The sequence below is a fragment of the Sphingomonas faeni genome (assembly GCF_003053745.1).
GTDB lineage: Bacteria > Pseudomonadota > Alphaproteobacteria > Sphingomonadales > Sphingomonadaceae > Sphingomonas > Sphingomonas faeni.
On sequence record NZ_QAYE01000008.1, the window covers coordinates 225,007 to 280,633 of the forward strand.

The 55,627-nt window shown below is 65.5% G+C and carries 55 protein-coding genes and 3 tRNA genes (2 of these 58 running past the window's edge); 30 read left to right on the top strand and 28 right to left on the bottom strand.

What is annotated here, in order from left to right; genetic code table 11:
• A protein-coding gene (locus tag C8J25_RS15550) for an aspartyl/asparaginyl beta-hydroxylase domain-containing protein (protein ID WP_244187144.1) crosses the window boundary here: on the top strand, positions 1-239 show its final stretch. 895 nt of this gene lie to the left of the window's left edge; the window shows 239 of its 1,134 coding nt (coding positions 896-1,134); its start codon lies off the left edge, out of view; its stop codon occupies positions 237-239.
• Between the two features lie 33 nt (positions 240-272).
• Here the strand turns inward: C8J25_RS15550 and C8J25_RS15555 are convergent, their stop codons facing one another.
• Both C8J25_RS15555 and C8J25_RS15560 read right to left on the bottom strand, forming a co-directional pair.
• The gene (locus C8J25_RS15555) at positions 273-1,562 is read right to left on the bottom strand and encodes an aspartyl/asparaginyl beta-hydroxylase domain-containing protein (RefSeq protein ID WP_107955301.1); all 1,290 of its coding nucleotides are present in this window, start codon (positions 1,560-1,562) and stop codon (positions 273-275) included.
• A gap of 19 nt (positions 1,563-1,581) precedes the next feature.
• Positions 1,582-1,845, bottom strand: coding sequence for a hypothetical protein (locus tag C8J25_RS15560; protein ID WP_107955302.1), 264 nt, complete (start codon positions 1,843-1,845; stop codon positions 1,582-1,584).
• 132 nt (positions 1,846-1,977) lie between these two features.
• Here C8J25_RS15560 and C8J25_RS15565 point away from each other — a divergent pair, with 132 nt between their 5' ends.
• Complete coding sequence (locus C8J25_RS15565; protein ID WP_244187145.1) at positions 1,978-3,039, top strand: hypothetical protein; 1,062 nt, start codon at positions 1,978-1,980, stop codon at positions 3,037-3,039.
• A gap of 142 nt (positions 3,040-3,181) precedes the next feature.
• On the opposite strand, the gene C8J25_RS15570 is transcribed toward C8J25_RS15565, so the two are convergent.
• Positions 3,182-6,280 (bottom strand): TonB-dependent receptor domain-containing protein, encoded by a 3,099-nt coding sequence (locus C8J25_RS15570; protein WP_107955303.1) that lies wholly within the window; start codon positions 6,278-6,280, stop codon positions 3,182-3,184.
• 221 nt (positions 6,281-6,501) lie between these two features.
• On the opposite strand from C8J25_RS15570, the gene C8J25_RS15575 reads away from it, so the two are divergent.
• From C8J25_RS15575 to C8J25_RS15590, 4 genes are all read left to right on the top strand, one after another.
• Positions 6,502-7,041 carry a hypothetical protein gene (locus C8J25_RS15575; protein WP_146173355.1) on the top strand — a complete coding sequence of 180 codons (540 nt, stop codon included), beginning with the start codon at positions 6,502-6,504 and terminating at the stop codon, positions 7,039-7,041.
• A gap of 208 nt (positions 7,042-7,249) precedes the next feature.
• The gene (locus C8J25_RS15580; protein WP_107955305.1) at positions 7,250-9,172 is read left to right on the top strand and encodes a S9 family peptidase; all 1,923 of its coding nucleotides are present in this window, start codon (positions 7,250-7,252) and stop codon (positions 9,170-9,172) included.
• 38 nt (positions 9,173-9,210) lie between these two features.
• On the top strand, positions 9,211-10,191 hold the full coding sequence (locus C8J25_RS15585) for an MBL fold metallo-hydrolase (protein WP_107955306.1): 981 nt from the start codon (positions 9,211-9,213) through the stop codon (positions 10,189-10,191).
• 121 nt (positions 10,192-10,312) lie between these two features.
• The gene (locus C8J25_RS15590; RefSeq protein WP_107955307.1) at positions 10,313-11,845 is read left to right on the top strand and encodes a L,D-transpeptidase family protein; all 1,533 of its coding nucleotides are present in this window, start codon (positions 10,313-10,315) and stop codon (positions 11,843-11,845) included.
• Here the strand turns inward: C8J25_RS15590 and C8J25_RS15595 are convergent.
• Positions 11,842-13,176, bottom strand: coding sequence for a chloride channel protein (locus C8J25_RS15595; protein WP_107955308.1), 1,335 nt, complete (start codon positions 13,174-13,176; stop codon positions 11,842-11,844). The genes C8J25_RS15590 and C8J25_RS15595 overlap by 4 nt on opposite strands.
• A gap of 181 nt (positions 13,177-13,357) precedes the next feature.
• On the opposite strand from C8J25_RS15595, the gene C8J25_RS15600 reads away from it, so the two are divergent.
• Complete coding sequence (locus C8J25_RS15600) at positions 13,358-14,521, top strand: endo-1,4-beta-xylanase (RefSeq protein ID WP_244187146.1); 1,164 nt, start codon at positions 13,358-13,360, stop codon at positions 14,519-14,521.
• A gap of 27 nt (positions 14,522-14,548) precedes the next feature.
• On the opposite strand, the gene C8J25_RS15605 is transcribed toward C8J25_RS15600, so the two are convergent.
• The 5 genes from C8J25_RS15605 to C8J25_RS15625 form a co-directional block, all read right to left on the bottom strand.
• Positions 14,549-15,352 carry a pyrroline-5-carboxylate reductase family protein gene (locus C8J25_RS15605; RefSeq protein WP_107955310.1) on the bottom strand — a complete coding sequence of 268 codons (804 nt, stop codon included), beginning with the start codon at positions 15,350-15,352 and terminating at the stop codon, positions 14,549-14,551.
• 17 nt (positions 15,353-15,369) lie between these two features.
• Positions 15,370-15,876 carry a type III secretion system chaperone family protein gene (locus C8J25_RS15610; protein ID WP_167397736.1) on the bottom strand — a complete coding sequence of 169 codons (507 nt, stop codon included), beginning with the start codon at positions 15,874-15,876 and terminating at the stop codon, positions 15,370-15,372.
• Between the two features lie 97 nt (positions 15,877-15,973).
• A complete protein-coding gene (locus C8J25_RS15615) occupies positions 15,974-16,261 on the bottom strand; it encodes an accessory factor UbiK family protein (protein WP_107955311.1) in 288 nt (95 codons plus the stop codon).
• Between the two features lie 51 nt (positions 16,262-16,312).
• The gene (locus C8J25_RS15620) at positions 16,313-16,870 is read right to left on the bottom strand and encodes a TspO/MBR family protein (RefSeq protein WP_244187147.1); all 558 of its coding nucleotides are present in this window, start codon (positions 16,868-16,870) and stop codon (positions 16,313-16,315) included.
• Positions 16,871-17,065: 195 nt separating this feature from the next.
• Positions 17,066-17,866 carry a TlyA family RNA methyltransferase gene (locus tag C8J25_RS15625; RefSeq protein ID WP_107955313.1) on the bottom strand — a complete coding sequence of 267 codons (801 nt, stop codon included), beginning with the start codon at positions 17,864-17,866 and terminating at the stop codon, positions 17,066-17,068.
• Positions 17,867-18,051: 185 nt separating this feature from the next.
• On the opposite strand from C8J25_RS15625, the gene C8J25_RS15630 reads away from it, so the two are divergent.
• Entirely contained in the window at positions 18,052-18,723 is a 672-nt protein-coding gene (locus C8J25_RS15630) for an RBBP9/YdeN family alpha/beta hydrolase (RefSeq protein WP_056047792.1), read from the top strand.
• A gap of 143 nt (positions 18,724-18,866) precedes the next feature.
• On the opposite strand, the gene C8J25_RS20805 is transcribed toward C8J25_RS15630, so the two are convergent.
• The gene (locus C8J25_RS20805) at positions 18,867-19,034 is read right to left on the bottom strand and encodes a hypothetical protein (RefSeq protein ID WP_167397737.1); all 168 of its coding nucleotides are present in this window, start codon (positions 19,032-19,034) and stop codon (positions 18,867-18,869) included.
• Positions 19,031-20,953 (bottom strand): 1-deoxy-D-xylulose-5-phosphate synthase, encoded by a 1,923-nt coding sequence (gene dxs, locus C8J25_RS15635; protein ID WP_107955314.1) that lies wholly within the window; start codon positions 20,951-20,953, stop codon positions 19,031-19,033. The genes C8J25_RS20805 and dxs overlap by 4 nt, the downstream gene beginning before the upstream one ends.
• Before the next feature lie 92 nt (positions 20,954-21,045).
• On the opposite strand from dxs, the gene C8J25_RS15640 reads away from it, so the two are divergent.
• Positions 21,046-21,579: a GNAT family N-acetyltransferase gene (locus tag C8J25_RS15640; RefSeq protein WP_107955315.1), complete on the top strand. Its 534-nt coding sequence runs from the start codon at positions 21,046-21,048 to the stop codon at positions 21,577-21,579.
• Positions 21,580-21,743: 164 nt separating this feature from the next.
• On the opposite strand, the gene C8J25_RS15645 is transcribed toward C8J25_RS15640, so the two are convergent.
• Positions 21,744-22,211: a Fur family transcriptional regulator gene (locus tag C8J25_RS15645; RefSeq protein ID WP_107955316.1), complete on the bottom strand. Its 468-nt coding sequence runs from the start codon at positions 22,209-22,211 to the stop codon at positions 21,744-21,746.
• Between the two features lie 41 nt (positions 22,212-22,252).
• Positions 22,253-22,636, bottom strand: coding sequence for a MerC domain-containing protein (locus C8J25_RS15650; protein WP_056047781.1), 384 nt, complete (start codon positions 22,634-22,636; stop codon positions 22,253-22,255).
• 274 nt (positions 22,637-22,910) lie between these two features.
• Here C8J25_RS15650 and C8J25_RS15655 point away from each other — a divergent pair, with 274 nt between their 5' ends.
• The 3 genes from C8J25_RS15655 to rpsI all read left to right on the top strand — a co-directional run bounded on the left by C8J25_RS15655 (position 22,911) and on the right by rpsI (position 25,124).
• Positions 22,911-23,963: a COX15/CtaA family protein gene (locus C8J25_RS15655; protein WP_107955317.1), complete on the top strand. Its 1,053-nt coding sequence runs from the start codon at positions 22,911-22,913 to the stop codon at positions 23,961-23,963.
• A gap of 124 nt (positions 23,964-24,087) precedes the next feature.
• A complete protein-coding gene (rplM, locus tag C8J25_RS15660) occupies positions 24,088-24,567 on the top strand; it encodes a 50S ribosomal protein L13 (RefSeq protein ID WP_082441436.1) in 480 nt (159 codons plus the stop codon).
• A complete protein-coding gene (gene rpsI / locus C8J25_RS15665) occupies positions 24,567-25,124 on the top strand; it encodes a 30S ribosomal protein S9 (RefSeq protein WP_082441435.1) in 558 nt (185 codons plus the stop codon). Before rplM ends, rpsI begins: the two co-directional genes overlap by 1 nt.
• A 327-nt stretch (positions 25,125-25,451) precedes the next feature.
• Here rpsI and C8J25_RS15670 read toward each other — a convergent pair whose 3' ends face one another.
• Positions 25,452-26,435 carry a polysaccharide deacetylase family protein gene (locus C8J25_RS15670; RefSeq protein WP_244187148.1) on the bottom strand — a complete coding sequence of 328 codons (984 nt, stop codon included), beginning with the start codon at positions 26,433-26,435 and terminating at the stop codon, positions 25,452-25,454.
• Positions 26,432-28,321: a sensor histidine kinase gene (locus C8J25_RS15675; RefSeq protein ID WP_244187149.1), complete on the bottom strand. Its 1,890-nt coding sequence runs from the start codon at positions 28,319-28,321 to the stop codon at positions 26,432-26,434. Before C8J25_RS15675 ends, C8J25_RS15670 begins: the two co-directional genes overlap by 4 nt.
• A gap of 167 nt (positions 28,322-28,488) precedes the next feature.
• Between C8J25_RS15675 and C8J25_RS15680 the strand changes: the two genes are divergently transcribed.
• A complete protein-coding gene (locus C8J25_RS15680; RefSeq protein WP_055880606.1) occupies positions 28,489-28,956 on the top strand; it encodes an Lrp/AsnC family transcriptional regulator in 468 nt (155 codons plus the stop codon).
• Positions 28,957-29,178: 222 nt separating this feature from the next.
• Here C8J25_RS15680 and C8J25_RS15685 read toward each other — a convergent pair whose 3' ends face one another.
• Positions 29,179-30,471 carry a hypothetical protein gene (locus tag C8J25_RS15685; protein WP_107955319.1) on the bottom strand — a complete coding sequence of 431 codons (1,293 nt, stop codon included), beginning with the start codon at positions 30,469-30,471 and terminating at the stop codon, positions 29,179-29,181.
• Positions 30,472-30,634: 163 nt separating this feature from the next.
• Between C8J25_RS15685 and yaaA the strand changes: the two genes are divergently transcribed.
• The 5 genes from yaaA to C8J25_RS15710 all read left to right on the top strand — a co-directional run bounded on the left by yaaA (position 30,635) and on the right by C8J25_RS15710 (position 35,834).
• A complete protein-coding gene (gene yaaA, locus C8J25_RS15690) occupies positions 30,635-31,384 on the top strand; it encodes a peroxide stress protein YaaA (protein WP_107955320.1) in 750 nt (249 codons plus the stop codon).
• Positions 31,381-32,067, top strand: a complete 687-nt coding sequence (locus tag C8J25_RS15695) for an SDR family NAD(P)-dependent oxidoreductase (RefSeq protein WP_107955321.1) — start codon at positions 31,381-31,383, stop codon at positions 32,065-32,067. The genes yaaA and C8J25_RS15695 overlap by 4 nt, the downstream gene beginning before the upstream one ends.
• A 252-nt stretch (positions 32,068-32,319) precedes the next feature.
• Positions 32,320-32,601: a hypothetical protein gene (locus tag C8J25_RS15700; RefSeq protein ID WP_107955322.1), complete on the top strand. Its 282-nt coding sequence runs from the start codon at positions 32,320-32,322 to the stop codon at positions 32,599-32,601.
• A gap of 120 nt (positions 32,602-32,721) precedes the next feature.
• The gene (gene gyrA, locus C8J25_RS15705; protein ID WP_107955323.1) at positions 32,722-35,487 is read left to right on the top strand and encodes a DNA gyrase subunit A; all 2,766 of its coding nucleotides are present in this window, start codon (positions 32,722-32,724) and stop codon (positions 35,485-35,487) included.
• On the top strand, positions 35,484-35,834 hold the full coding sequence (locus tag C8J25_RS15710) for a DUF952 domain-containing protein (RefSeq protein WP_107955324.1): 351 nt from the start codon (positions 35,484-35,486) through the stop codon (positions 35,832-35,834). Before gyrA ends, C8J25_RS15710 begins: the two co-directional genes overlap by 4 nt.
• A gap of 326 nt (positions 35,835-36,160) precedes the next feature.
• Here C8J25_RS15710 and C8J25_RS15715 read toward each other — a convergent pair whose 3' ends face one another.
• Complete coding sequence (locus C8J25_RS15715) at positions 36,161-37,108, bottom strand: alpha/beta fold hydrolase (RefSeq protein WP_208622615.1); 948 nt, start codon at positions 37,106-37,108, stop codon at positions 36,161-36,163.
• 118 nt (positions 37,109-37,226) lie between these two features.
• On the opposite strand from C8J25_RS15715, the gene C8J25_RS15720 reads away from it, so the two are divergent.
• Positions 37,227-38,156 (top strand): alpha/beta hydrolase, encoded by a 930-nt coding sequence (locus C8J25_RS15720; RefSeq protein WP_146173356.1) that lies wholly within the window; start codon positions 37,227-37,229, stop codon positions 38,154-38,156.
• A gap of 9 nt (positions 38,157-38,165) precedes the next feature.
• On the opposite strand, the gene C8J25_RS15725 is transcribed toward C8J25_RS15720, so the two are convergent.
• Both C8J25_RS15725 and C8J25_RS15730 read right to left on the bottom strand, forming a co-directional pair.
• Positions 38,166-38,242, bottom strand: a tRNA-Arg gene (locus C8J25_RS15725).
• 50 nt (positions 38,243-38,292) lie between these two features.
• Positions 38,293-38,369, bottom strand: a tRNA-Arg gene (locus C8J25_RS15730).
• A 94-nt stretch (positions 38,370-38,463) separates the two neighbouring features.
• Between C8J25_RS15730 and C8J25_RS15735 the strand changes: the two genes are divergently transcribed.
• Complete coding sequence (locus tag C8J25_RS15735; RefSeq protein ID WP_107955326.1) at positions 38,464-38,973, top strand: hypothetical protein; 510 nt, start codon at positions 38,464-38,466, stop codon at positions 38,971-38,973.
• A 41-nt stretch (positions 38,974-39,014) separates the two neighbouring features.
• On the opposite strand, the gene C8J25_RS15740 is transcribed toward C8J25_RS15735, so the two are convergent.
• From C8J25_RS15740 to hemB, 3 genes are read right to left on the bottom strand one after another with little or no spacing between them, the layout of a single operon-like run.
• Positions 39,015-41,255 carry a fused MFS/spermidine synthase gene (locus C8J25_RS15740; RefSeq protein WP_244187150.1) on the bottom strand — a complete coding sequence of 747 codons (2,241 nt, stop codon included), beginning with the start codon at positions 41,253-41,255 and terminating at the stop codon, positions 39,015-39,017.
• Positions 41,248-41,787, bottom strand: coding sequence for a GNAT family N-acetyltransferase (locus C8J25_RS15745; protein ID WP_107955327.1), 540 nt, complete (start codon positions 41,785-41,787; stop codon positions 41,248-41,250). Before C8J25_RS15745 ends, C8J25_RS15740 begins: the two co-directional genes overlap by 8 nt.
• Positions 41,784-42,776, bottom strand: a complete 993-nt coding sequence (gene hemB / locus C8J25_RS15750) for a porphobilinogen synthase (RefSeq protein WP_107955328.1) — start codon at positions 42,774-42,776, stop codon at positions 41,784-41,786. The genes C8J25_RS15745 and hemB overlap by 4 nt, the downstream gene beginning before the upstream one ends.
• Positions 42,777-42,867: 91 nt before the next feature.
• Here hemB and C8J25_RS15755 point away from each other — a divergent pair, with 91 nt between their 5' ends.
• Positions 42,868-43,752: a diacylglycerol/lipid kinase family protein gene (locus C8J25_RS15755; protein WP_107955329.1), complete on the top strand. Its 885-nt coding sequence runs from the start codon at positions 42,868-42,870 to the stop codon at positions 43,750-43,752.
• A 225-nt stretch (positions 43,753-43,977) separates the two neighbouring features.
• On the opposite strand, the gene C8J25_RS15760 is transcribed toward C8J25_RS15755, so the two are convergent.
• Entirely contained in the window at positions 43,978-44,598 is a 621-nt protein-coding gene (locus tag C8J25_RS15760) for a peptidylprolyl isomerase (protein ID WP_107955377.1), read from the bottom strand.
• Positions 44,599-44,712: 114 nt separating this feature from the next.
• Here C8J25_RS15760 and C8J25_RS15765 point away from each other — a divergent pair, with 114 nt between their 5' ends.
• The 6 genes from C8J25_RS15765 to C8J25_RS15790 are packed head-to-tail and all read left to right on the top strand — an operon-like array spanning position 44,713 to position 49,848.
• The gene (locus C8J25_RS15765; protein WP_107955378.1) at positions 44,713-45,618 is read left to right on the top strand and encodes an ATP-grasp domain-containing protein; all 906 of its coding nucleotides are present in this window, start codon (positions 44,713-44,715) and stop codon (positions 45,616-45,618) included.
• Entirely contained in the window at positions 45,618-46,634 is a 1,017-nt protein-coding gene (locus C8J25_RS15770; RefSeq protein ID WP_107955330.1) for an LLM class flavin-dependent oxidoreductase, read from the top strand. The genes C8J25_RS15765 and C8J25_RS15770 overlap by 1 nt, the downstream gene beginning before the upstream one ends.
• Entirely contained in the window at positions 46,631-47,365 is a 735-nt protein-coding gene (locus C8J25_RS15775) for a methionine ABC transporter ATP-binding protein (RefSeq protein WP_107955331.1), read from the top strand. Before C8J25_RS15770 ends, C8J25_RS15775 begins: the two co-directional genes overlap by 4 nt.
• Entirely contained in the window at positions 47,362-48,024 is a 663-nt protein-coding gene (locus C8J25_RS15780; protein WP_056062682.1) for a methionine ABC transporter permease, read from the top strand. Before C8J25_RS15775 ends, C8J25_RS15780 begins: the two co-directional genes overlap by 4 nt.
• 22 nt (positions 48,025-48,046) lie before the next feature.
• Entirely contained in the window at positions 48,047-48,841 is a 795-nt protein-coding gene (locus C8J25_RS15785) for a MetQ/NlpA family ABC transporter substrate-binding protein (protein WP_107955332.1), read from the top strand.
• A gap of 38 nt (positions 48,842-48,879) precedes the next feature.
• A complete protein-coding gene (locus tag C8J25_RS15790; protein ID WP_107955333.1) occupies positions 48,880-49,848 on the top strand; it encodes a magnesium and cobalt transport protein CorA in 969 nt (322 codons plus the stop codon).
• Positions 49,849-49,966: 118 nt separating this feature from the next.
• On the opposite strand, the gene C8J25_RS15795 is transcribed toward C8J25_RS15790, so the two are convergent.
• Positions 49,967-50,956, bottom strand: a complete 990-nt coding sequence (locus C8J25_RS15795; protein WP_107955334.1) for an NADP-dependent oxidoreductase — start codon at positions 50,954-50,956, stop codon at positions 49,967-49,969.
• Positions 50,957-51,097: 141 nt separating this feature from the next.
• Positions 51,098-52,423, bottom strand: a complete 1,326-nt coding sequence (locus tag C8J25_RS15800) for a DUF2171 domain-containing protein (RefSeq protein ID WP_107955335.1) — start codon at positions 52,421-52,423, stop codon at positions 51,098-51,100.
• Between the two features lie 237 nt (positions 52,424-52,660).
• On the opposite strand from C8J25_RS15800, the gene C8J25_RS15805 reads away from it, so the two are divergent.
• The 3 genes from C8J25_RS15805 (at position 52,661) to C8J25_RS20330 (ending at position 53,879) form a co-directional block, all read left to right on the top strand.
• Positions 52,661-52,736, top strand: a tRNA-Ala gene (locus tag C8J25_RS15805).
• A 205-nt stretch (positions 52,737-52,941) separates the two neighbouring features.
• On the top strand, positions 52,942-53,382 hold the full coding sequence (locus C8J25_RS20325; protein ID WP_146173357.1) for a hypothetical protein: 441 nt from the start codon (positions 52,942-52,944) through the stop codon (positions 53,380-53,382).
• Entirely contained in the window at positions 53,379-53,879 is a 501-nt protein-coding gene (locus tag C8J25_RS20330) for a hypothetical protein (protein ID WP_146173358.1), read from the top strand. The genes C8J25_RS20325 and C8J25_RS20330 overlap by 4 nt, the downstream gene beginning before the upstream one ends.
• A 47-nt stretch (positions 53,880-53,926) precedes the next feature.
• On the opposite strand, the gene C8J25_RS15815 is transcribed toward C8J25_RS20330, so the two are convergent.
• The 3 genes in view from C8J25_RS15815 to C8J25_RS15825 are tightly spaced (at most 25 nt apart) and all read right to left on the bottom strand, a layout consistent with a single transcriptional unit that may run on beyond the window.
• A complete protein-coding gene (locus C8J25_RS15815; RefSeq protein ID WP_146173359.1) occupies positions 53,927-54,883 on the bottom strand; it encodes a site-specific integrase in 957 nt (318 codons plus the stop codon).
• Between the two features lie 25 nt (positions 54,884-54,908).
• Positions 54,909-55,460 (bottom strand): hypothetical protein, encoded by a 552-nt coding sequence (locus C8J25_RS15820; protein ID WP_107955338.1) that lies wholly within the window; start codon positions 55,458-55,460, stop codon positions 54,909-54,911.
• Positions 55,460-55,627, bottom strand: partial view of a DUF2312 domain-containing protein gene (locus tag C8J25_RS15825; RefSeq protein ID WP_425275471.1) — the 3' end only. Its footprint extends 201 nt past the window's final position; 168 of the gene's 369 nt are visible here — the last part of the coding sequence; the start codon falls outside the window, past its right edge; it ends in the stop codon at positions 55,460-55,462. The genes C8J25_RS15820 and C8J25_RS15825 overlap by 1 nt, the downstream gene beginning before the upstream one ends.

The following is a 55,627-nucleotide window of genomic DNA, read 5'->3' on the forward strand; positions in this document are numbered from 1 at the left end:
TCGCACCCGAAGGATGCGCGCTGCGGGTCGGCGCGGAAACGCGCGCGTGGCGAGCCGGCGAGATGCTGATCTTCGACGATTCGTTCGAGCACGAGGCGTGGAACCGCGGCACGGAAACCCGGATCGTCCTGCTGTTCGAGGTTTGGCGGCCCGAACTGACCGCCGACGAACGCGCCGCGCTGACCGACATCTTCGAGGCTATCGACACCTATCAGGGCGTGGCGATCGACACTGGCTGAGCCCTCGCCGCAGCCGGCCCATCGACACCGGCTTCAGTCGGCAACGTCTCCGCTATTGCCGAGCTTGCTGCCGAGCGCCCCGAACAGGTGGCGCAGCATCGTCGTCTCGTCAGCCGTCAGATGCGGGTTCCAGACATCGACGATCAGGACGGCCCGGATAGTGTCACTGTCGTTCCAGGCCTCGTGCTCGATAGTATCGTCGAACACGAACGCCTCGCCGACGCGCCATTCGCGGGTCTCGCCACCGACGCGGAAGCCGCATTTGTCGGGCACGATCAGCGGCAGATGCACGACCGAACGAATGTTGCTGACCCCGGTGTGCGGCGGCAAATGCGTGCCCGGTTTGAGGACCGAGAAGAATGCGGTCGGTGCGCGGCCCGGAATATCCGCCAGCGGCAACGCATCGAGGATCGCCGCGGTCTGCGGACACCGCGCGCAGACCGCGTCGTCGCGGACCCCGTAACGCCAGAGATAGCGCGCACTCCATTGGTCCGAGTGATCGAGCGGACTCCACAGATTGGCCGGCGTGCCGAGCGGCATCGCAACATAAGGTGTGAAGCCCGCCGACGGTTCGGCTAGCAACGCCTTCAGTTCGGCGAGGATGACGGGCGTCGCCGCCTCGAACTCCGCCAGCCAGGCGAAATGGTCGCGCGCGAAGAACTCATCGGCCGGGAGGAACGGGAAATGCATCCCGTGCGGCGCGGGTGCGTAGATCGTCCGACGCCCCAGCATTGCATCGACGCACGCATCGAACCGGCGACGCTGCGCAGGGTCCGCGCCCGCTCGCAACGGCTGCATCGCGGCATCGACATCGTCCGACAGCGCACGCGCATGGAATGCGATCCGGTCCGACGCGCGCGCCAGCAATTGATCGAGCGGTGGCGATCGGTCCGCCATCGACTGGACGATCGTCGCCACCCCGCCCCAGCGGAACGCCGCCTGCGCGGCATCGCCGATCCTGTCGAGCAGTTCGGCGAGGCGCACGTTCGCCATCAGGTTGCGCTGGTCGAGCGCCAGCGCCCGCTCCAGCGCGGTCCGTTCCGCCACGGCATCGCCCAACCCGCGATGCGCGCTCGCCAGATTCATCCAGAGCGGTGCGGCGGCGGGATCGGCAGCCGCTGCCCGCGCGAAATATTCCGCCGCCGCGCGGTCGTCACGCCCCAACGCCGCCATCCCGAGGGCGTTAAGCGCGACCGGATGGTCGGGTGCGATCGCCAGGATATCGCGGAACGCCGCAGTAGCCCTAGCCTTGTCGCCCGTCCGCTGCGCGCGATCGGCGTCGCGCAGCAGGCCGTCTAACCGCGAAGTAACATCGGCGTTCATAATGACCGTGAAGCTCTACTTAGTGGCCGCCAGCCGCGGACCGATCGACCATATCCTGGCCCGTCGCGCGAGCGGATTGCGCCATCTCGTTCCATTCCTCTCGCGTGTGGCAGTCACGACGCGTTTCGATCATCGACCCCACCGGGGCCGATCGCTTGCAGATCTTCGGGTGCGACTTGGTGGCCGTCTTGTCAGCCACCTTGTCCGCGGTCGCCGGCTGCTGCGCGATAGCTGGGGCCGTCGCGAGGACGAACGCCAAACTGAACGTAACCTGCTTTAGCATTGCCCACCCTTTTCGACATTTCGATAAGACTTGCATCATGCCTTATTCGTGTCGGCGCACAATCCAAATCCGACGGTTTCGCGATGTACTTCGCCGATGGCGAACCCGAATGCGATATGCCATCCAATAGCGATGACCAACCACGTACGAAGCACGCCTCCCAAGAACCGAGACACGACCGGCAACGCCACACGGATCGCCGATCCGTGCTGGCTAGCGCACCGCTACGATCCGGAACACGACACCGTGCATCTTGTCGAAGCGGATCGGGCGATGCGTGACGCGGCGACCTTCCTGACCGACGAACATCTCCCCACCGCGGCGAACCCCGTCGTCGTCGCCCGACGTGAGGCCGTCGCCGCCGTACAGCGTATCGATCCGGTCCATTTCATCTTTCATTCGGCCTATTGCTGCTCGACCTTGCTCGCGCGAGCACTTGATCGCGTCGGGTTCGCGTCGACGTTGAAAGAGCCTGTGATCCTCAACGATCTGGTCGGCTGGCGACATCGCGGCGGCGATCCCGCCAAGATCGCAGAGGTGCTTAACGACGCGCTTACATTATCGGCGCGTGCGTTCGTTCCGGGCGAGGCAATGATCATCAAGCCGTCTAACGTCGTCAACGCGTTGGCGCCGACAATGTTGAACCTTCGTCCCGACGCCCGCGCGGTGCTCCTGTATGCACCACTTCGCGTGTTCCTGACGTCGATCGCGCGCAAGGGGATGTGGGGGCGGTTATGGGTCCGCGAACTGCTGGCCAAGCAACTCGCCGACGGCATGGTCGATCTAGGGTTTGCGCCTGAGGATTACTTCCGGCTTACCGATCTGCAAGCGGCTGCGGTCGGCTGGATCGCACAGGCGGATCTGTTTGCGGCGCTCGCCCACCGCTTCCCAGGCCGGGTCCGGTCGCTGCAAAGCGAGACGTTGGTCGCGGCGCCGCGCGCGGCGTTGCAGGCAATCTGCGATTTATATGGCTTGCCGATAAACACCGCCACATTGGATGCGCTGGAACATAGCGAAGCCTTTGCGCGCAATGCCAAGGACGGCACGACCTATCGCGCGGCCGACCGCACTCGCGAGCAGATGGACGGCGCAACCTTGTACGCCGACGAGATCGATAAGGTCCTGATATGGGCTGAAGCCGTCGCGCGCGGTGCCGGGGTGGCGCTCGATCCGCCGGCGCCACTGCTAGGCTAAAAGCCTCGAAGCCAACTCGAGCCCCTGGTCAAACCCATATCAGACGGGCTGGCGAGCACTGTGCCATTACCGGGTCGCTTGAGAGCAGACAAAAAAAGGGTGGCTCCGAAGAGCCACCCCAGAAGTCAGATCGCGACCGATCCTAGAAGTGCAGGCGGGCAGCGACCGAGAAGCGGCGGCCCAGCGCGTCGTACGTCGACGGATAGGTGTTACCGCTGTTGAAGCTGGTCGAGCCAACCGTCGAACCGACGAGGGGCGGCTGCTTGTCGAACAGGTTGGCCACCGTCACGGTCAGGTCGAAATTCTCGGCAACACCGATCCGCGTTGCCAGATCGATGTAATCGTACGCCGGAATACGCGTGAAATCGACAGCCTGACCAGCAAGCGCGCCGCCCGACAGATTGCCAGCGAAGGCTTGGCCGTTGCCGTTGGCGATATCGTCCGGCTCCTGACGAACACCATCGATATGGCGCCACAGAACCGACAGGTCGATGTTGTTGTCGACCGTGAAGGTCGCACGGGTGTTCCAGGTGAATTCCGGCTGGATCGAACCAGAGCCCCCTGCAACCGCGCTGGCAGCGCCACCGCAGTTGATCGAGTAATAGCCGATGCACTCACGATTGATGAGCCCGGGCGCTGCCTGGAAGGTGGAGGAGTTCGCCCAGCTACCCTGGAACGCCAACGCCATCTTAACGCCCTCGATCAGCGGCGTACGATAGGTCACGTTGAGATCGATACCGTCGGTCTTGACCGTCCCGAGATTCGAGATTGCCGCGACCAGACCACGGGTGGTCGCCGGATCGCCATCCAGACCGCCCGTCACCGGGTTACGCGAGATCGCAAGGCAAGCCGGGCTAGTTGCGCTTGCAGCACCCAGATTGTCGAAGCACGCCGAGATAAGATCGCCAGGAGCGTACTGGGAGATCGCCCCCTTGATCTTGATGTTGAAGTAATCGACCGTGATCGACAGCCCGCGAATGAAGCTGGTTGGCTGGATCACGACACCAAGTGTGTAGCTGTCCGACTTCTCAGGACGAAGCGCGATGTTGCCACCGGAGGTGATGTTCGCCTGCCCTGCCGTCGGGTTGGTGATCAGCCCGATCGTCGACGCGGGCGCGCCCTGCGCAAGGCAGACCGCACGGAGATTCGCATTGTTGACCGGCGCCGCACCCGCGCAACGATCGGTCGACAGATTGGTGAGGCCCGTATTCACCGGCGAGAACAGTTCGCTGATGTTCGGAGCCCGCACGGCACGCTGATACGTCCCGCGCAGTTTCAGACCGGTTGCCGGCTCCCAGCTACCGCCGCCCTTGTAGGTGGTGGTGTTGAACGTCGGCGACGAGTCGGCAAGGATCTTGTAGTGCGAATAGCGGACGCCTGCTTCGAGAGTGAGGCTCTGGAAGAAAGGCTTGTCCTGGATCAGGGGAGCAATCAACTCGCCGAAGCCTTCGCTTACCTCATAGCCACCGTCGATGTTCGGCGCGGCGCCGCCGGCACCACCGAGTTCGCCGGCGGTCTGCGCCAGCGTGTCCGAGCGCTGCGACGCACGATATTTGCGGTATTCGCCGCCAGCCGCAAAGCCAATTGCATCGCTCGCGAATGGCGAGGCAAAGCCGAAATCGCCGTTCAGAACCGCACGGGCCTGCGCCAGCGACGTCCGGACGGTCGTCGTGCTTTCGCCCGTGATGTAGTTGGTCATCGCCGGGGTAATCGAACCGTCTGCCCCGAAAATGTTGAGCGGAACGCAGCCGCTACCGGCGGTGATCGCCGCGCCCTGTGGCGCATTGCCCAGGCAGGACGTGGTGTTGGTTGCATATACTGCCGAGCGGACTCGCGACGTCAGGACATAGCCCTGAAGCGTTTGAGTATTCTCGGATTCGCCATAACCGCCCGAGACATCAAGCTTGATGCCTTCCGTCAGGCCGACCTTCACACCAGCGCGATAATCGAAAATCGTCGTCTGGTAGTTCGAGATGCGCGGACCGACCTCGGTCGTACGCCGCGACAGGTTGGTCGTGATCGTGCGGAAATTCGGATCGGTCGGGCTGGTCGCTGCGGCGGCAGCCGTGCACTGCGCTGCCGTGATTCCCGCGGCCGTGCAGAACTGCGAACGCGCTGCTGCCGGGAGATAGGGGTTCGACAGCGGGACAACCACCGACGAGTTGAAGACGCCCGACGGCGCGATGATCGTGTCGACGGTGTTCTTCGAGAACAGGCCACGGGTATAGACTTCGACCGTGTCCGACACGGCGTAATGGCCTGCGCCATACATGTTGAAACGCTCGAACGGCGTCTGGAAGATGTTGTACGGGTTGAAGTTGAACGGCGTTACCGCCGTCGACAGCGCGCCCGTGGTCGGATTGATCTGACGGCGACCGCCGAGCGTGAACACGGATGGAGTGGTCGTGCCCGAGCCGCTCGATGCGCCCGAGAACGAATCGTAGTTCTGGATCGAGTAAGGCCGGTCACCCTGATAGACCGGATCCGATTGCTGATAACCGACCGAGAAGACCGCGTTGCCACGACCGTCATCGAAATTTGCGCCGATCGTGATATCGCCGCGGAAATACGCTCCATCGCCACGCTCGGTGATCTGGTTGGACACCGATGCGTCGATCCCGGAGAAATCCGAGCGGGTAATGAAGTTAACGACGCCGGACACGGCATCAGCGCCGTAAGTCGTCGCCGCGCCGCCGGTCAGCATGTCGACGCGCTCGACCAATGCGAGCGGAATGTTGTTCAAATCGACGCGACCCAACAGGCCCGACGGAGCGATACGATTGCCGTCGATCAGGACGACGTTACGGAACGACCCCAGACCGCGAAGATCGACGTACGATGCGCCGCCATTGCCGTTGTTGACGGCCGAACCGATGCTCGGCGTTGCGCCCGGCAGCGTGCGAAGAACGTCTTCGGCCGTGTTCGACTGGCGGAGCCTGATTTCTTCCTGGCCGACGACCTGAACAGGTGCCGACGCAATCAGCGCGGGGTTCTTGATCAGCGAGCCCGTGACGACGATGTCGCCCTGGCTGTTATCATTGACAGGGGCCGCTTCCGACGTCGTCATGCCGACTTCGCCCTGGGCGTTCGCACCCGGCGTGGTCGCCTGAGTTGCGGTCGCGCCGCCAGCGCGGATCCCCGAATTGTCACCCTGGACTTGCGCGAACACTGGCGTGGCAAGCGTCGCCGCTCCCATGAGCAGCGTGGTCGCAAGCAGATGTGCACGAGCAGCAGATGTCATATTAGCCCCTTATTTGCCGGCGTATCGCCGTGCATTTGCCCCCGGAAAAGAACCGGCTCTGGGAGGGGTGTATCGATCGATATTACTGCACCGCAACGATTATCGTCGATTCGGCCCTTTTGGGTTCCGTTTGCGACAGTAGAGTGACATAAGCGCAACATAGTGTCCCCCGCCGGTGTCGGCCGATAGATTCTTTCCTTTATTCGTCTCGAGGTAGTCCAATGCGTGATTTGCGTGCCTATTGCGTTCCGTTTGCATTCTTCGCTCTTGCGGGCCTCTCCTGTGGTGCACCGGCAACGGCCGCCCCCGATCGGACCTCGTCGCGAACATTGGACGCTCTTGCGGAATGCCAGCAGGTTGCGACCGATGCTGCCCGGCTATTATGCTTTGACGCGGCCGCTCGCGAGATAGCGAGCGCGCGCAAGTCCGGCAGTTTGCTGGCGCTGGACCGCGCAGCTGTCGTCGAGCGTAAACAACAGCGATTCGGGCTCGCAGATGCGGCAAGAAACCCGCTTGGCGGCGGCGAGGCCGACCGGCTCACGAGGGTTACCGAGGTGAAGACGACGATCACCGGTGTAAGGTCGTCAAGTTACGCGCGTTTCCTAATCCAGCTGGCCAACAATACGGCGTGGGAGACAATCGAGCCTCTGACGCTCGCACCGCGCCCTGGCACCGCGGTCATCATCAAGCAGTCTGTTTTCGGCGGGTTCAAAGCGTTGATCGACGGCGAACGACCGGTTTTGGTGAAGCGTCAGCGCTAGTGACTGCGGCAACATAGGCCAAAGTGCGTCTCTTGGATTTTACTGCCAGACTTAGCAGGTACGACCCCGCGATCACGGGCGATTCGGCCCGTTACGGATGCCTGGCGGTCGCGGCGCGAGGTCTTTGAACGGCGTAGCCATGACACCGGCTTGCCGCAGGTCCGCCACGCGTTAAGCAGGGGCAACCGCTGTCCTGCCGGAGCCCCCGATGCGTCTTACCGTCACCGCCGCCCTTCTCCTCGCGACCGCCGCGCCTGCGTCCGCGCAGACGCTTCACCAATATGGCGGGCTCGCGCTGTCGCCTGCGGGCGGTCGCACCGCGACCGTCGAGAGCAGCGGCGCGCATGGTGTCATAACCCTCCGCAACGTCGCCGACGGGCGGGTGCTGCGGACCATCGATCCGTGCGCGACGTGCAGCTATGCGGGGCTGACCTTCGCGCCCAATGGCGACCTCGTGTTCCTGGTCCGCGACACCGCCGCGGGTAACGTCCGGCTGAGCTATGCCGACGCCAAGACGACGCGCACCGTCGCGACCATCGCCGGTATCGCGCAGACTCCGCGCGTGTCGCCCGACGGCAAGCGGATCGCGCTACTGGTGACGCTCGGCGCGGCGAAGGAATCGGGCGCGACGCAGGCCGGTGTCCGGATGATCGGCGAGATCGGCGAGAAGAGCGACGAGCAACGCCTCGCTGTGTTCGACATTACCAAGGCCACGACGACGGTGACGCCGCTGTCGCCTGCGGGTCGCTACGTCTACGAATATGACTGGACACCCGACGGCCGCGGGTTCGTCGCGACCACCGCGCTCGGCAATGGCGACAACAATTGGTGGGTGGCGACGCTCGACGCGATCGACGCGCAGACCGGCGCGGTCCGATCGATCGCCAAGCCGACGACGCAGATCAACCAGCCGCGGGTGTCCCCCGATGGCCGCACCGTCGCCTATGTGGGTGGCCTGATGAGCGATTTCGGCTCGATCGGCGGCGACGTCTTCACGGTCGGACTGGAGGGCGGCACCCCGCGCAACGTCACCGCCGGCGCCAAGTCGACGGTGACGACGATCGCCTGGACCCGCAGCGGCCTGCGCACGGTGACGCTCGCCGGCGACCAGATGCAGTTCGGCACACTCACCCCCGGCCAGCCGGTCGTGCCGGGCTTTGCCAAGCCGGCAAGCTCGAGCGCAGGCGACGGCCGCGCCGTGTTCTCCGCGGACGGGCGGATCGCCGCCGCCGTAGTCCAGGATTACGAGCACGCACCGGCGATCTACGCAGGATCGCTCGGCTCTCAGGAACAGGGCGTGAAGCAGATCACGCACGACAACGACACAATGCCGGCGCTCGCCGCTGCGCGGAGCATCAGTTGGAAGAACGAGGGCTTCGACGTCCAGGGCTGGCTCCTCGCCCCCCGCCCCGCCTCGGGCACCGCGCCGGCCGGCAAGGCGCCGATGATCACGATCGTCCACGGCGGCCCGTCGGCGGCCTCGACGCCTAGCTATCTCTATCCGACCTCGCTCAACGCCGCTTTGGTCAAGGCAGGCTATTACGTGTTCCTGCCCAATCCGCGCGGCAGCTACGGCCAGGGGGAGGCATTCACGGCCGCGAACAAGCGCGACTTCGGCGGTGGCGACTTGCGCGACGTGCTGGCCGGCGTCGATGCGGTCGAGCGCGTCGCGCCGGTCGACGACAAGCGCCTCGGCCTTGGCGGGTGCAGCTATGGGGGGTTCATGGCGATGTGGGCCAATACGCAGACCAACCGCTTCAAGGGCATCGTCGCCGGCGCCGGCCTGTCGAACTGGGTCAGCTATTACGGCACCAACGGAATCGACCAGTGGCTGCTCCCGTTCTTCGGCAAGTCGATGTACGACGACATGAAGGCGTATGAGGACGTCTCCGCGATCTATCACGCGAAGACCGCCCGGACGCCGACGTTCATCTATGTCGGCGAGCGCGATATCGAGGTGCCGCCGACCCAGTCGATCGAATGGTGGCACGCGCTGAAGGATCGCAACGTCCCCGTCAGCCTCGTGATCTATCCCGACGCCGGCCACTGCGTGACGGGTCCCGAACAGTCCGCCGATGTCCGCCAGCGGTCCATCGCGTGGTTCGACAAATACGTGAAGAACGCAAAGTAGCGTCTGGGCGGCCGGGGGGCTTCGGGCTAGGCAGGCACATGCCGCAGAACCGTTACTATCAGGGTCCCCCGTCCGACCATTTCGATGGTCTCCGGTTCTTCAATCCGGGGCAGGCGCCGACCGACCGCGGCCTGAAAGACGTGCTGCGGTGGAAGCTGGCGCCCGGTGTCGCGAAATGGCCGCGCTCGGTGCCGGTCACGCCGGCCAAGCCCGACGCGCGCGTCGACGGGATCCGCATCACGATGATCGGGCACGCATCGCTGCTGATCCAGGCGGCCGGGCTCAACATCCTGACCGACCCGATCTGGTCGGAGCGCGCGAGCCCCGTCTCGTTCGCCGGGCCAAAGCGAGTCGCGGCGCCCGGTATCGCTTTCGACGACCTGCCGCCGATCGACGTCGTGCTCATCAGCCACTGCCATTACGATCATTTCGACGTCGCCACTTTGCGCAGGCTCCAGGTGGCGCATACGCCTCTGTTCGTACTCCCACTCGGCAACGATACGATCCTGCGCGCCACGGTGCCCGACGCCCGGTGCGTCGTCGGCGACTGGTGGGACCGCCTCCCGATCGGCGAGGGCATCACCACCACGATCACGCCCGCCTATCACTGGGCGAACCGCTGGCCGAGCGACGTCCGGATGGCGCTATGGGCAGGGCACTGGCTCGACACACCCGCCGGTGCGATCTGGTTTGCGGGCGATACCGCGTACGGCAATGGCGCGATCTTCGGCCAGATCCGCGAGCGTCTCGGCGCGCCCGACGTCGCGCTGATCCCGATCGGCGCCTACGCCCCGCGCTGGTTCATGGCCGGGCAGCATGTCGATCCCGCCGAGGCGGTGCGCATCTTCGGCGAGGTCGACGCGAAACAGGCGCTGGGCATTCACTGGGGCACGTTCCAGCTGACCGACGAAGCGCGCGACGCGCCGCAAGTCGCGCTGGGCGAGGCGCTCGACGCAGCGACGATACCCCGCGAGAAGTTTGTCGCGGCACCACCCGGCGGCGTCTTCGATTTCGGCTGATCGACGGTTGGCCGAACCCAGGAACCGAGAAATCTGCCGCTGATGTGAGCCCATCGAACGGTCCAAACGTTATCCACCGATGACAGTACGAACTTTACGGGTGCGGCTCGCTACGGGTTGCATGCCGGTCCTGGCTCTGGCGCTGGGTGGATTTGCCCCGGCGCCCAAGACCATCGCCCCGACAAAAACCGCAGCGGAGAGCCCGTCCCGCTCCGCATCGAAGCCGGCACCAAGGGCAGTTGGCAAGGCCACTCCGACCAAGGCAACTTGGACGACGGCAAACATTGCAGCCTTCGATCAAATCCTTGCCGACCGTGCGCGCCACGGCCTCGATCGAGTCGAGTTCCTCCCCGCACCCGCCGACGGCGCCCCGCCCGTCGACGATGCCGCGCGAACCAAGGCCGCACTCTATTATGCCGGCGCACTCGCACAGGGCCGCGTCGACCCCGCCTCGCTGCATCAGGTCTATACGCTGCCCCGCCCCAAGGTCGACCTTACCACCGGGCTGTCGCGCGCGCTGGCCAAGGGCGATCTCGTCGCTTGGTTCGACGGTCTCCCACCGCAGGATGCCGAGTATAAGCAACTCTCCGACGCGTATCTCGCGTTCAGCGCCAAGGCGTCGACCGCAACGCCGGTGCAGGCGATACCCTCCGGCGTCATCCGCGTCGGCAACCGCGACGCGCGCGTCGCCACGATCGTCGAGCAGCTCGCGGAGAGCGGATATCTTCCCTCGTCGACCGACCCGCTCGCCGTAGCGCCCGTACCGACGCCATTTTCGCCGACAGCGACCACGCCCGCGGCGCCAATGATCTACACGCAGGCAATGGCCGAGGCACTGAAAGGGCTCCAGACCGACTACGGCATCGCCGCAGATGGCGTGGTCGGCCCCGAGACGTTGAAGGTGCTGAACCTTGGTGCGGGCGACCGTGCGCGCGCGCTCGCGGTCGGGCTCGAACGGCGGCGATGGCTGGCACGAACGCCACCGCCCACGCGGATCGACGTCAACACCGCCGCCGCACAGCTTCGCTACTACCGCGACGGCACGATGATCGATCAGCGCAAGGTGATCGTCGGCGAACCTGGCCGCGAGACGCCGGCGCTCTCGTCGCCGATCTATCGGCTGGTTGCCAATCCCACCTGGACCGTGCCCAAATCGATCCAGAACGGCGAGATGGCCAATGTCGGCGAGGAGTATCTGACCGCGCACAACATGGTCGTCCGCGATGGGTGGATCGTCCAGCAGCCGGGGCCGAGCAACGCGCTAGGCATGGTCAAGTTCGACATGGCGAACGATCAGGCGATCTACCTGCACGACACCTCCGCGCCGGGCTTGTTCGATCGCAGCCAGCGTCATCTGAGCCATGGTTGCGTCCGCGTCGAGGATGCGTTGGGGTTCGCGCGAATCCTTGCGGAGGACGAAGGCGTCGGCGAGGCGTGGCAGACGGCGCAGGATTCGGGCGAGACGAGCTTCGTGCCCCTGCCCCGCCGCATCCCGGTCCGGCTGCTCTACCACAACGTCTATGTCGACGACGCCGGCAAGGTCGCGTTTCGGACCGATCCCTACGGCTGGAACGATCCGATCGCTGAGCAACTCGGTTTCGCCAAGGCATCCGCCAAACGCGCCGAGGCGCAGGCGATCGATATCGGGCCCTAAGGGACTTTCGGCGTTGCGGGCATCGCGAACGTCTTCGACAGCCCGTGGTACAGCTTCTCGCGGCAGACCCATTGGCTGGCGGCATCGGCGATGAACGCGGTCGCAAACATCGGCAGCATCAGCCCTCGGCTGGCGGTCGTCTCCGACAGGATGATGACCGCGGTCAGCGGTGCGCGGACGACGCCCGCGAAATACGCGACCATCCCCAGGATCACAATCGCGCTCGCGGGTTCGCCGGGAAACACTTCGCGGAGCAGATTGCCGACGCCCGCCCCGACCGCTAGCGACGGCGCAAAGATCCCGCCGGGCAACCCCGCGATCGCGGTCGCGGCGGTCGCGACGAACTTCGCGGGTCCGAACCACAAGGGTGCATCGACACCGACGATCATCGCGCGCGCCGCGGAATAGCCCGTCCCCCAGGTCAGGCCGGTGAACACGCCCAGCACCGCGACGACCGCGCCGCACGCCCCCGCGAACTTGACCGGATTGGCGCGGGTCCAGGTCGTCATGCGGTTGCGGCTCTGCGCCATCGCCAACAGCGTGCGGGAGAACAGACCGCCCGCCATCCCGCCAGCGATCCCGGCGACCGGTGCTACCAGCAGCGCCGACAGCAACGGCATATGCGCGCCGATCGCGCCGAAATAGATATAGTCGCCCTGCACCGACTGCGCGACCATCCCGGCGATGACGATCGCGGCGAGGACCAGCAGCGTCACGCGCTGCTCGTACGCCGACGCCAGTTCCTCGATCGCGAACAACAGCCCGGCAAGCGGGGTGTTGAACGCGGCTGCGACACCCGCCGCGCCACCGGCGATCAGCACGCCGCCCCGCAACGGTACGCGGACTAGCCGGTGCGTCGCGCCCATCACTGCCGCGGCAAGCTGGACGGTCGGCCCCTCGCGCCCGACCGACGCACCGCCCAGCACTGCGCCGATCGTCAGCACGGCCTTGGCGGCGACGGTGCGCGGCGAGATCAGCGTCCGCGTCGCCTCGTTCGGATCGGCCTGTGCCGCGATCACCTGCGGAATACCCGATCCCCGCGCGAACGGCGCGTACCGCCGGGTCAGCCAGACCAGTCCCATGAACGTCAGCGGCGTCGTCAACAGCGGCAGCCAGTGCCAGCTCTGCGCGTAGCCCGCGAAGACCCCCGCCGCCCAGTCCGCCGCTTCGGCGAACAGCGTCGCAACAACGCCGATCAGGATCGCGCCCGTCAGGATCGCCGCACGAGTGCGGAACTGCACGGACCGTGGCCCACGTGCACGCAGCAACGCACGGTACCGCGACGGCGTCCAGCGTTTCGCCGGCATAAGATGATCGAAGAGCCCAGGCATGATGTCGATCTAGTTCATGCCGCCCGCCACGTCACCCGCCCCATCACCCGCCCCATCACCCGCCTGCGTCGCCCGCCTGCGACTTGGCGGCGCGCAGGCCTTGGCGGCCCGGTAAGCGATTGACATCGTCCCGATATCTAACAACGATAGCGCTATCACAAAAATATAATGAGGATGCTTCGTGGACATTACACGACGGGACGGACTGGGCATGCTGGCGGGGCTCGCGGCTGCCGGTGCTACGGCGAATGCGCAGGCGCGATCGATCCTGCGCCCGACGGGCGCCGACGGGAGCCTGCAATCGCTGGCAGCAGCCAAGGGCATGCGCCTCGGCTCCTGTTTCGCGTGGAGCGAAGCAGGCGCGGACCGCGGCTCGTTCGCCAACCCGGCCTATGCGAGACTGCTGAAGCGCGACTGCGGGCTGCTGGTGCCCGAAAACGAGATGAAGTGGCAGGCGCTCCGCCCCAGCGCCACGACCTTCGACTTCGCGCGGTTCGACGCGATGATCGCGTGGGCCGATGCCAACGCGCTACCCGTCCGCGGCCACAACCTCCTCTGGCACCAGCCGAAATGGATGCCGAAATGGGAGGAAAGCCACGATTTCGGCGCGACGCCCGCACGTGCGGCGGAACAGTTGCTCGTCCGGCACATTACCACGGTATGCCAGCGCTACGGTACGCGTATCCGCAGCTACGACGTCGTCAACGAGGCGGTCACCCCCGCCGACGGCACGCTGTACACGACCGCCCTGTCCCGCGCACTCGGCAGCCCCGAGGCGACGCTCGACCTCGCCTTCCACACGGCGCGCACCGCAGCCCCGCACGCCCAACTCGTCTATAACGACTATATGAGCTGGGAGCCGGGCAACGCACAGCACCGCGCCGGCGTCCTTAAGCTGCTGGAGGGGTTCAAGGCGCGCGGCGTTCCGGTCGACGCGCTCGGCGTCCAGTCGCACCTCGTCACGCAAGGCACCGACACCCGCGCTACGATCGCCGCGCTGGAAGGCGATTGGCGTCGTTTCATCGATGCCGTCACCGCGATGGGCTATGCCATCGTCATCACCGAACTCGACGTCCGCGACAACAATCTTCCCGCCGACGTCGCCGCACGCGATCAGGGAGTGGCCGACTTCACGCGCGGCTATCTAGACCTGATGTTCGCCTACCCGGCGCTGAAGGACGTGCTGTTGTGGGGCATGACCGACCGCTACAGCTGGATCGAGGGTTTCGAGCCGCGCAAGGACAAGGCTCGCCGCCGCCCCTGCCCGTACGACGCCGCATTCGCGCCCAAGCCGATGCACGCCGCAATCGCCGCGGCCTTCACCTCAGCAGCGCCGCGCGGCTAGCAATTCCCACGCCAATCAAGACTGCCTCTAACGCGCCGCAGCCGCCATTTCGGCGTTGCGGCGTTCGGAGGCGGCGAGCGTCGCGGTAAGCAGCGCGAGCAGGGCATCGTCGCGGTCGAGGACGTTCAGGCCCTCGCGGGTCGATCCACCGGGGCTGGCGACGCGGTCGGCGAGTATGGCGGGCGATACGTCCGCCTCGGCGGCCATGATCGCAGAACCCTCAAGCGTGGCGATAGCGAGACGCGCTGCCTGGTCCACCGGCAACCCGAGCGCTGCACCCGCCGTGGCGAGCGCATCGGCGAATCGGAAGACGAACCCGGGGCCGGATCCGGCAAGCGCGGTCACCGCATCGAAATGCGCTTCGTCGGCGATCCATTCGTAATGACCGAGTGGCGCTGCGAACGCTTCCGCCGCCGCGATCGCCTCTTCCGACGCACCAGCGGTGTAGAGCGAAGTCACGCCCTTGCCGATCGCCACCGGAAGGTTGGGCATCGCGCGGACGATCGTGTCAGCCTCGAATCGCGCGGCAAGTGCTGCGTGATCGACACCTGCGAGGATGGACAACAGGAGCTTCGGAGCACCCCGCATCGGCGCGAGCAACGCCTGCGCCGAGTCGATCTGCTGCGGTTTGAGCGCGAGCATCAGCGTTGCAGGCGCAGCCTCGTCGGACAGCGCGGTCAGCGAGCGGACGCCCTCCGGCGCGCCCTTCCCGCTCCGCGTGATCACCGTCACGGTCGCCGGATCGAGACCCGCGGCGATCCAGCGCCGCAGCATCGCGCCACCCATGTTGCCGCAGCCGATCAGCCACAGCGGGCCCTCCGGAAAGCCCATGGCAGGAAACCCCACGCTCACGCCTCGCCGTGCGTTTCGATCAGCGCCGCGGCCAGCGCGTCCTTGGGGCTCTTGCCGCCCCACAGCACGAACTGGAACACGGGATAGAAGCGCTCGCACTCCTCGATCGCCGATTCGACCAGCAGTTCGGCGGCTTCGAGCGACATCGTCCCGTCGTCGCCGCCATCGACCATCGCCGCGTGCCGAAACAGCAAGATGCCGCTCGACGACCAGAGTTCGAAGTGACCGATCCAGAGCTGTTCGTTGACCAGCCCGATCGTCTCGTAGACCGCCTGACGCCGCTCGTCGGGCACCTTGATGTCGGGGAAGGCGAGGAATTGCAGCACGCTATCGTCTTCACGCCACAGCGCGCGGAGTTCGTAGGTCGTCCAGCTGCCCTTTACGGTCGCGACGATCTCGTCCTCGTGACGCTCATGTTCCCAGCCATGCGCAGCGTAATAGCTCTCGAGCATGTCGATCGGGGCGGCGTCTTCGTGATCTTGGTCTACTTGGTCGAGCATCATTAGGTCCTGGCGGTCCTTATCGCACAACAAAGGGTGCCGAGGCAAAAACGCCCCGGCAACCCCATCGGCCCCAATTCTGCGGAAAACTGTGGAAAAGTCAGTCGACCGACGCCCCGAGCGGCGCATTTATCGTCGATTGCGCCGCGAACTTGGCTTCGAGTGCATCGAGACGCGCCTTCAAAGTGTCGTTCTCGTCGCGCGCCGCAGCGGCCATCGCCTTCACAGCATCGAACTCTTCGCGGCTGACGAAGTCGAGCCCACCGAGCCATTCGCGCGCCCGTTCCCGCGCGCCCGAACCGGCTTCGCGACCGACGCCCGCAAGCGTACCGGCCGCGCCGTTCAAGACCTTGACGATATCATCGAACACGCGGTTTTCGGACTGCATTGCTTCATAATCCCAAAGACTGTCGCAGAGACTGTTACAGTGACTGCTGCGTCACAGCATTTGGGACGTATGCGGCGCGGGTGCAAGGGTTTCGGCACCGGGGTTCAACTGCCCGATGCTGAACGCGAGCACGCCGGCAAAGCTGATCCACACCATGTACGGCACCATCAGCCACGCCGCGGCGGGGCGGATCCGGGCGAAGACGAAGGTCGCGGCGATCGACAGCGCCAGCATCGCGACGATCACCAGTACCGACAGCCCGATTTTGTGCGCGCCGAAGAACATCGGCGTCCAGGCAAGGTTGAGCGCGAACTGGCCGACGAACAGCGCGACGGCGAGCCCGCGCAACCGAGCCCCACGCGCATTGAGGATCATCGCGAGCGCGAGCCCGATCAGGATGTAGAGCGTGGTCCACACGACAGGGAATACCCAGCCCGGCGGGTTCAGCGCGGGCTTGGCGAGCGCCATGTACCAGGCATTGTCGCTGCCGACGCTGACCGACCGGCCGGAGACGAAACCGAGCAGCAGGATCAGGGGCACGGTCACGACCGCCCAGCGGAGGAACGACATCCTCAACTGGCCCTTCGAAGCGATACCGCCCACACACATCCTTCCGTCTCTACGCGGGCTCGTCCTGGCGCGCATTTTGCGATCGGTAAACCGTGCTCGCGAGAGAATCGTTCCGCTAGTGGTTCATTCCGGCACGGAGGGCTGCCGTCGACCGCTGTTTCTCCCGTCATCCTGACGAACGTCAGGACCCAGGGTACCGAGCGCGCCCTTTGTGGCTCTGGGTCCTGACTTTCGTCAGGATGACGTCGGTGTGTGGGGATCGGGTGTCGTGTCCGACTCCGACAGTTCGGAAGCCAGACTATCGCCGTGCAAAGCCGCGATCAGGAACTCGACATTACCTTCAGGCCCCGTGATCGGGCTCTCGACCACGCCGACCACGCCCCACCCCTGCCCCGTCAACCACGCCGCGACCTCGTCGCAGACGCGCTGGTGGATCGCGGTATCGCGGACGACACCGCCCTTCCCCACTTCGCCACGTCCCGCCTCGAACTGTGGCTTCACCAGCGCCATCAGCCGCGCGTCGGGCTTGGCGAAGGACATCGGTCGCTCGAGCACCTTCGCCAAACCGATGAAGCTCGCATCGCAGACGATCAGGTCGACCGGCTCCGGGATATGCGCAGGCGTCAGGATACGCGCGCTGGTCTGTTCGTGGACGATGACGCGCTCATGCTGCCGCAGCGACCAGGCAAGCTGGTTCGTGCCGCTATCGACCGCGTAGACCTTAGCCGCGCCGTTCTTCAGCATCACGTCGGTAAAGCCGCCGGTCGACGAGCCCACGTCGATCGCGACCGCGCCGGTCACGTCCCAACCGAAATGCGCGAGGCCGTGCGCCAGCTTGATCCCACCGCGCGAAACCCAGGGATGATCGCGACCGCGCACATCGAGTTGCACGTCGTCCGCGAGCGTCTGGCCGGGCTTGTCGACCTTCTTCGTCCCTGCGAACACGAGGCCCGCCATGATCAGCGCCTGCGCGCGCGTCCGCGACTCGACCAGCCCCCTGTCGACCAGCATCTGGTCTGCACGTACCTTCACCATCCGCCCGCTATCGCCGCCCGATCCGATTGCCGCAAGCTGCCTTCCTTTCGCCGCAATGCCATTGCCTACCGGATAAGTAGGATTATCTTGGGTGGATGGGATCGTGAGCGGATGGCGTGCCCTAGAGCGTCCTTCGACCACGCTCCCGACCTCGAAGAACGAGGTTTCGGAGAAGGAGAAGCGCTGTGGGTAGTTTCGCACCGTATGATTCCGTCCAGCCGACGATCCTGACCGTGCCCGGCCTTGGTGGATCGGGTCCTTCGCACTGGCAGACGTTATGGGAAGAGGCGCGGCCCGACACGGTGCGCGTCGAGCTCGGCATGTGGAACACGCCGCACCGCAACGCTTGGGTGACGCGTCTCGACGAAGCGATCCGGCAGGCACAGGCACCGGTGATCCTCGCCGCGCACAGTCTCGGGTGCCTCGCAGTGGCGTGGTGGGCCGAACTGAGCCCGCAGCCTTATGGCTGGCCGGTGGCGGGCGCGTTGCTGGTGGCGCCGGCGGATGTCGATCGTGGCGGCGCGCAGGCCGAACTGAAAGGCTTCTCGCCGACGCCGCGCACGCCGCTGCCATTCCCCTCGATCGTGGTGGCGAGCAGCGACGACCCCTGGGTCACGCCCGAGCGTGCGCACAGCATGGCGGCGGACTGGGGCAGCCACTTCGTCGACGCCGGGCCGCAAGGACATTTGAATGCCGCTAGTGGGATCGGCTGGTGGCGCGAGGGGCAGGATCTGCTGGAGCGGGTGATCGCGGCGAGCGGCGATGGTCGGGGGCAAGCTTTGCCGCCGAGCAAGGCTCGGTCGATTCTTGCGGTGAGCGCAACGGATGCCGCGCAGACGCACTACTTGGGCGGCTAACCGTACGCACCCAACAATACACCACCCCGGCGAAGGCCGGGGCCCAGTTGGGGAACGTTGCTAACTAAGCGCGATCCCCCGTTGCCGCGACCTCTCCAACTGGGCCCCGGCCTTCGCCGAGGTGGTGTGTTGGGGTTGGCCGCTCACGAAATTCGAGTACCGTCCTCATCGAACAACTCAGGGTTCGCCGCCTGCTCGGCTTTCGCCGCAGCCAAACCACCCCGCATCCGCCGCCACATCGCAATATTCAACGACACCACCACGATCACCGCGAGCGCAATGATCACGAGACCTTTGGTCGGCCCGGTCATGCGCGCGCTTCGGCGACCCCGCCCGAATTGTGGCGGAGCGCCTTGAGCACGGTATCCACCAGCGCAGTCGCGTCGAGCCCGGCCTCGGCATACTGGATCTCGGGCTTGTCCTGGTCCTGGTACACGTCGGGCAAACGCAGCGTACGGAGCTTGAGCCCACCGTCGATCAAACCCTCGTCCGACGCCATCGTCAGCACGTGCGCGCCGAAGCCGCCGACCGAGTTCTCCTCGATCGTCACCGCGACTTCGTGCGTCGTGAGCAGTTTCCGAATCAGGTCGACGTCGAGCGGCTTGGCGAAGCGCAGATCCGCGACCGTCGTGCTCAGCCCCTTGGCTTCGAGAACCTCGGCGGCCTTGAGCGCTTCCTCGAGACGCGTGCCGAGCGACAGGATCGCGATCTTCTTGCCTTCACGCACGACGCGCCCCTTGCCGATCTCCAGCAATTCCGGGGTCTCGGGCAGCGCCACGCCGGTGCCGTTGCCGCGCGGATACCGCACCGCGATCGGGCCGGTGTCATACTGCGCCGCGGTGTGCGTCATGTGGACGAGCTCGGCCTCGTCCGCCGCCGCCATCACGACGAAGTTCGGCAGCGTCGCGAGGTACGTGACGTCGAACGACCCGGCATGCGTCGCCCCATCCGCACCGACCAGCCCAGCGCGGTCGATCGCGAACCGGACCGGCAGGTTCTGGATCGCGACGTCGTGGACGACCTGATCGTACGCGCGCTGGAGGAACGTCGAATAGATCGCGCAGAACGGCCGCATCCCCTGCGCGGCAAGGCCGGCGGCAAAGGTGACGCCGTGCTGTTCGGCGATGCCTACGTCGAAGAACCGGTCGGGATACGCCTTGGCGAACGCATCGAGCCCGGTGCCCGATGGCATCGCTGCGGTGATCGCGCAGATCCGCGGGTCCTTGGCGGCCTCGGCGACGAGCTGCGCGCCGAACACGTTCTGGTATTGCGGCGGCCCCGGCGGCGCCTTGGTCTGGACGCCGGAGATCACGTCGAACTTCTGGACGCCGTGATATTTGTCCGCGGCGGCCTCGGCGGGGGCGTAGCCCTTGCCCTTCTTGGTGACGACGTGGACGAGGATCGGGCCCTCCTCGGCATCGCGGACATTCTCGAGCACCGGGATCAGATGGTCGAGGTTATGGCCGTCGATCGGGCCGACATAATAAAAGCCGAGCTCCTCGAACAGCGTGCCGCCCATCGTCATGCCGCGCGCGAACTCGTCGGTCTTGCGCATCCCGCTGGCAATCGGCCGTGGCAGCCGCTTAGCGAGTTTCCGAGCGAGATCGCGGAAGCCGAGGAACTCGCGGCTCGACACGATACGGCTCAGATAGGCGGACAGACCGCCGACCGGGGGCGCGATCGACATGTCGTTGTCGTTGAGGATCACGACCAGGCGGTTGCCCGCCTGCGCGGCGTTGTTCATCGCCTCGTACGCCATGCCCGCAGACATCGCGCCGTCGCCGATCACCGCGATGCCCTTGCCGGGGGTGCCTGCAATCTTGTTGGCGATCGCAAAGCCGAGCGCCGCCGAGATCGACGTCGAGGAATGCGCCGCGCCGAACGGATCGTATTCGCTCTCGCTGCGCTTGGTGAAACCGCTGAGCCCCCCGCCCTGGCGCAGCGTGCGGATGCGATCACGGCGTCCGGTGAGGATCTTGTGCGGATAGCATTGGTGGCCAACGTCCCAGACGAGGCGGTCGCGCGGGGTATCGAAGACATAGTGAATCGCGGTGGTCAGCTCGACCACGCCGAGCCCCGAGCCGAGATGCCCGCCGGTGGTGCCGACCGCGGAAATCGTCTCGGTACGCAGTTCGTCGGCGAGTTGGCGGAGCTGGTCCGGGCGCAGCTTGCGGAGGTCGTCGGGCGTCGAAACGGTGTCGAGCAGCGGTGTCAAGGGAAGGTCGGCCATCGGACGGGCTTAATGCAGCGCGCGTATCGTGTCGATTGTTACCGTGTCCTGGGCTAGCATTCGCACTGGAATCGCTCGGAAAGTGCACAATTATGAACTTTACGCACCGTGTTGCCGTGGCTGCAGATATTCCGGCGATCTCGGCGCTGATGGCCCACGCGATCGGCGCGTTGCAGGGGGACTTCCTGACGCCAGCGCAGGTCGAGGCGAGCCGCGCGGTGATGGGGCTCGATACGCAACTGATCGCGGACAGGACGTATCTGTTGGTCGAGGCGGAGGACGGGCGACTGGCCGGATGTGGCGGGTGGAGCCGGCGCGCGACGCTGTATGGGGGCGATCACAGCACGGCGTTGCGCGATGCGGCATTGCTCGATCCGGCGCGCGACGCGGCACGGATCCGCGCGATGTACACCGATCCGGATTTTACGCGGCGGGGTGTCGGGCGGCTGGTGTTATCGGTCTGCGAAACTGCCGCGCGAGAGGCCGGGTTTGCGCGGGCGGAGATGATGGCGACGCTGGCCGGAGAGCCGCTGTACCGGGCGTGCGGGTATCTGCCGATCGAGCGGATCGAGACGCCGGGGGACGTGCCGGTGCCGATGATCCGGATGGGGAAGGATTTGGGGTAGAACCGTGCCAATAACACAACGGTCTCCCCTCCCTGGAAGGGAGGGGCCGGGGGTGGGTCGGCTTCCGTATCAAACGGCACTAGCCAAAACGAACCAACCCACCCCTACCCCTCCCTTCCAGGGAGGGACGGCTGATCACGAAGGTAAGCGTGCGGGGTAAGCTTCTACTTCGCCTCGCACTCCGCACAGCGACCGCGGACTTCGATCACCGGGCGGACCGGGGAGAAGCCCGCAGCCTCCGCTGCGCTGCGGACGCCCTTGGTGATCGTGTCGTTATCGAGATGCGTGGTCTGGCCGCACGAGTCGCAGACCAGGAAGATGCAGTCGTGCAGGCAATCGGGATGCGCGTTGGCGACATAGGCGTTCGCGCTCTCGACTCGCCGGGCGAGGTTGGCGCCAACGAACAGATCGAGGATACGGTACACACTGTTCGCCGCGACCCGGCGACCTTCGGCCTTCGAGACGGCCTCGGCGATATCGTACGCCGATGCCGGCTTCTCGAAGCTGGCGAGGGCTGCGAACACGCTGGCGCGCATCGTCGTCCATTGCTCGCCGGCCTTTTCGAGCGTCGTCTGTGCTGCGACGGTGAGATCGGCGCCCTGCGGTTCGGTGTGGTTGTGAGCGTGCGCCATGCTGGGTGAAGTAGGATGCCGGGAGGGTTCCAGCAACCCGCTCAGCTTTCAGCGCGACGGTTGAGATCGTGACCGAAAGCGAGCAGGCCGACGCCGACGATCGTCCACAACGTCTCGCCGCCACCGCTGTCATGCGGCAGCGTCATCGCGCCCGCCATGATGCCGAGCCCAAGCGCGCCCATCGCAGCGGGCATCATATAGCCGTGGTTCAGCACGCCGCGGCCGAGCGCGAGCGCGCCGAGGCCGATCGCGATCGTCAGGCCGACTTCGTGAAAAATCGGGTCGAGCAGGAACCCGCCTGCGGTCGACATCAGCGCGACCAGCACGGAGGTCGCCAGGCAATGCACCATGCACAGGCCCGACAGCCCGATCGCATAGCGATCGAGTCCGGCAAAGCGGTGGGTATGCGTGGCCGAGGGCGTCATCGTTCGTCGGATATAGACGCCTCGTTGACAGGATACAACATTACATTGTCAATTTTGGCGGCAAGTTACGCCAGATTCTGAAGGGTTCACTCCCTCCTCCTTGTTCTCCTGCGAAGGCGGGAGCCCAGACTGGGCTCCCGCCTTCGCAGGAGAACAAGGAAGTAGCATGCGACGGTAGCGAGTCCGGCTTCTACCCAACCGCCCCCAGCAACATGAAGCAACGGCGCACCACGAACCGATGGCGCCCCGCCCCGCAAACCACTATCTCATCCCCATGCTTCAACCCAGCGCCGCCTTTCTCACCAAAGCCCGTCCTCGTTCCGTCGCCTTGTGGCTGTTCACGGTCGCCGGCCTGATCGTCGCGATGGTCGTCATCGGCGGGATCACGCGGCTGACCGAGTCGGGGCTGTCGATCACGCAGTGGAAGCCGATCAGCGGGATCATTCCGCCGCTCAACGACGCGCAGTGGCAGGCCGAGTTCGACGCCTACAAGCGCATCCCCGAATACGCCGCGTTCAACGCCGACATGACGGTCGGCGGGTTCAAGGCGATTTTCTTCTGGGAATATCTGCACCGGCTATGGGGCCGCGTGATCGGGCTCGTGTTCGCATTGCCGCTGATCTGGTTCGCGGTGCGCAAGCGAATCCCGGTCGGCTATGGCTGGCGGCTGTCGGCGCTGCTCGCACTCGGCGCGTTCCAGGGCGCGATCGGCTGGTGGATGGTCGCCTCGGGCCTATCGGTGCGCACCGATGTTAGCCACATCCGACTCGCCGTCCACCTGTTGACCGCGCTGACGATCCTCGCCGGGATCGTGTGGACCGCACTCGACTTGATGGCGCTGCACCGCAATCCGCTCGCCGCCCCTGCCCGCCTCGCGCCGGTCGCGATCCTCGCGTTGGCGCTGCTGTTCGTGCAGCTCGTCTATGGTGCGTTCACTGCCGGGCTCGATGCCGGCTATGCCTTTGCGAGCTGGCCGCTGATGGGTGACGGGCTGTTCCCGGCCGACGTGCCGATGGTGAACCCCGCCTGGAGCAACGCGGTCGACAACCCTATCGTCGTGCAGTTCATCCACCGCTGGTTCGCGTTCGCCGCCGCCGCCGGCCTCATCTGGCTCGCGATCAAGGCGACCAAGACCGGCAGCAGCGCGGGGTTCTTCGTCGTCGGGCTGGTCACACTCCAGATCATGCTTGGCATCGCGACGCTGATGACCGGCGTCCAGATCGACGTCGCGGTCGCGCACCAAGGCAACGCCGCACTCCTCCTGATCGCCGCGGTGTTCGCCGCCCATGCTGTCGGCACGGCGCCCCGTATCAAGCAGCGGGTATAATAATACCCGTCAGGAAACCGGCGGAAAGCTTGACTTGAAGCCCCCCTTTCAGCATTAGGTCGGCATTCGCGCTGCGGGGCCTCCCCTTGGTGCGCTTGCATTCAATCTGGAAGGTCTAACGCCCATGAAGGCGCTCATGAAGACCACCAAGTCGGCAAAGCCGGCAGAGGTGGACAAGCAGTGGCATATCGTCGACGCGGAAGGTCTCGTCGTCGGCCGTGCCGCATCGATCATCGCCAACGTCCTGCGCGGCAAGCACAAGGTGTCGTTCACCCCGCATGTCGATTGCGGTGACAACGTCGTCGTGATCAACGCCGACAAGATCCGCTTCACCGGCAACAAGGCCGCGAAGAAGATCTATTACAAGCACACCGGTTACGCTGGCGGCATCAAGGGCATCACTGCCGCCAAGGTCCTCGACGGCCGCTTCCCGGAGCGCGTTCTCGAAAAGGCTGTCGAGCGCATGATCCCGCGCGGCCCGCTGGGTCGTGAGCAGATGCGCAACCTGCGTATTTTCAAGGGCACCGAGCATCCGCACGAGGCACAGAACCCTGCCGTGCTCGACATCGGCAGCATGAACCGCAAGAACAAGGTGGGCGCATAATGTCCGACAACCGCCAGTCGCTCGCCGATCTCGCGAGCCTGACCAACCAGCCCGCGCCGGCTGCCCCCGCCGAGCAGGCTCTGCCGACCAGCGAAGGCGATATCGCAGCGCCGGTCTCGAACGAGCCCGTCCGCGAGCCGATGCCGCTGCGCGAGCAGATCCTCGACAAGCAGGGCCGCGCCTATGCGACCGGCCGTCGCAAGGATGCCGTCGCGCGCGTCTGGGTCAAGCCCGGCACCGGCAAGATCACGATCAACGGTCGTGACCAGGAAGTGTATTTCGCACGTCCGACTCTGCGTCTCGTCATCAACCAGGTGTTCGGGATCACCGAGCGCGAAGGTCAGTACGACGTCGTCTGCACCGTCAAGGGTGGTGGCCTTTCGGGCCAGGCCGGCGCGGTCAAGCATGGCATCAGCCAGGCGCTGACCCGCTTCGAGCCGGTGCTGCGCGCCTCGGTGAAGGCAGCAGGCTTCCTGACCCGCGACAGCCGCGTCGTCGAGCGCAAGAAGTACGGCAAGGCGAAGGCCCGTCGTAGCTTCCAGTTCTCGAAGCGCTAATCTCGCTTTCAGTATCTGCGTATCAGAAGGGCGGTCCGGCAACGGGCCGCCTTTTCTGGTTTTGGGTGCAGCTATGACGTCAGGGTGAGAGCTGCAACGAAGCCCAAACCCCAACGATCCCCCCTCCCTGAAAGGGAGGGGGGATCGTTGGGGTTGGCGCGCAGCGTGGCTATTGCAGATGCCACGGCGGTCGAACTTATCGAACGTTGATGTTCCCGCCAGATACTAAAGCGAGGCAATGCCGCAGCGGCGCGGCCGTTTCTTGTTCTCCCGCGAAGGCGGGAGCCCAGTCTGGGTCCCCGCCTTCGCGGGGAAACAATCGACGCCTTACCCCAACGCCGCGATGATTTCTTCAAGCGAGGCGTTGCGGATCTCACGCCGCTCGAACTCGTCGAGCATCGCGGTCCACCATGCATGAAATCGCTTCAGATCCGCCGCGTCGCGAACGTAAGGCGTGTGACCCGGGACCAGGGACGGCGAGTGGAAGGACAGGTTGAGCAACCGCAGCCCTTCGCCAGCCGCCACCGCGACGGCCTCCAAAGCGTCGGCGATCGGCATGTCCTCGGGCGTCAGCGCGATCCGGGACAGCAGGTGCGCGCGCGCGAAGAGGCCCCTGCCCTTCGGAACTCGCCCGAGCGCCCGGTACAGCTGCGCGCCGCCCCGTCGCGCACCGCCCGTGAAGACCGTTGTCAGCGGCAACTCGACGATCCCCTCTGCGCGATACGCGCCGGCGTCGGCTTGCGAGAAGTCAGGGCCTCCGTCGGCACTGTAATCATAGCCGGGACGAACCGAGCTATCGATCCGGTAACCGAGCCTAGCGAGCAGCGCGAAACTGTTAGGACCAATACCGTAGCGGCCGGCGCGATAGGCGCGCGGGGCTCGGCCGAACGCGGTCGTTATGGCCCGGGTCAGCGTTTCGAGCTTGGCGGCTTCCGATGCGCGCGGCAGGTTGCCGGCGTAACTCGATCCCGGCGGCGCGCTGTCCGGGAACGGCGGATTGACCCAGGCGTGAAGCTGCGTGCCGATCTCCGACCGTCCATCTTCGAGGACACGTCCGAGTATCGCCACGGCCGTTGGATCCGTGGCGACCGGATAGTCGACCATGCAGGACAGCGCGACGCCTCGTTCGGCAAACCGGCGATGCGCCTCTGGAAAGGCCGCCATCGCCGTCGTCGCGCGATTGCGGCGGTCCAGCGGGGCGTTCCAGTCGAATTCCTCTTCGACGTCCGCGAAGACGGTGAAGCGCGTGCCGAATTTCTCGGGCCATACCACGCGTTGTGCGTCGGTCGGGCGCGGGGGGCGATACGTCACCGCTGTTCGTCGGCGGTCCGCTCCGCATCGACAGTATCGGCAGCCGGAAGCTGAAGCGTCAGGCGGTCGGCGCCGATCGTCAGCACGCCGCCCAGTTCGACCGCGAGGTTCTGTGCCAGCCGCAACGCGAACCCGGTCCCGAGCAAGGGCGCACCATCGCCGTCGCTCTCGTGTTCGGCATCGATGCTCAGCAGGACATCGGTGGCGTGTGCGGCGAGCGCGGCGGGTCGACCGAATTCGATCGTCACGGTGTCAGAAACCGGCCGGACGACCACGCCAAGCTGCTCGCCCTTCCGCCCGGCCGAAACCAGCGCGGCGAGCAACCGGCCGATCAACCGCTCGACCGCACGGTCGTCGCCGAGAATGTCGCAGTCGCCCGCCGGCATCGCCACGCCCAGGCTCGTACCACGCAGCGTCGCGAGCGGCTGGAGATCCCGCACGACCCGGTCGAGCAACGCACGAACCGGCACCGTCGTCGGGCGCAGGTCGAGCGCACGCCCTTCGATCCGCGCGGCAGTGTCGAGATCGTCGATCGCCGCGAGCAGGTCGCCCGCCTGCGTGCGAATCGTGGTCGCACGGTCGCGGTAGGTCGGCGAGACCGGACCGAGCAACTGCGTCTCGATCAGCTCCGCGAACCCGGCGATCGCATTTGTAGGCGTGCGCAGTTCGTGAACGAGCTGGCGGAGCGAGTCGGACACCGGCGACGAGACGCGAACCGGCTCGGCCGTCTCGTCGCGACGAGGGCGACGCCCCGTTCCGCGGAAGCCGATGAAGCGACCCGACGCATGTTCGAACGCGGGCACGCCCGACAGCCGCCACGATCCGAACGCATCGGACAGGCCGCCTACTTCGAGCCGCGCATCGCTGAACCGGGAGCGTCGACGGAACGCACCTGCTGCGACTCCGTCGAGATGCGCCTCGCCCTGTTGTGCGGCATAGGCGAGCGACACGCCGACCAGTGCAGAGCGCGCGACGCCGTCGACCATGCGGATGATCCCTTGCGCATCGGTCTCGAAGCGGAAGCCCTCGACATCGGCCGCCGCGGGCGCTGGCGGCGCGGCGTCGACCGTGCGGTCGCGATTGAACGCCTCGATACGCGCGACGAGGTCGGAAATCTCGAACCGGTCGGCCGGCGCTGGTCCAGCCGGCTCGACCACGGTCGGCTCGGTCTCGGCTAGCTTGGCGTGGCGAAACGCCTCGGCGACGAACGGCAGCCCGCGTGCGACCGCGCCGAGCGCCATGAACGGGGTTTCGCTCAGCGGCGCGGCGTAGAGGGACAGCTCGGGAATGTCGGCAGGAGCCGGTTCGGGAAGCTTCGCGACCGGTTCATCGCGAACAGGCGCCTGTTCGATCGGGACCAACTTGGGCGCGATGGGCTCGGGCACAACCGGTTCCGCCTCGGCCATCTCGATCTCGATTGGCGCTTCGGGTTGCGGCAACACGAAGTCGGTCGGACCGAAGCTCTGCAACCCGCGCTGGACCTCAGCGGGCAGATCACGACGATGACGCAGGACGGATCGGCTCGGCGGTGTCAGTCGCGGGAGAAGCGCGAGCCAGTCGTCCGGCTCCAGCGTCGCCGTCCGCAACACCGGTGCGGCGATCGCCAGCACATCTTCCGCGAAGAACCCGACGAGCCGCGCATCGGGCTTGGCAAACGCCAGCGCCCGCGCACTCGCGGCACGGACCTCGATGGGCACCGCCTGCCGCAACAGCCGCAACCGTGCGATCGCCGGCTCGTCGACCACCGCACGACCACGTCCCATCAGGTCGACCAACTGCCGCCACGCCGATTGCGCACCGAAATCGGTGGCCATATCGGCGGCAAGGATCGTCTTCAGGCTATCGTCGAACCGCACATCGTTCCCCGGCTTCAGCGGGCGTAGCACGCTCTCCGTACCGATTCCTTAACGCGCGCGGCGATGCGAAGGAACAACCCATTTTGGTAGGCAAAGGCCTTCGTCGCATTGTGGGACAATTGCGTTTCGCCGCAACAATCTTATCGCTATGAGGAATGAATCGCTTGGTTTGCGATGCCCATCAGGAGTTGCGTGAAATGAGTTTTGACCGGATCGATCGGCAGATCCTGTCGCTGTTGCAGGCCGACGGTCGGATGACCAATGTCGACCTGGCCGACCAGGTGGGGCTCACTGCGCCGCCGTGCCTCCGCCGCGTCCGCGCACTCGAGGAAGCGGGTGCCATTCGCGGCTATCACGCCGATCTCGATGCCAGCCGCCTGGGCTTCCCGATCACCGTGTTCGCGATGGTGTCGCTGCGCAGCCAAGCCGAGCACGACCTCGCCGCGTTCGAGCATCACATCGCCGACATTCCTGAAATTCGCGAATGCCACATGCTCAACGGCGAGATCGACTTCATCCTGAAGATCGTTGCTGCCGACTTGAAGAGTTTCCAGGAAATCCTGACGACGCATCTGACGCCGGCGCCGAATGTGGCAAGCGTGAAGACGTCGCTGACGATCCGGACGGCGAAGGCGTTGTCGGGAATCCCGGTGGTGGTCGACTAGTCTTCTGACTTTCTCGCCTTCGCCCCTCCCTGGAAGGGAGGGGTTGGGGGTGGGTCGGGTTCCGCTTGGTTCGGACCTTCGTAACACGAGCAGGCCAACCCACCCCCTGCCCCTCCCTTCCAGGGAGGGGAGTTCAGACGCCGTGATTGGCTAGCCATACCCGCAATGAAAACGGGGCCGCATTGCTGCGGCCCCGTTTCTCCATTCCAAAGACGCCTTAGTTTACGCAGCCGGTGCGCCCAGCCAGGTCGTCCACAGACCGGCAACGTCGGCCTTGGGCGAAGCCTTGACCGCCGAGAACGCCGTCGCGGCACCCGCCTTGTCACCCGACCGCGCGAGCGCGATGCCCATATGCAGATTGACGTCGTCGGCATCGACGCCGCCCTTGGTCAGCGCCAGGCGATACAGCTCGATCGACTTGGCATAGTTGTTCTGGCCGAGATAGGCATCGGCCGTACCCGCGGCGAGCTTGCCGTTGGGCGCGGCCGCAGCGCGCTTCTCGAGACCCGACAACGGACCATCGTTGGCGATGTTCTTGCTCGCGTCCGCCAGCAGGCCCTTGGCCATCGTGTTCGACGCCGGGATCTTGCCCGCGGCGAGACCTTCCTTGATCACCGCCTGTGCTTCGCTCGGCAAGCCGCGACGGTTCACGCTGTCGGCATACTGGAGATAGTCGGTCTGATCGGCGAGCGAATTGGTCGCACGCATCAGGCGGAACACGTCGACCTTCTGTGCCTCGTCGAGCGGGATCAGCGCGTTTGCCTGGATACCCGACAGGATCAGCACGTCACGCCAGTTCTTTGCCGACGGGTATGCCGTGATCCACTTTTTCAGCCACGCCATCGTGTCGGCGTTGCGCTTGGCGGCGTAGGACTTGGCGATCGCGTACCGGTAATATTCCTCCGGCGCCTTCTGGCCCGATGCCGTCATCTGCGCGATGCTGGCCTCCAGATCGGCGGTCGCACCGGCGACGTCGCCGCTGTCCATCTTCGCCTTGATGACCTGCAGCGGCAGGTTCGGATCGGTGTAGCCGAGCTCCTTCGCCTTGGCGAAATACTGGAGCGCGATCGGGTATTGCTTGCCATTGAACGCGAGTGCACCGCGGCGATAGGCATAGCGACCACGATCGGCAGCCGGCGTCGCCGGGTTGGCGATCAGCGCGTCGAGCGGCTTTGCCAGCGTCGTCTCGTTCATCGGGGCGTTCGGGTTGGCGGTCTGCGCGGCAACCAGCTTCTCATTCTCGAGCTGATAGCGGAGCGCGGCGCCGATATACTTCTCGTAATCGGTCTTGGCGGCGGCATCGACCTGGTCGATCGCGGTCTGCGCGCCGGCGTAATCCTTGGCGGTCAGCGCGGTCTGCGCTGCGATGCCGGGCTTCTGTACTTCGGGGCTCAGCTTCATGGCCGGTGCCTCTTCGGCCTTCTTGTCCTTGGCGAACGCAGGCGCCGACAGCGCGAGGCCGCTCGTGCCGGTGGCAAACGCCGCAATCAGTGCAAGCTTGGAAATGGTCTTCATGCGGAAACTCTCCCTCTGCGTCGGCCCGCTTACGTAAGTGGCGCGCCGCGACGCTATATGGTCCGTGGTGCATACGTTCAAGCAAGCGGTCCGGATCCCCTGCCTGCAAATTAGCGGGTGAACGTCGATTGAACGCGCTCCCCGCCGCCGCTAGATCGCGACGATGATCGCTGTCCTATCGCCCGCCAAGACGCTCGATTACGAGAGCGCGCTCCCCAAGCTCGACCCGACCACGCCGCGCTTCGGCGACGAGGCAAAGACGCTGGCGCATGCCGCCGCACACCTGACGCAGAAGAAGCTGTCGGAACTGATGCATATCTCGCCGGCACTGGCGAAGCTGAACGCGGACCGGTTCCGCGATTTCGACACGCTGCCCGAGCGGCCGGCGATGTTCGCGTTTGCCGGCGACGTCTATACCGGGCTGGAGGCAAAGACGCTCGACGAGGCGGCGGTCGATTACGCGCAGGATCACGTGCGGATGCTGTCGGGGCTGTACGGCCTGTTGCGACCGCTTGACCTGATGCGGCCCTACCGGCTCGAGATGGGCACGCGATGGGCACCGCGGAAGACCAAGCTGACCGACTGGTGGGGGGGCCGGATCGCCAAACTGCTCGCCGACGATGTTGAGGCGGAGGGGTCGGGGACGATCCTCAACCTCGCGAGCCAGGAATATTGGGCGGCAGCAGACGGCAAGCTGCCCAAGTCGATCCGCGTCGTCGCGATCGATTTCCGCGAGGGCGAGGCGCAGAAGTTCGTCAGCTTCCACGCGAAGAAGGCCCGCGGCATGGTCGCGCGGTGGCTGGTCGAGCACCGCGTCGACACGATCGAGGGGATCAAGGGGTTCGACAGCGATGGCTATGCCTATGACGCGGCGGGCAGCAGCGACGCGCAGTTCCGGTTCGTGCGCAAGTGAGCAGCGCGGTCGTCATCGGTGTGTCGGGTGGGATCGGCAAGGCGCTGGAGGAGGCGCTGATCGAGGAAGGGGCGTTCGACAAGGTCTATGGGTTCGCGCGGTCGGAGAGCGGCGATCGGCATCTCGACCTGGAGGACGAGGCGAGCATTGCGGCGGCGGCCGGGCGCGTGGCGTCGCCGACACTGGTGATCGTCGCGACGGGCCTGCTCCACCATGGCGACAAGGGGCCCGAGAAGGCGATGCGTGAGCTTGATCCGGTGTGGATGGCGCGCAACTTCGCGATCAACGCGATCGGCCCGGCGCTGGTGGCGAAGTACTTTTTGCCGACGATGCCCAAAGCGGGGCGGATCGTGTTCGCTGTGCTCTCGGCGCGCGTGGGGAGCATCGGCGATAACAAGCTCGGCGGCTGGTATGGCTATCGCGCCTCGAAGGCGGCGCTGAACCAACTGGTTAAGACGATCTCGATCGAGGACAAGCGGCGGAATTCGAGCGGGATCGTCGTGGGCCTGCATCCCGGCACGGTCGACACCGGTTTGTCGAAGCCGTTCCAGGGCAACGTCACCCCCGGCAACCTGTTCAAGCCGGACCGCGCGGCGATACAGTTGCTCGACGTCATCGACGGCCTGCGTGCGCCGGACAGCGGCAAGCTCTTTGCGTGGGACGGCGTCGAGGTCACGCCGTAACGGACTACAATCCTCCCCCGCCAGGGGGAGGTGGCTGGCGCTTGCCAGACGGAGGGGGCGGAACGCGAAACGTCTGTTCCGTGTCCTCCCCCTCCGTCGCCTTCGGCGCCACCTCCCCCTGGCGGGGGAGGATCGTCGACGTCCGTAACCCGATCCATGACGCGGATTTCACCTGCCTGCCACACTCCGTTCAGGTCCTCCGGCGCAGTCTCTCTACATCGTCCACCAAGGCCGAAACGAGAGGATACCCGCATGAAGAAGTCCCTCCCCCTCGCGATCCTCGCTGCCGCTACGCTGCTGTCCGGCACCGCAGCAGTCGCCGCGACCCAGGCGCAAACGACCGTCAAGCCGAAGACCGTCGCGACGCACACCACCACGACCAAGACCACCACGCCGATGGGCAACACCAAGGTCGCCAAGCGCACCACCACGGTCAAGAAGGGCCGAATGGTCACCACCAAACTCGCGAACGGCAAGTCCGTCACCTACAATTGCTCGCTCGCCGGCAACAAGACCAAGACCGCCTGCAAATAACCCGTAATTAACGATGAAACCTTGCTCCCTCGCGTGCGTACGCGTGCGCGGGGGTAGTAAGGTGCCCCCCCCTCGGCTAAGGTGTGTCACAACACCGCAACAAGCCGAAAGCGTTCAGATTTGACCGACGAGACCATACTCGCCGAACCCCAGGGCGGCGAGCCCGCCGGCATCGCCACGATCTCGATCGTCGACGAGATGAAGTCGAGCTACCTCGACTATGCGATGAGCGTCATCGTCGCGCGCGCGCTGCCCGACGTTCGCGACGGCCTGAAGCCCGTCCACCGCCGCATCCTGTACGGCGCGCACGAAAGCGGCTTCGTCGCCGGCAAGCCGTACCGCAAGTCCGCGCGCATTGTCGGTGACGTGATGGGTAAATACCATCCGCACGGCGACAGCTCGATCTACGACGCGTTGGCCCGCATGACGCAGGACTGGTCGATGCGCGTGCCGCTGATCGACGGCCAGGGCAATTTCGGCTCGATGGATCCCGATCCACCCGCGGCGATGCGCTACACCGAGGCCCGCCTCGGCAAGGTGGCGAACGCGCTGCTCGGCGATCTCGACAAGGATACCGTCGACTTCACGCCGAACTATGACGGCTCCGAGCGCGAGCCTTCGGTGCTCCCGGCGCGCTTCCCCAACCTGCTGGTCAACGGCGCGGGCGGCATCGCGGTCGGCATGGCGACCAACATCCCGCCGCACAATCTCGGCGAAGTCATCGCCGCGTGCCTTGCCTACATGGACAATGGCGCGATCACGACGGAAGAGCTGTTCGAGATCGTCCCCGGTCCCGACTTCCCGACCGGCGCGATCATCCTCGGCCGCGCGGGTGCAAAGTCCGCCTACGAGACCGGCCGCGGTTCGATCATCGTCCGCTCGCGCCATATCGTCGAGGAGGGCAAGGGCGACCGCCGCTCGATCGTCCTCACCGAGATCCCGTTCCAGACCGGCAAGAACGGCCTGGTCGAGAAGATCGCCGAAGCCGCCAAGGACAAGCGGATCGAAGGCGTCAGCGACATCCGCGACGAATCGAGCCGCATGGGCGTCCGCATCGTCATCGACCTGAAGCGCGACGCCACCGTCGACGTGGTGCTCAACCAGCTCTGGCGGCACACGCCGGCGCAGTCGAGCTTCCCCGCCAACATGCTCGCGATCCGCGGCGGCCGTCCCGAACTGCTCAACCTGCGCGACATCATCGGCGCGTTCATCACCTTCCGCGAGCAGGTCATCACCCGCCGCTCGAAGTTCGAACTCGCCAAGGCACGCGAGCGCGCGCATCTGTTGCTCGGCCTAGTCATCGCGGTCACCAACCTCGACGAGGTCGTCAAGATCATCCGCGGCTCGTCGAGCCCCGCCGAAGCGCGCGGCAAGCTGCTCGCCCGCGAATGGCCGGTCGAGGAGATCGCGCCGTACATCGCACTGGTCGAGGCAGTCGAGGACAAGCAGCCCGACGGCATCTACAAGCTGTCCGAACCACAGGTCCGCGCGATCCTTGATCTCCGCCTGCACCGCCTCACCTTGCTCGGCCGCGACGAGATCGGCGACGAGCTGAAGGCGCTCGCCGCGACGATCGGCGAGCTGCTCCACATCCTCGGCGACCGTGCGAAGCTGTACGAAGTGATGCGCGGCGAGCTGATCGCGATCCGCGACGAGTTCGCCACCCCGCGCCGTTCCGAGATCGCCGCCGCCGCCAACGGCATCGACGACGAGGATTTGATCGAGCGCGAGGACATGGTCGTCACCGTGACCATGCAGGGCTATATCAAGCGCACCAGCCTCGACACGTTCCGCGCCCAGGCCCGCGGCGGCAAGGGTCGCGCGGGCATGTCGACGAAGGACGAGGACGTCGTCACCGAGCTGTTCGTCACCTCGACGCATACCCCGGTGCTGTTCTTCTCGAACCTCGGCAAGGTCTATCGCTACAAGGTCTGGCGCCTGCCCGAGGGTGGCCCCGCCACGCGCGGCCGGCCGATGATCAACCTGCTGCCACTGGCGCCGGGCGAGACGATCTCGACCGTGCTCCCGCTGCCGGAGGATCTCAGCGAGTGGAGCCGCCTGCACGTGATGTTCGCGACGCAGCGCGGGCTTGTCCGCCGCAACGCGATGGACGCGTTCACCAACGTACCGTCGAACGGCAAGATCGCGATGCGCTTCGAGGAAGGGTCGGAGGACAAGCTGATTGGCGTCGCCTTGCTCAGCGAGCATGACGACGTGCTGCTCGCGACCAAGCTCGGCAAGGCGATCCGCTTTGCCGGCGACGACGTCCGCGAGTTCCAGAGCCGGACGTCGACCGGCGTCCGCGGCGTCACGCTCAAGGGCGACGACGAGGTCATCTCGCTGTCGGTCCTCCACCGTGTCGGCGCTACCCCTGAAGAGCGCGAGACGTACCTCAAGTTCGCACCGTGGAAGGGTGAGCGCGAGGGCGATCACGGCATGGGCGCCGACCGCTACAACGATCTCAAGGACCGCGAGCAGTTCATCCTGACGGTCTGCGAGAACGGCTATGGCAAGCTGTCGAGCGCCTATGACTATCGCCGCACCGGTCGCGGTGGCCAGGGCATCACGAACATCGACAACATCGCGCGCAACGGCCCCGTCGTGGCGAGCTTTGCCGCGGCGAAGGGCCATCAGTTGATGCTGGTGACCAACCAGGCGAAACTGATCCGCACGACGCTCGCGTCGCTCCGCGTCATCAGCCGCAACTCGGCCGGCGTGAAGCTGTTCGACGTGGCGAAGGGCGAGCATGTCGTCTCCGCCGCACGGATCGAGGAAACCGAGGAAGACGCCGAGATCAACCTGGCGGATGCCGTGCCAGAGGTCGCTCCGGATACCGGCGCGACGATCGGCGAGGACGACGCCGCTGGTCCGGAGGACGGCGAATGAGCCGCGATCCGATCGCGTACAAGGTGCTGACGGGGGAGCAGCTGGCGACCCTGGAAAGCGGGAGCTTTGCGGGCGCGCCGGTGGATGTAGCCGATGGCTATATCCACCTCTCGACCGCCGAGCAGCTGACGGAGACGGTGGACAAGCACTTCGCTGGCCAGTCGGACCTGCACGTCGCGGCGATCGATCTCGAAGCGCTCGGCGACGACGTGAAGTGGGAAGAGTCGCGCGGGGGGCAGTTGTTCCCGCACATTTATGGCGGCCCGCTTCTGCTCGAGGTCGTACTGTCCTACGGCGCCCTGGAACGCGACGAAGCCGGCAAGGTGCAGCTCCCCGTCGCGGGCTAACCGGCACTCAAACGCAAGCTTGTTCTCCCGCGAAGGCGGGAGCCCAGACCGGGCTCCCGCCTTCGCGGGAGAACAAGGAGCGGGGGGTACCGCTCGAGTACGGCATATCGGCGCTGATTATCGGTGCCGTATCAGATGGCGCGGGAGCATCTCGTTCCACCGCCGAAGCCTCAGTTACGCACGCCGTCCTCCACAAAAGCACCACCCCGGCGAAGGCCGGGGCCCAATTGGGGAAGCTAGCTAACGAAGCGCATCCCTCCGTTACGCCGACCTTTCCAATTGGGCCCCGGCCTTCGCCGGGGTGGACAAACTACTGGGTTCAACCCTCACCCAGCCGCAAACGCAGCCCGAACAAACCGCGCACAAGCCTCAGGCGCAGTAATCGGGATCATGTGCCCGCCCTCGATCGTGTCGATCTTCGCGCCCGGAATCACCGCCGCAGTCCGGTGCCCATTCCAAGCCGGATCAAGAATAGCGTCCTGCCGCCCGAACAATATCCGCACCGGCAAACCGATCTCCGCATACCGCCCAACCATAGCCGTCACATCGTCGTTCGCCCCGGCCAAATCCGCCGCCGCCGCCGCGATCGCGATCGGCCGTGCCGACAGCGCACCACCGCCCCGCGTTATGAAATCCTCCGGCACAGCCTCGGGTGCAAACACGCCTTCCAGCGTCTTCTTCGCGGTCAACCGGCTGAGCGGCGTCCCCAACACCTGCGCGAACGCCAGACGCGCACCCGACGGAATACGTGCCAACCCGCGGAAGCTCTCGGGCACCTGCTCCAACGGCTGCGTCAGCGGCGCGATCAACGCCAGCGCGCGAACCAGATGCGGATGGTCGAGCCCGACCGCGAGGCTGAGCGCACCGCCCAGCGAATGCCCCACCAGCAACGGCCGATCGAGCCCGAGCTTCTGGATGAAGTCGGCGATGATCGCACCCTGCCCGATGATCCCCGGCATCGCCCCCGTCGCAGTCGAATAGCCCGACCCCGGCCGATCGACGACGATCACGCGGTAGTCGTCCTTCAGCAGGTCGACGAGCGCATAGCTGAAGTTGCGCAACTGCCCGGCGAGCCCATGAACCATGACGATCGCTGGCCCGCTGCCGACGTCGATATAATGCAGTCGAGCGCCCGCGACGTCGAGAAAACGCCCTTCCGCCGGCACTAGGTCCTCGGCATGCCGCGCGACGCGGCTCGAGTAGAGCGACAGCCCGATCCCCGATACCGCCGCCAGCAGCGCCCCGCCGATCAATCCCTTGCCCGTCCGCTTCATAGCCATCTCCTTCAAATCCTTAGTGCGCTGAACGCCCGGCCTTGTCCAAAGTCGCAGCCGCCCGCGCAGGGAACCCGTCGTGGTCACCAAACGTCCGACCCACGAAGGAGATGCGCCGGTGGATCCACAGGCTCGAACGATACTCGACACGATAAAGACACTCGCCCCGGACGCCGATCCGCACGCCGAGGACGCGCGGTGGCTGGCCGACTTCCGCTATCAGACGGCGCTGTTGAAGACCTTCTCCGGCGATCCGGAACCGGTTCACGCGATTACGCACCTCATGCTTCCGTCCGAGTCCGGCTCGCTGACCGTCCGGCTCTATCGCCCGAAACCCGGCCCATTGCCGCTCCTGCTGCACATCCACGGCGGCGGCGCGATCGCCGGGTCGATAGACGGCCACGATCCGGTATTGCGCGCGCTGGCGAACCGAACCGGCTGGCTGGTCGCAGCGCCCGCCTATCGCTTGGCGCCCGAACATCGCTTCCCCGCGCAACTCGACGATAGCTGGACGGCGCTTCTCGGCCTCGTCGCACAAGCAGACGCGCTGGATATCGACCGATCGCGCATCGTGATATCCGGGGACAGCATAGGCGGTACGCTCGCAACGGCGCTCGCCTCCCGCGCAGCGTCCGAAGGCGGACCAGCCCTATGTGGCCAAATCCTGCTCTACCCCAACACCGACCTGCGCCGCGATGCCGCCTACCCATCGCGACAAAGCCAAGACGGCAACATCATCGACGCGCAGTCGCTGGAACGGCAGATCGACCTGTACCTAGCCTCGGACGCAGAACGCACCAATCCGCGCGCGTCGCCCATCCTGGCAGACGACCTCGCCGCCCTGCCCCCGGCCCTGCTCGTAACCTGCGAGAACGACCCGCTACGCGACGAGGGCGAAGCCTATGGCCAGCGCCTGCGCGATGCGGGCGTTACCGTCGACCACGACCGGTTCGACGGAATGATCCACGCCTTCCTGCAAATGGGCGGCAGACTGGACGCGACCGACCGGCTGCTCGATCGCATCGCCCGCTGGCTCGACGCCCGATGATAGGAAAAATGGTGCACCCAGAGCGATTCGAACGCCCGACCCTCAGATTCGTAGTCTGATGCTCTATCCAGCTGAGCTATGGGTGCATCGCCGTCCCGTGACCGGTTCGACAAGCCCGCCGTAAAGCGGAAAATCCTGGTGCACCCAGAGCGATTCGAACGCCCGACCCTCAGATTCGTAGTCTGATGCTCTATCCAGCTGAGCTATGGGTGCACTGGAGGGGCGCTGATAGCAGGCATTTTCGGGGGCGCAAGGGCGTAGCGCGATAAAGTTGTGTCGCGCGACGCGGACGCATAGAGCGGCGGGCATGAAACTCGCCGCTCCGCTCCGCTCGCTGTCGCTACTCGCCCTGCTCGCGGCGTCCGCGTGCAGCAAGGATACCACCGCTTATCCGTCGCTCGGCCTGCGCCCGGTCGAGAAGCTCGGATTCGCCGAGCCCGAGGTGAAGACCGCCGTGGCCGCGCCCGATCCGGCGCTCGACGCGGAGATCCGGACGATATCGGGCAAGCTCGATACGATCGCCACCGGCTTCACGCGCGACGCGGCCAAGGCGGAGGCCCTCGCACGGACCGCACGCGGCGGCGCAGTCGGCAGCGACGCGTGGCTCGCCGCGCAGACCGCACTTGCCGGACTCGACGACTGGCGCGCGCAATCCTCCGCGCTGGTAACCGACATCGAGCAACGCGCCACCGACCGCGCCGCCAAGCTGCAAGCGGACTATCCGGCGCTGGCCGCGATCCGCGACAAGGCACAGGCGGAAAACGATCGCCAAGGCGCCACGATCACCCGCATCCAGGCAAGCCTCCCAGCCGCTTGATCCGCTGCTGATCCTCGCCCGTTAGGGGGAGGATCAGAAGGTTAGAACCCCTTCAGCAACGGCAGGATCGTCGAATAATCGTCGGTCCACGCGGTGAAGCCCTTGCGCGGCATGAGCGGTGCCCACGCGGGATCACCCGACTGCAACGCGGCAATCGCACGCGGATCGCGCGACAACGCCACCCAGTCCGACGCCGACGCGCGATCGACCAGCAGGCTCGACGGACGGTATTTCAGCTCGACCGCAGTCCATCCGCCCTCGCGCGCCGCCGCCGCGATCACGGGTTCCAGATCGATGAACCGGTTCGAGATATGAGCCAGCAACAGGCCGCGCGTTGACAGCACCCGACCATAGGTCGCGAACGCCTCGCGCGTCATCAGGTGCATCGGCACCGAGTCCGAAGAGAACGCGTCGAGCGCGAGCAGGTCGAGACTGTCCGCCGCATCATGCGACAACGCGATCCGCGCATCGCCCATCCGGATCTCGGACTTAGGCAGGCACCGCGACAAATAAGTGAACTGCCCGGTATCGCGCGCGATCCGCACCACCGCCGGGTCGATCTCGTAGAACCGCCAGCGCTGCCCCGGTCTGGCGTAGCAGGAGAGCGTCCCCGTCCCCAGCCCGACCACACCGATCCGCGCCTGCGGGCCGTACAAGGCAGGCGCGGCTTGCATCGCCTGCCCGACGCCCGATCCTGCCGCGTAATAGGTCGTCGGCGTCCGCTCGCGCTCAGGCGATCCGCGCAACTGGATGCCGTGCACCGTCGTCCCATGATCGAGTTCACGTGTGCCGCCGTTCGGCCCCGGCTCGTCTCGCACGGTATAGACGCCAAAATAACTCCGAACCCGCGCGCCCGGATCGAGCGAGAACTCGAGCGACCGATACCCGCCGAACAGCACCAGCGCCCCCGCCAGCACGACCATGTACGCCCGCCGCGCGCCGATCGCGACGAATCCGATCGCCGCTATCACCAGGAACACGAGGCCCTGCCGCCCCTCGCCGAACACGCCATCGGGATTGCCGATCCGCAACCCGGTAAGGATGACCAACGCCACGACGATCGCGAGCAGCGCGACGTGTTTCGCTGGCCCCTTGCCCATCCACAGCGCGCGGAACCGTCCGAACAGATAGATTTGCGGCACCAACGCACCCGCCGCGAGGATCAGCAGCGGATACTCATACGTCCAGTCGAACACCACAGGCGCCACCAGCGCAGCGAATACGCCACCAAGCGCACCACCCGCCGACATCGCAAGATAGAAGCCGGTTAGTCGATCCGGCGCCGGCCGCTTGCGATACAGAGCAGTGTGCAGCGCGACCGAGATCATGAACAGCAGCACCAGCGCGATCCCCGCGCTGAAGAACGGCCGCTCGTTGACCCCGCCCATGATGATCCCGCCGAACAGCAGAATCGTTATCGGCGCAATCCGCGTCAGCAGGTCGGCGAGCCAGCGATCGTTCGCAAACGCCACGCTGAAGCTCAGCAGGTACAGCCCGAGCGGGATCACCCACAGCAACGGCATCGCGACGATATCGGTAGTGATATAGGTCGAGGTCGCCAGCATCATTCCCGACGGCACGAGCGCCAGCGCGATCCAATGCGCGATCCGCCGCGCGCCCGGCGGCGCGCTGGTTGCGGCGACATGATCGACTGCCGCGGTCTTGGGCAAGCGCGTGGCGCAGGCGAGCACCAGCACGATCAGCAGCAGATACCCACCGCTCCACAACAGGCTCTGGCCGTGCACCGCCATCAGTGGCTCGACCAGCAGCGGATACGCGATCAGCCCCGCGAAACTGCCGAGGTTCGACGCGGCATACAGCGCATAGGGATCACCGCCGCCACTCGCCGCACTGAACCAACGCTGGATCAGCGGCGCCTGCGCGGAGACCGCGAAGAACAACGGCCCGATCGACAGCCCGAGCAACCACGGCACCCAAAGCGCGGGCAGCGCGTCCGCCGGAAGGTCCATCGCGATCAACCCGATCGGCAACCACAACGCCGCAACGATCAGCACGCCAAGGTGGATCGCCGCCTGCGCCCGCGGCCGCACCCGGCCGAGCCAATGCGCGTACGCATAGCCAGCCAGCAACAACGCCTGGTACACCAGCATCGCCGAGTTCCACACCGCCGGCGCGCCACCCAGCCGCGGCAACGCCATTCGGGCGACCATCGGCTGGACGAGGAACAACAGGAACGAGCCCGTCAGGATCGTCGCGACGAACATCGTCCGGCACCAGCGCGCCATCAGCGGCTGGTCTTCGATCGATACGGTCTCAGACATAAGCGGGGCGGTCGATCCGGTAGAGAACATGGCGACGAAGCGGGTCGTCTTCGGCAAGCTTCGGGTGATCGAAATCGCCATCGACCACGCGGGTCATCCCGAGCCGTTCCATGAGAGCGCGGCTGGCCGTGTTTGCCGGGACGGTGATCGCCCAGACCGTCGGAAGTTTCAGCTCGTGCCAGCCCCAGGCGAGGGAAGCCTCCGCTGCTTCCCGGGCATATCCCTGCCCCCACTCGGTCCGGACAAGACTCCAGCCGATCTCGGGTTTCCCGTCGATCGGCGTACCGACCGGACCCGGCTTGATCCCGCACCACCCGATGAATGCGCCGGTATCCCGTCGTTCCAGCGCCCAGAAGCACGCGCCATAGTCGGCGAACATCGCCTGCTGGCGTGCCACCACCGCGGCGGACTCGGCCAGCGTCGGCGCTGGCCCGAGATACGCCATCACCGCCGGGTCGGCGCACATCGCATGATGCAAGGCGGCATCGTCGTCCCGCCAGCCGCGCAAGATCAGCCGTTCGGTCTGGATCATCCGCCGAGCAATTTCGCCGCGTGCGCCGCGTGGTAGGTCAGCACACCCGAGCAACCGGCGCGCTTGAACGACATCAGCGTCTCCAGCACCATCACGTCGCGCTCCGCCGCACCCGCTGCGACGGCGTGCTCGATCATCGCGTATTCGCCCGACACCTGGTACGCGAATACCGGCACCTCGAACGCCTGGCGGACGCGGACGATGATGTCGAGATACGGCAAGCCGGGCTTGACCATCACCGTGTCTGCGCCCTCCGCCAGGTCCATCGCAACCTCGCGCAGCGCTTCCTCGGCGTTGGCGTTGTCCATCTGGTACGTCTTCTTGTCGCCCTTCAGCAGACCGCGCGAGCCGACCGCATCGCGGAACGGACCGTAGAACGCGCTCGCGTACTTGGCGGCGTAGGACATGATCTGGACGTTGTGATGCGCGTCCGCCTCGAGCGCGCTGCGGATCATGCCGATCCGACCGTCCATCATGTCCGACGGCGCGATGATGTCCGCACCCGCATTCGCCTGGTTGAGCGCTTGCGCGACGAGCATCTCGGCGGTCGTGTCGTTGACGACATAGCCAGCCGCGTCGACCAGACCGTCATGGCCGTGGCTCGTATACGGATCGAGCGCGACGTCGGTCAGCACGCCGACCTCGGGCACGGCATCCTTCAGCGCACGGATCGCCTGGCACATGAGGTTGTCGGGGTTCAGCGCCTCGCGGCCATCCTCGGTTCGGCGCTCGACCTGCGTGTACGGGAACAGCGCGATGCAAGGGATGCCAAGGTCACGCGCCTCGCGACCGCGCGCGACGATTCCGTCGACCGACCAGCGCGAGACGCCCGGCAGGCTGACGATCGGTTGCTCGACACCCTCACCTTCGGCAACGAACAGCGGCCAGATCAGGTCGGCGGGCGTCAGCACGGTCTCGGCATGGAGGCGGCGGCTCCAGGCGGAGGCGCGGGTGCGACGGAGGCGAAGCGCGGGATAGCTTGCGGTCATGCGGCGGGCTTTGCGGGATGCGCGGCGACGGATCAAGTTTTACGCAAAAGTGTTACGGCTGCGAAACCGCATGCCGTGCGTTGGGGGCCTTATGTCGAACGATACGATCACGTCCGCCGCGCTCGTCGTCAACGCCAAGTCGCGCAAAGGCCAGAAGCTGTTCAAGCGCGCGTGTGCGGCGATGTCGGGGCTGCCCTATGAGGTCGACGCGCATGCGGTCGAGGATCCGAAGGACCTCGAAGCGACCGTATTGAGGGCGCTGGCGAAGAAGCCGGACTTGCTGATCCTTGGCGGCGGCGACGGCACGGTCAGCGGGCTGGTCGATCTGATGGTGGGCCATGACGTGATCCTCGGCGTCCTACCGCTCGGCACCGCCAACAGTTTCGCACGCACGCTCGGCATTCCGCTGAATATCGAAGGCGCGGTCGAGGTGATCCGTACCGGCAAGCCGCGCCGGATCGATCTCGGCATGATCGACGGCGATTATTTCGCGAACTGCGCGGCGATGGGCATCAGCCCGAAGATCGCCGAGACGGTCCCGCATGCCTTGAAGAAGATCTTCGGCAAGGTCGGCTATCTGGCCTGGGCGACGTATCAATACATGCGCTTCCGCCCGTTCACGCTGATCGTCGGCGAGGGTCCGACCGCGGTGAAGATCCGCGTGGTCGAGGTACGGATATCCAACGGGCCGTATCACGGCGGTACCGAACTGGTCGACGCGGCGGCGGTCGATTCTGGCGAGATCGTGGTGCAGGCGGTAATGGGCCACGTGAAGCGGCGGCTGGTGCAGAACTGGTATGCCAGCGTGTTCCGGCTTGAGTCGCGGCATGAGAAGGTGCGCGATTTCCGGGGCAAGAGCCTGAAGATCAACACGATCCCGCCGCTGCCGATCTCGATCGATGGGGAGGTGCTGGCGAAGACACCGGTGACGGCGAAGGTCGCCGCGGGGATCATCCGTGTTATGGCGCCGGCCTGAGGCGAAGGCCAGCCCCCTTGTTCTCCCGCGAAGGCGGGAGCCCAGTCTGGGTCCCCGCCTTCGCGGGGAAACAACAGTGGGTCACGAGAGCCCGCCTCACGAGCCACCACCCCGGCGCAGGCCGGGGCCCAATTGGAAAGGTCGGAGTAACTGATCGCAGTCCTACGTTAGCAACGTTCCCCAATTGGGCCCCGGCCTCCGCCGGGGTGGAATTGAGTGGTGGCGTTACTTCACCCGCCGCACCGTCAAAATCTTAACCGGCGCAGCGATCATCTGCCCCTTCATCACCCCAACCCCAGCAGTCGGCGACGTCGGCGCAGCAAGAATCCGCTTCACCACATCCATCCCCTCCACCACATGCCCGAATGCTGCGAACCCAGCCGTATCCCCACTCCCCGCCGGATTAGCATCGAGCGACAACACCGGCCCGACGGTAATGAAGAAGTCCGCCGTCGCGCTCCCCGGCGCAAACCTAGCCATCGAGATCGTCGCATCGACATGCGACAGCCCGGTCTGGCTGGTCGGCTCATGTTTCACTGGCGGCAACAGCCGTTTCACCTCGCCCTGCGGCCCGCCCTGGATCAACCCGGCATCCGCCCCGAGCTTCATCGCGCGGTAGAACGTCACCCCATCGAGCCGCTTCTGGTCGACATAGCGCAGGAAGTTCGCGGTCGTCAGCGGCGCGCGCTCCTTCTCCAGCGCCAGCGTGATCGGCCCCTCGCTCGTCGTCATCACGATTGAGACCGTCGCCGGAGCAGCGGACGGCGGCGCAACCGGAGCCTCCTGCGCCGAGACGGAAACGGCGCCGAGAACGGCAAGAGCGAGCGTTACGAATCTGGAAATCATCCGCCACGCTACCGCGTCCTCCACTCGCTGTCAGCGGCCCCGCGACACGATATTGCGCGCCGCAAAGTTTTGCTTGGGTTTGCACGCCCGCGCGCAATGCGTATCCGGGAAGCGATGACCGATCTCGCCATTCTCTACGAGCACCCGCTCTGGTTCGAACCGCTGTTCGCCGCCCTCGACCGCCGCGGCGTCGACTTCTCGCGCGCTACGCCGGACGGCTTCTGGAACCCCGCCGACCAGAGCGCCCCCGCCCCCGTCGTCTTCAACCGTATCGCGATGTCGAGCTTCCTGCGCAACGACGAGCATCCAATCTTCGACACGATGGCGATGCTCGATCACTGGCACCGCACTGGTGCGCGCGTGGTAAACGGCACCGACGTCCTCGCGATCGACGCCTCGAAGGCGCGGCAATTGTCGCTGATCGCCTCGCTCGGCCTCGCGATTCCCGAGACGCGTGTCGTCCACCGCGCCGCCGACGTCGTCCCCGCCGCACAGACGCTCCGCTTCCCGCTGGTCGTGAAGGCGAACATCGGCGGTTCGGGCGCTGGCATCATCCGTTTCGACAGCCTCGACGAACTCCGCACCGCCGTCGCTGACAGCGGCCTGCCAAGCAGCGTAGACGGCGTGCTGCTGGTCCAGGAATACGTCCCCGTCCGCGACGGCGCGATCACCCGGATCGAGACGCTCGACCGCAAATTCCTCTACGCGATCGAGGTCGCCGGCGGCGGCGCATTCGATCTCTGCCCGGCGGATGCGTGCGTCGTCCCCGGCTCGAGCATCAAGATGGCCGCGGTCGAGCCTTCGCAGACGTTGAAGGACGCAGCCGAAGCGATCGCCCGCGCGGTCGATCTCGACGTCGGCGGCGTCGAGGTGATGATCGACGACCGCGACGGCGTCGCGCGCTTCTACGACATCAACGCACTGTCGAACTTCGTCGCCAAGCCCTTGGATGTGCTCGGCTGGGATCCGCACGACCGGCTCGTCGATTACCTCGTCGAACAGATCGAGAAGGCCCGCTGATGCGCTATGGTTACTGGACTCCCGTCTTCGGCGGCTGGCTTCGCAACGTCCCCGACGAGGGCATGGAGGCGAGTTGGGCCTACACCAAGGCGCTGACGCAGAATGCCGAGCGCTGGGGCTATGACCTGACGCTGATCGCCGAGCTGAACCTCAACGATATCAAGGGCATCGAACAGCCCGCGCTCGACGCATGGTCGACCGCGGCGGCGCTGGCGGCGGTTACCGACAGCATCGAGTTGATGGTCGCCGTCCGACCCAACTTCCACCACCCCGCGCTGTTCGCCAAGGCTGCGGCGAATATCGACCGGATCTCGGGCGGCCGCCTCGCGCTCAACGTCGTGTCCTCCTGGTGGGCGGACGAGGCGAACCAATACGGCCTCCAGTTCGACCAACACGACGATCGCTACGCGCGCACCGCCGAGTGGCTGACCGTCGTCGATGGGTTGTGGACGCAGGAGCGGTTCGACTTCGCGGGCCAGTTCTACACCACGCAGCAGGCGATCTGCTCCCCCAAGCCCGCCAAGCGCCCGACCGTCTATGCCGGCGGCGAGAGCGAGAAGGCCAAGGCTATGATCGCCGCGCAGTGCGACGCGTACGTCATGCACGGCGACCCGGCCGACGCGATCGCCCCGAAGATCGCCGACATGGCCGCGCGACGCGAGGCAGCCGGCGGCGCGCCGATGCAGTATGGCATGGCCGCCTACGCGATCGTCCGCGACAGCGAGGCGGAGGCCAAGCGCGAGCTCGACCGCATCACCAGCGTCACCGAACTCCCCGCCGGCTACGCGAATTTCGACCAGTGGTTGTCGGGCACGCAGCTCGAACGCGAGTTGAAGATCCAGGAATACTCCGTCTCCAATCGCGGCCTTCGTCCCAATCTGGTCGGCACGCCCGAGCAGTTGAAGGAGCGCGTCGCGGAATACGAAGCGGCCGGTCTTGACCTGCTGCTGCTCCAGATGAGCCCGCAGGCCGAGGAAATGGAACGGTTCGCCGCGCAGGTCATGGGCACCGCATGATCCGCTTGATCGACGTCATCAAAACCTACCCGGCAAGCGAGGCGGCCGCTCTGGACGGCGTATCGCTCGAAATTCCCGCACGTGGCGTGTTCGGCGTCATCGGCCAGTCCGGCGCGGGTAAATCGACGCTGATCCGCCTGATCAACGCACTCGAACGCCCGACTTCGGGCCGGGTCGAAGTCGATGGCGTCGACGTCGCGGCGTTGTCGGCGGCGGACCTGCGCGCGCTACGCCGCCGGATCGGCATGATCTTCCAGAACTTCGGGCTGCTCTCGTCGCGCACGGTCGCGGCCAACGTCGCGTTCCCGCTCGTGCTCGCGGGCGTATCGAAGGCCGAGCGCGAGACGAAAGTCGCCGCACTGCTCGACCGCGTAGGCCTCGCCGATCACGCCGCCAAATACCCTGCCCAACTCTCCGGCGGCCAGAAACAGCGCGTCGGCATAGCGCGCGCACTCGCCACCGACCCCGACATCCTGCTCTGCGACGAAGCGACCAGCGCGCTAGACCCCGAAACCACCCGCTCGGTCCTGACCCTCCTCCGCGACCTCAACCGAGACCTCGGCCTGACGATCGTCCTGATCACCCACGAAATGGACGTCGTCCGCTACGTCTGCGACCGTGTCGCCGTGCTCGAACGCGGCCGCATCGTCGAGACCGGAGACGTCGCCGACATTTTCGCCAACGCCGCCCACCCGGCAACGCAGCGCATGCTGGCGGCGCTGGCGGCATGAGCTTCTTCGCGAATATCGACTGGTCCGATATCGGCCAGGCCTGCCTCGACACGCTGATCATGCTCGGCGGATCGCTGATCCTGACGATCGCGTTCGGCCTGCCGCTCGGCGTCCTGCTCTACCTCACCGACCGGGGCCGCCTGTCGCAGAACCGCGTCGCCAACGCTGTGCTGGGGATCATCGTCAACATCCTCCGCTCCGTGCCGTTCATCATCCTGCTGATCGTGATGATCCCGCTCACCGTGATGCTCGTCGGCACCTCGCTGGGCGTCGCCGGCGCGATCCCGCCGCTGGTCGTCGGCGCGGCACCCTTTTACGCACGTCTCGTCGAGGGATCGCTCAAGGAAGTCGACCGCACCACGATCGAGGCGGTGCAGGCGATGGGCGCCACCACGCGCCAGATCGTCACCGGCGCGCTGATCCCGGAGGCGCTCCCCGGCCTGATCGCCGGCGCCACCGTCACCGCGGTCGCGCTCGTGTCGTTCACCGCGATGGCGGGCGTGGTCGGCGCGGGCGGTCTCGGCGATCTCGCGATCCGGTTCGGCTATCAGCGCTTCCAGACCGACGTCATGGTCGTCACCGTCGTGCTGCTGGTCGTGCTCGTCCAGATCATCCAATATGCCGGCGACGCACTCGCCCGCCACTTCACCCGCCGCTGATTTAACGCCGCTAGGAATCGCCATGAACCGCCGCACCCTGCTCGCCTCGTTCTCGCTGCTCGCGCTCGCCGCCTGCGGAGGCGCTAAGACGAATGACGGCAAGACGCTGACGATCGCCGCGACCGCAGTGCCGCACGCGGAGATCCTGGAATCGATCAAGCCTCGCCTCGCGAAGGAAGGCGTCGACCTCCAGATCCGCGTCTTCAACGACTACGTCCAGCCCAATCTCCAGGTCGAGCAGAAGCAGATCGACGTCAGCTATTTCGAGACCAAGCCGTATCTCGACGAGTTCAACGCCTCGCGCGGCACGCATCTGGTGACCTATACAGGCGTCCACGTCGAACCGCTCGGCGCCTATTCGCGCAAGTGGAAGTCGATCGCGCAGATCCCCAACGGCGCAACCGTCGCGATCCCGAATGAGCCGAGCAACGGCGGCCGCGCGCTGCTGCTGCTGCAGAAGGCCGGGCTGATCACGCTCAAGAACCCGACCAACCCGCTGTCGAGCCTCAACGACATCGCCACCAACCCCAAAAACCTGCAGTTCAAGGAACTGGAGGGCGCCACCCTGCCCCGCACGCTCGGCGAAGTCGATCTCGCGCTGATCAACACCAACTACGCGCTCGACGCGAAGCTCAACCCGGTCCGCGATGCGCTCGCGATCGAGGACAAAAACAGCCCCTACGTCAATTTCGTCGTCGGCCTGCCCGGTGGCGAGAAGGATCCGCGCGTCGTGAAGCTGATCGCCGCGCTCCGCAGTCCCGCCACCAAGACCTTCATCGAGCAGCATTATCGGGGTGCGGTGCTGCCGGCGTTCTGATACCGGCGCGGCCTCGTTAGCGTAATCCCCGAGGCTCCATGACGGTCGTCGCCGCGTATCTCTATCGCCATGGCAAGCGCGTCCGCGCGGTCTCGATCGACGAAAAGGTCGACTGCCCCGCGGATCGTTCGGAGTTCGTCTGGATCGGCATCTGCGACCCGACCGACGCCGAAATGCGGACGCTGAAGGACCAGTATAACCTCCACCCGCTGGCGGTGGAGGACGCGATCAAGGCGGATCAGCTCCCCAAGATCGACGTCTATGGCGACCAGCTCTTCGTGGTCGCACGCACCGCGCAGCTCGAAGACGACAAGATCGCATACGGCGAAACCGCGATCTTCGTCGGCCACAGCCACATCATCAGCGTCCGACACGGCTCGGCACGCTCGCACAAGGCACTCCGCGAACAACTCGAAGCCGCGCCGACACTGCTGATCAACGGCGTCGACTATGTCCTCCACGCGATCCTGGACTACGTCGTCGACGGCTATCTCCCGATCGTCGAGAGCATCGAGGACGAGGTGCTGGCGATGGAGCAACGCACGATCGACGCATTCCTAGGCCGCGACGAAATTGTCCGTATCTTTGGTCTGAGACGCGAAATGATCCGCTTCCAGCGTATCCTCGGACCGATGGGCGAGGTCGCGGGGAAGATCGTCCGCCTCGACCTCCCCTGCATCGATACCGAGGCGAAACCGTATTTCAGCGACGTGCTCGACCACGTCCGCCGGGTGCAGACGATGGTCGAGGGCCTGCGCGAAGTGCTGACGTCGGTGTTCGAATTCAGCAACCTGCTCGAACAGCAACGCACCGGCGCGATCACCCGCCAACTCGCCGCCTGGGCCGCGATACTCGCGGTCCCGACCGCGATCGCGGGGATCTACGGCATGAACTTCGAGAACATGCCCGAGCTGAAGACGGAATACGGGTATTTCGTCGTACTGGGCGTGATCGGTGTCGTCTGCGCCGCGCTGTACGTGAAGTTCAAGCAAGCGAAGTGGCTGTAGCGGGGACCTAGCTTAGCTTGTTTCCCCGCGAAGGTGGGGACCCAGACTGGGCTCCCGCCTTCGCGGGAGAACAAGAGAGCGGCCGGGACACAAAGTTCATCCCCCGGCCGGCTCTCGCTCAAACCTTAACGAGCATCTTCCCCGTATTGCCACCCGAGAACAGCCCCAGGAACGCATCCGGCATCGTCTCGAGCCCCTCGTGCACGGTTTCCTGCCGCTTCAGCGTCCCCGCCGCCAGCATCCCGCCCATGTCCTTGTAGAACTCCTCGGCGCGATTCATGTAGTCGCTCACGATGAACCCGCGGATCTGCACGCGGTTACCGATCAACCGCGCGAGGTACTTCAGCTGCGTCGCCGCGCCGCTGTTGTAGACGTCGATCATCCCGCACACCGCGAACCGCGCATGCATATTTGCATGCGCCAGCGCCGCGTCGAGATGCTCGCCGCCGACGTTGTCGAAATACACGTCGATACCCTTCGGAGCAGCCTCGCCGAGCGCCTTCACCACCGGCACGTCGCTCTTATAGTCGATCACCGCATCCGCACCGAGCGACTTTACCCACGCGCATTTCTCCGCGCCGCCGGCCGAACCGATCACCGTCATGCCCTTGGCCTTGGCGACCTGTACGACCGTCGACCCAACCGCACCCGCGGCTGCCGACACGAACACCGTATCGCCCGCCTTCGCCTCGGCAACCTGGAGCAGGCCGAAGTACCCGGTCATCCCCGGCATGCCGAGCTGACCCAGGAATGCCTGCGGCGGCACGTCGAGCGGCGGCAGCTTCTGCACCTGCGCGGCCGACACCACCGCTTCGTCGCGCCAGCCCGCCATGTGCAGCACCATGTCGCCGACCTTGATGCCGTCGTCGTTGCTCTCGACCACTTCGCCGACCGCGCCGCCCTGCATCGCCTCGCCCAGCGCGAACGGCGGGACATAGCTCTTCACGTCGTTCATCCGCCCGCGCATGTACGGGTCGACCGACAGCCAGCGATTGGCGATCCGCACCTCGCCGGCGCCGAGCGTCGATTGGTCGAGATCGATCATGGCGAAGTCGGTATGCTTCGGCATGCCTTGCGGACGTGCCTTCAGGCTCCATGCACGGGCCATAAACTTGCTCCTGTCTTGATTATTCGTGTTGCGGGTATGGCGAAACACACACTCAACGCAACCTGCAAAAAGGCCCGGACGTTTCCGCCCGGGCCCCTCCCCGGCTGACATCATGCGACGCCAGCCAACGCTTTCAACCAGTTAGTACGTGGTCGAACCCGACTTGCCGAGCGTGTTCGACGTCGTGCCAGTGGTGGTGCCGCCGGTCGTCGTGCCCGTGGTCGATGCCGTGCCAGTACCCGATGCGGTGCCGGTCGCCGTGCTGCCCGTCTGCGAGCTCGAAGCATAACCGCTGGTGCCGGCATCCTTCTTGTCGCCGCCCGTGCGATCACCGTACTCGAACATCGCCGAGTTGCGCTCTTCTTCCTTCCACGCCGCCTTGGCTTCGTCGGCCGACTTCGACAACGTGACCTTGCCATCGACGGTCTTGATCCAGCGCGACGGGATCGAGTGGTGCACGCCGCCCGCGTCGCGATCGTTCTTGGTCAGCAGGATCCGGTCGCCCTTCACCTTGTCGACCGTGCCGACATGGCTGCCGTCAGACCCGACGACTTCCATATGCTCGGTAACCTGCGACAGCGAACTGCGCTGGCCTTGGCGCTCATTGCGCCACGACGAGAACTCGTTCTCGAACTTCGAGCGGTTCTCGTTGCGATATTCGTCATAGTCGCGGTCGAGCGCCGCGATCTGCGTGCTGCGCCAGCCATGATAATGGTCATCATGCGTGTTCGACGAGCGATTGCCAAACGCACGATTGTCCGAGTTGCCATAGGACCGCTCGTCATAGCGCGCATCGGCTTCGCGGCGACGCTCGGCCTCGTCGTCACCGAACCACGACCGAACTTCGTCGCCTGCGCGTGCGATGAACCCGCGATCGTCATAGTCATAGCCCTGTGGCTGGCGACCATAATCACGCCCCTCGTTTCGGCTGCCGCCGCGCGAGGAGTTGCGGTTGTCGTCATCGGCATCGCGGTTGCGACCTACGTCCTCGAAACGGCGACCGTCCGATGCATAGCTGCCATGATATTCGGTATCGCCCGAACCCTGGCTGCGCTGGCCGGTGGACTGCTGGCCATAGCCCTGGCCGGAGCGCTGCTGACCATAGCCCTGCTGCCCGTAGCCCTGCTGGCCATAACCCTGACCCGATCCCTGGCCGTAACGCGACTGGCCATAGCGATCACCGCCCGATGGCTGCGAGCGATCATTGTGGCCGCCATAATAGTCACGACCGCCCTGCTCGCGACCATATTGATCGCCGCGTCCCTGGTCGTCACGCCCCTGATATCCCTGGCTGCGGCCGCTGCGGCTGTCGTCGCGATCATATTCGCCGGCGGCTTCATATTCACGCGCGCTGGAACGACCATAGCCGCCACCGTCTGCGCGGAAATCGCGACCATAGTCGTTCGAGTTCGGCCGACCGTAATAGTCGCCCGACTGGCGATCTCGGGTGTTGCGTTCGTAGACCATAGGAACCTCCTAATTGCTGTCCTGCGGCTGCCGGCCCCGTCGATCGCGGGGTCGTACATTCCGAGGACTACAAGCGCCAAACTGGCGGAATGTTCCTGCGATCGCGGCAGCTTGACGGCGACACGACGCTGCGTTGCGACGACGCGCCGGAGGGAAGTTCGAGCCGTCTCACCAACCCGGTTGCAACGCCCAAATCGAGCCGCTAAGCCACTGATCCTGGCCTATGGCCAACCGCGCGGGGCCGTAGCTCAGATGGGAGAGCGCTGCAATCGCACTGCAGAGGTCAGGGGTTCGATTCCCCTCGGCTCCACCAAGCGGAACTATTTGAAAAGATTTGGTATTGGTCGGTATGCAGCACCCTCGCTGCGGTCAGCGTAATCGCGTTGGTATCGCGCCGGTATCGCAGACACCGCTTTTTGCGGTGTGGTATTGAGGCCATTTCGGCGCCGGTTGATCGAAACCTCTGGTCGGCAACGTTATGGGTTTGCCGCCCCTCTTTTCTAGGCTAGCTTCCCGATGTGGACCCATTCAGCGATCATGCTAACTCCCCCGAAGAATGGGCGGCACTTGGAACAAAATGGGCAGCGGCTGCAGTCGCCTTGCGGGATCAAGGTTTTGGTATTCAAGGCTGGTCGCTAGCTGGATTCGCATGCGAGTGCGTCATCAAAGCTCGCGCAATGAAACACCTTAGGTTGAATGCTTGGCCGTCGCGCACGATGTGTCGACAGAAAGGCTGGGATGCCCTTTACACGCACGACTTGATACGGATCGCGGAACTCGCTGGCATTTCCATCCAGCCGATGGATGCAATTGCTCCTAAATGGAAGGTCGTCATCCAGTGGTCGCGTCATCACATGTATGCTAATGGCTCGGCTGTGACCGACAGAGTTCTGGATGACCTTTATACTGCAAGCCTAGGCGCCGAGGGCGTCCTGCAATGGCTCGAGGAAAAGCTATGAGTGAGGACACAATCTCGCCGGGCATGCTCGTAGCCGGCGCCGAATATCACCGCAGACTGAAAAAGCTGGGCTTGCACCCTGAAGCGCTTATGTGGGCACGCGACCTGAAGCAAAAACAGTATTGCCTAATAATGGTTTGGTCAGGAGTCGATAAATATGGCCCCCTTGCACTTAGTGAATTGCTCTTCTCCGCGTATCGAAAGGCAGTTCTGCCGCGTTCTATTGATCCATTCATAGTTAACGTCTTCAGCTATCAGCAGAACCTAGCCCAGGTATTAGTAGCAGACTGGCCAAAAGACGCGGTAAATTGCTTGTTAGTTGACGGCGTTACGCTGAATGCGGGTGAGTACCAAGACCGACGCATAGCAGAGGAACACGCCGACTATCGCATTCAACGCGATTGGGTTTATACTGCACAAACTAAAAAACGGCCTAGTTACGAAGTTGGACGTGATTGGGAGCGGTTTCAGCGTAACGTCACGTCTATGGCTGCTTAATTGTAGCTGCCCTACTAACTTCGCGAGAATGTCAGGTTCGGCGCTGGTTAGCGCCGCATTCGTTGACCGACAAAGGCAATGATGTTTGCGCCTGAGCAGTAACGCAAATGGGCATCGGTGAACTCGCCCACGGCTGCCCAGAACGCCTCGGTCGAGGCGGTAAACTCGCGCAAATACTCCGGACGAAGGTGGGTATAGCTCGCGCCGGTCCCCTGCTCGCTGTGGCCAGCAGCTGCATCGATCTGCGCTTCGGGCACACCCTGGCGCTTATGCCATGTGTGAATCGTATGGCGCAGCGTGTTGGGCGTACCGATGCCGACCATCTTCGGTCGGCGCTTGGTCTCGCCCAACTTCTTGCGCGGCTCTAGCCATACCGGCTTGCCGTCCGCGTCGAGCGCCTGCCGTGCCAGTCCGAGATCCGGCCGCGCGGCATGTGCCGCGAGCAACACGCCTTCAAAGCCGTTTGCTATGTTCGCCGTCGGCCGCTCAAACCATTCAGCTCCGCCCGCCGCACGCGTTTTCGCTGACGTCGGGGTGCGATACCGGATAACCTTGCCGGTCACACCGTCAAGCCACGGCGCCAGCGTCGGACAGATCGGCACGATGGCGCGGCGCTTGCGGGTCTGCTCCTCGTCGGGCCGAAGAAAGTAGATCAGGCCCTGGCGGATTTGCGTATCGGCATCCAGTTCGAGGATCGCCTCCGTCCGTCCGTGCGTCGACAGGTTGATCACGGCGAACAGATGAATGTGGCGGCGCTGTCCGTCTGCCGCGGCCGCGTCGAGGATAGCCGCGACCTGCTCCGGACTCCATTCGAGCTCTTTCCGCTTCTTTCTTCCCTTCACGTCCTTAATCCGCGGCGCGGCCGTCAGGTGGTTGTTCTTCATTCCCCAGTTGATGGGACCGCGGAGCGCTGCGATGTCTCGCGAGATCGTCGGCGCCGACGCGCCCTGCGCTGACCGCCACGCGATGAAGGCATCGATCAGTCCATTGGTGATGGACAACACCGTCAGTGGCTCTGGCAGCAGACGGTCATGCGGCAACTCCAAACAGGGTGGTTTGCACCGCGCGTGGCGCGTGCGGATTGGTGATGGGGGGCGCGGCGATCGGCGCCGGCCGGGTCGGTGGCGTCCGCCTCTCACGGGGGCGCGCGGGCGGGCGCATCGCGGCTTCGCGCTGCAGCTGCATGTTCGTGTCAGCGATCAGGCGAGCCGGGGGAATGGCGGTTTCCCACCAGACCAGCGTGTCGACGGCATCGGCGAAGCCGACTGTCTCGAAGCAATGCGACATGGCGTCTGCTGCGCGACGTGAGACCTCGGCCACGTCGCTCAACATCTGGCGCCGTTCGTATGGCCATGCACCGCCCAAATCGGGATCGTCGATCCATTCCCCCGCCGGCGCCAGCGCCGCGATGGCGCGCCAGCTGCAGGCGACGGCGAAGGTGACGCGGACCGCCTCGATCGCTGCGGCGCGCGTGATCGACTTTTCAGCGAACAGGGCGCGGTACTGCGTAGCGTTGTCGGCGTGGATCTTGACGGCGACGGCTGCGAGCAGCTCGTGATCGTTGTGCCAACGGGGCCGCATCAGAGCATCCCCAGATTTTGCATGTAGAGTTCGAGGATCGCTTCCTCTTCCTGGAACTCTTCCTTTGCCTTTTTGCGGATCTTACGGATGGCCTCTAAGGTTTTGCCGCTGAACCCCCGGCCCTTGGCCTCGGCGATCACGTCGGCAATATCGCCCGAGATCCCATC

Coding starts and splice junctions, on each gene's coding strand:
- C8J25_RS15625 (WP_107955313.1), bottom strand. CDS start 17,866: ATGGTGAAGGTACGTGCAGACCAGATGCTGGTCGACAGGGGGCTGGTC.
- C8J25_RS15585 (WP_107955306.1), top strand. CDS start 9,211: ATGCCGCAGAACCGTTACTATCAGGGTCCCCCGTCCGACCATTTCGAT.
- C8J25_RS20330 (WP_146173358.1), top strand. CDS start 53,379: ATGAGTGAGGACACAATCTCGCCGGGCATGCTCGTAGCCGGCGCCGAA.
- C8J25_RS15700 (WP_107955322.1), top strand. CDS start 32,320: ATGAAGAAGTCCCTCCCCCTCGCGATCCTCGCTGCCGCTACGCTGCTG.
- C8J25_RS15715 (WP_208622615.1), bottom strand. CDS start 37,108: ATGAAGCGGACGGGCAAGGGATTGATCGGCGGGGCGCTGCTGGCGGCG.
- C8J25_RS15565 (WP_244187145.1), top strand. CDS start 1,978: ATGACCAACCACGTACGAAGCACGCCTCCCAAGAACCGAGACACGACC.
- C8J25_RS15570 (WP_107955303.1), bottom strand. CDS start 6,280: ATGACATCTGCTGCTCGTGCACATCTGCTTGCGACCACGCTGCTCATG.
- C8J25_RS15795 (WP_107955334.1), bottom strand. CDS start 50,956: ATGGCCCGTGCATGGAGCCTGAAGGCACGTCCGCAAGGCATGCCGAAG.
- rpsI (WP_082441435.1), top strand. CDS start 24,567: ATGTCCGACAACCGCCAGTCGCTCGCCGATCTCGCGAGCCTGACCAAC.
- C8J25_RS15740 (WP_244187150.1), bottom strand. CDS start 41,255: ATGTCTGAGACCGTATCGATCGAAGACCAGCCGCTGATGGCGCGCTGG.
- C8J25_RS15620 (WP_244187147.1), bottom strand. CDS start 16,870: ATGTGTGTGGGCGGTATCGCTTCGAAGGGCCAGTTGAGGATGTCGTTC.
- C8J25_RS15615 (WP_107955311.1), bottom strand. CDS start 16,261: ATGCAGTCCGAAAACCGCGTGTTCGATGATATCGTCAAGGTCTTGAAC.
- C8J25_RS15775 (WP_107955331.1), top strand. CDS start 46,631: ATGATCCGCTTGATCGACGTCATCAAAACCTACCCGGCAAGCGAGGCG.
- C8J25_RS15710 (WP_107955324.1), top strand. CDS start 35,484: ATGAGCCGCGATCCGATCGCGTACAAGGTGCTGACGGGGGAGCAGCTG.
- C8J25_RS15640 (WP_107955315.1), top strand. CDS start 21,046: ATGAACTTTACGCACCGTGTTGCCGTGGCTGCAGATATTCCGGCGATC.
- C8J25_RS15745 (WP_107955327.1), bottom strand. CDS start 41,787: ATGATCCAGACCGAACGGCTGATCTTGCGCGGCTGGCGGGACGACGAT.
- C8J25_RS15820 (WP_107955338.1), bottom strand. CDS start 55,460: ATGCGGCCCCGTTGGCACAACGATCACGAGCTGCTCGCAGCCGTCGCC.
- C8J25_RS15560 (WP_107955302.1), bottom strand. CDS start 1,845: ATGCTAAAGCAGGTTACGTTCAGTTTGGCGTTCGTCCTCGCGACGGCC.
- C8J25_RS15800 (WP_107955335.1), bottom strand. CDS start 52,423: ATGGTCTACGAACGCAACACCCGAGATCGCCAGTCGGGCGACTATTAC.
- yaaA (WP_107955320.1), top strand. CDS start 30,635: ATGATCGCTGTCCTATCGCCCGCCAAGACGCTCGATTACGAGAGCGCG.
- C8J25_RS15610 (WP_167397736.1), bottom strand. CDS start 15,876: ATGATGCTCGACCAAGTAGACCAAGATCACGAAGACGCCGCCCCGATC.
- dxs (WP_107955314.1), bottom strand. CDS start 20,953: ATGGCCGACCTTCCCTTGACACCGCTGCTCGACACCGTTTCGACGCCC.
- C8J25_RS15605 (WP_107955310.1), bottom strand. CDS start 15,352: ATGGGCTTTCCGGAGGGCCCGCTGTGGCTGATCGGCTGCGGCAACATG.
- hemB (WP_107955328.1), bottom strand. CDS start 42,776: ATGACCGCAAGCTATCCCGCGCTTCGCCTCCGTCGCACCCGCGCCTCC.
- C8J25_RS15650 (WP_056047781.1), bottom strand. CDS start 22,636: ATGACGCCCTCGGCCACGCATACCCACCGCTTTGCCGGACTCGATCGC.
- C8J25_RS15575 (WP_146173355.1), top strand. CDS start 6,502: ATGCGTGATTTGCGTGCCTATTGCGTTCCGTTTGCATTCTTCGCTCTT.
- C8J25_RS15770 (WP_107955330.1), top strand. CDS start 45,618: ATGCGCTATGGTTACTGGACTCCCGTCTTCGGCGGCTGGCTTCGCAAC.
- C8J25_RS20805 (WP_167397737.1), bottom strand. CDS start 19,034: ATGACCGGGCCGACCAAAGGTCTCGTGATCATTGCGCTCGCGGTGATC.
- C8J25_RS15755 (WP_107955329.1), top strand. CDS start 42,868: ATGTCGAACGATACGATCACGTCCGCCGCGCTCGTCGTCAACGCCAAG.
- C8J25_RS15590 (WP_107955307.1), top strand. CDS start 10,313: ATGCCGGTCCTGGCTCTGGCGCTGGGTGGATTTGCCCCGGCGCCCAAG.
- C8J25_RS15580 (WP_107955305.1), top strand. CDS start 7,250: ATGCGTCTTACCGTCACCGCCGCCCTTCTCCTCGCGACCGCCGCGCCT.
- C8J25_RS15780 (WP_056062682.1), top strand. CDS start 47,362: ATGAGCTTCTTCGCGAATATCGACTGGTCCGATATCGGCCAGGCCTGC.
- C8J25_RS15760 (WP_107955377.1), bottom strand. CDS start 44,598: ATGATTTCCAGATTCGTAACGCTCGCTCTTGCCGTTCTCGGCGCCGTT.
- C8J25_RS15595 (WP_107955308.1), bottom strand. CDS start 13,176: ATGCCTGGGCTCTTCGATCATCTTATGCCGGCGAAACGCTGGACGCCG.
- C8J25_RS15680 (WP_055880606.1), top strand. CDS start 28,489: ATGAGTTTTGACCGGATCGATCGGCAGATCCTGTCGCTGTTGCAGGCC.
- rplM (WP_082441436.1), top strand. CDS start 24,088: ATGAAGGCGCTCATGAAGACCACCAAGTCGGCAAAGCCGGCAGAGGTG.
- C8J25_RS15555 (WP_107955301.1), bottom strand. CDS start 1,562: ATGAACGCCGATGTTACTTCGCGGTTAGACGGCCTGCTGCGCGACGCC.
- C8J25_RS15790 (WP_107955333.1), top strand. CDS start 48,880: ATGACGGTCGTCGCCGCGTATCTCTATCGCCATGGCAAGCGCGTCCGC.
- C8J25_RS15655 (WP_107955317.1), top strand. CDS start 22,911: ATGCTTCAACCCAGCGCCGCCTTTCTCACCAAAGCCCGTCCTCGTTCC.
- C8J25_RS15785 (WP_107955332.1), top strand. CDS start 48,047: ATGAACCGCCGCACCCTGCTCGCCTCGTTCTCGCTGCTCGCGCTCGCC.
- C8J25_RS15685 (WP_107955319.1), bottom strand. CDS start 30,471: ATGAAGACCATTTCCAAGCTTGCACTGATTGCGGCGTTTGCCACCGGC.
- C8J25_RS15645 (WP_107955316.1), bottom strand. CDS start 22,211: ATGGCGCACGCTCACAACCACACCGAACCGCAGGGCGCCGATCTCACC.
- C8J25_RS15735 (WP_107955326.1), top strand. CDS start 38,464: ATGAAACTCGCCGCTCCGCTCCGCTCGCTGTCGCTACTCGCCCTGCTC.
- C8J25_RS15765 (WP_107955378.1), top strand. CDS start 44,713: ATGACCGATCTCGCCATTCTCTACGAGCACCCGCTCTGGTTCGAACCG.